Annotated in this window: 57 protein-coding genes, 1 pseudogene and 1 riboswitch (2 of these 59 running past the window's edge); of the genes and pseudogenes, 35 read left to right on the forward strand and 23 right to left on the reverse strand. The window is 64.7% G+C overall.

Annotated elements, in window-relative coordinates; genetic code table 11:
* The 6 genes in view from AC51GR_RS22160 to AC51GR_RS22185 are tightly spaced (at most 29 nt apart) and all read left to right on the forward strand, a layout consistent with a single transcriptional unit that may run on beyond the window.
* On the forward strand, positions 1-510 hold the 3' portion of the coding sequence (locus AC51GR_RS22160; protein WP_496326816.1) for a DMT family transporter. It extends 438 nt beyond the left edge of the window; 510 of the gene's 948 nt are visible here — the last part of the coding sequence; its start codon lies off the left edge, out of view; it ends in the stop codon at positions 508-510.
* Positions 511-520: 10 nt separating this feature from the next.
* Complete coding sequence (locus tag AC51GR_RS22165; RefSeq protein WP_496326817.1) at positions 521-1090, forward strand: TetR/AcrR family transcriptional regulator; 570 nt, start codon at positions 521-523, stop codon at positions 1088-1090.
* Positions 1091-1119: 29 nt separating this feature from the next.
* Entirely contained in the window at positions 1120-3207 is a 2088-nt protein-coding gene (pta, locus tag AC51GR_RS22170) for a phosphate acetyltransferase (RefSeq protein WP_496326818.1), read from the forward strand.
* On the forward strand, positions 3200-4396 hold the full coding sequence (locus AC51GR_RS22175) for an acetate kinase (RefSeq protein WP_496326819.1): 1197 nt from the start codon (positions 3200-3202) through the stop codon (positions 4394-4396). The genes pta and AC51GR_RS22175 overlap by 8 nt, the downstream gene beginning before the upstream one ends.
* The gene (locus AC51GR_RS22180; RefSeq protein WP_496326820.1) at positions 4393-4785 is read left to right on the forward strand and encodes an FAS1-like dehydratase domain-containing protein; all 393 of its coding nucleotides are present in this window, start codon (positions 4393-4395) and stop codon (positions 4783-4785) included. Before AC51GR_RS22175 ends, AC51GR_RS22180 begins: the two co-directional genes overlap by 4 nt.
* Positions 4782-5189, forward strand: coding sequence for a MaoC/PaaZ C-terminal domain-containing protein (locus tag AC51GR_RS22185; RefSeq protein WP_496326821.1), 408 nt, complete (start codon positions 4782-4784; stop codon positions 5187-5189). Before AC51GR_RS22180 ends, AC51GR_RS22185 begins: the two co-directional genes overlap by 4 nt.
* 103 nt (positions 5190-5292) lie before the next feature.
* On the opposite strand, the gene AC51GR_RS22190 is transcribed toward AC51GR_RS22185, so the two are convergent.
* The 3 genes from AC51GR_RS22190 to AC51GR_RS22200 are packed head-to-tail and all read right to left on the reverse strand — an operon-like array spanning position 5293 to position 9980.
* A complete protein-coding gene (locus AC51GR_RS22190; protein WP_496326822.1) occupies positions 5293-7626 on the reverse strand; it encodes a serine/threonine-protein kinase in 2334 nt (777 codons plus the stop codon).
* A gap of 12 nt (positions 7627-7638) precedes the next feature.
* On the reverse strand, positions 7639-8625 hold the full coding sequence (locus tag AC51GR_RS22195; RefSeq protein ID WP_496326823.1) for a glutamate ABC transporter substrate-binding protein: 987 nt from the start codon (positions 8623-8625) through the stop codon (positions 7639-7641).
* On the reverse strand, positions 8622-9980 hold the full coding sequence (locus AC51GR_RS22200; protein WP_496326952.1) for a GlnX family signal transduction membrane protein: 1359 nt from the start codon (positions 9978-9980) through the stop codon (positions 8622-8624). The genes AC51GR_RS22195 and AC51GR_RS22200 overlap by 4 nt, the downstream gene beginning before the upstream one ends.
* A 220-nt stretch (positions 9981-10200) precedes the next feature.
* Between AC51GR_RS22200 and AC51GR_RS22205 the strand changes: the two genes are divergently transcribed.
* Positions 10201-10701 (forward strand): NUDIX hydrolase, encoded by a 501-nt coding sequence (locus AC51GR_RS22205; protein ID WP_496326824.1) that lies wholly within the window; start codon positions 10201-10203, stop codon positions 10699-10701.
* Here AC51GR_RS22205 and AC51GR_RS22210 read toward each other — a convergent pair.
* Positions 10694-11161, reverse strand: coding sequence for a hypothetical protein (locus AC51GR_RS22210; RefSeq protein ID WP_496326825.1), 468 nt, complete (start codon positions 11159-11161; stop codon positions 10694-10696). The genes AC51GR_RS22205 and AC51GR_RS22210 overlap by 8 nt on opposite strands.
* Before the next feature lie 134 nt (positions 11162-11295).
* On the reverse strand, positions 11296-12015 hold the full coding sequence (gene thiE, locus AC51GR_RS22215; RefSeq protein WP_496326826.1) for a thiamine phosphate synthase: 720 nt from the start codon (positions 12013-12015) through the stop codon (positions 11296-11298).
* A 32-nt stretch (positions 12016-12047) separates the two neighbouring features.
* A riboswitch (TPP riboswitch) is annotated at positions 12048-12170 on the forward strand.
* Here thiE and thiO point away from each other — a divergent pair.
* The 5 genes from thiO (at position 12161) to AC51GR_RS22240 (ending at position 15999) form a co-directional block, all read left to right on the forward strand.
* Complete coding sequence (gene thiO, locus AC51GR_RS22220) at positions 12161-13201, forward strand: glycine oxidase ThiO (protein WP_496326827.1); 1041 nt, start codon at positions 12161-12163, stop codon at positions 13199-13201. (Overlaps the previous riboswitch by 10 nt.)
* Positions 13198-13401 (forward strand): sulfur carrier protein ThiS, encoded by a 204-nt coding sequence (gene thiS, locus AC51GR_RS22225; protein ID WP_496326828.1) that lies wholly within the window; start codon positions 13198-13200, stop codon positions 13399-13401. The genes thiO and thiS overlap by 4 nt, the downstream gene beginning before the upstream one ends.
* Positions 13394-14155, forward strand: a complete 762-nt coding sequence (locus tag AC51GR_RS22230) for a thiazole synthase (RefSeq protein WP_496326829.1) — start codon at positions 13394-13396, stop codon at positions 14153-14155. The genes thiS and AC51GR_RS22230 overlap by 8 nt, the downstream gene beginning before the upstream one ends.
* A 78-nt stretch (positions 14156-14233) precedes the next feature.
* Complete coding sequence (locus AC51GR_RS22235) at positions 14234-15250, forward strand: ABC transporter ATP-binding protein (RefSeq protein ID WP_496326830.1); 1017 nt, start codon at positions 14234-14236, stop codon at positions 15248-15250.
* The gene (locus AC51GR_RS22240; RefSeq protein ID WP_496326831.1) at positions 15250-15999 is read left to right on the forward strand and encodes an ABC transporter permease; all 750 of its coding nucleotides are present in this window, start codon (positions 15250-15252) and stop codon (positions 15997-15999) included. Before AC51GR_RS22235 ends, AC51GR_RS22240 begins: the two co-directional genes overlap by 1 nt.
* 3 nt (positions 16000-16002) lie before the next feature.
* Here the strand turns inward: AC51GR_RS22240 and thiD are convergent, their stop codons facing one another.
* Both thiD and thiC read right to left on the reverse strand, forming a co-directional pair.
* Positions 16003-16854, reverse strand: a complete 852-nt coding sequence (thiD, locus tag AC51GR_RS22245; protein ID WP_496326832.1) for a bifunctional hydroxymethylpyrimidine kinase/phosphomethylpyrimidine kinase — start codon at positions 16852-16854, stop codon at positions 16003-16005.
* Positions 16851-18512, reverse strand: a complete 1662-nt coding sequence (thiC, locus tag AC51GR_RS22250; RefSeq protein ID WP_496326833.1) for a phosphomethylpyrimidine synthase ThiC — start codon at positions 18510-18512, stop codon at positions 16851-16853. The genes thiD and thiC overlap by 4 nt, the downstream gene beginning before the upstream one ends.
* A gap of 211 nt (positions 18513-18723) precedes the next feature.
* Between thiC and AC51GR_RS22255 the strand changes: the two genes are divergently transcribed.
* Both AC51GR_RS22255 and AC51GR_RS22260 read left to right on the forward strand, forming a co-directional pair.
* A complete protein-coding gene (locus AC51GR_RS22255) occupies positions 18724-19644 on the forward strand; it encodes a DMT family protein (protein ID WP_496326834.1) in 921 nt (306 codons plus the stop codon).
* A 117-nt stretch (positions 19645-19761) separates the two neighbouring features.
* Entirely contained in the window at positions 19762-20199 is a 438-nt protein-coding gene (locus AC51GR_RS22260) for a MarR family winged helix-turn-helix transcriptional regulator (RefSeq protein ID WP_496326835.1), read from the forward strand.
* Positions 20200-20202: 3 nt separating this feature from the next.
* Here the strand turns inward: AC51GR_RS22260 and AC51GR_RS22265 are convergent, their stop codons facing one another.
* A complete protein-coding gene (locus AC51GR_RS22265) occupies positions 20203-21009 on the reverse strand; it encodes an exodeoxyribonuclease III (protein WP_496326836.1) in 807 nt (268 codons plus the stop codon).
* 115 nt (positions 21010-21124) lie between these two features.
* On the opposite strand from AC51GR_RS22265, the gene AC51GR_RS22270 reads away from it, so the two are divergent.
* The 7 genes from AC51GR_RS22270 to AC51GR_RS22300 all read left to right on the forward strand — a co-directional run bounded on the left by AC51GR_RS22270 (position 21125) and on the right by AC51GR_RS22300 (position 28631).
* Positions 21125-21259: a hypothetical protein gene (locus tag AC51GR_RS22270; RefSeq protein WP_496326837.1), complete on the forward strand. Its 135-nt coding sequence runs from the start codon at positions 21125-21127 to the stop codon at positions 21257-21259.
* Entirely contained in the window at positions 21213-22427 is a 1215-nt protein-coding gene (locus AC51GR_RS22275) for a N(5)-(carboxyethyl)ornithine synthase (RefSeq protein WP_496326838.1), read from the forward strand. The genes AC51GR_RS22270 and AC51GR_RS22275 overlap by 47 nt, the downstream gene beginning before the upstream one ends.
* 68 nt (positions 22428-22495) lie before the next feature.
* The gene (gene eat / locus AC51GR_RS22280; RefSeq protein ID WP_496326839.1) at positions 22496-23905 is read left to right on the forward strand and encodes an ethanolamine permease; all 1410 of its coding nucleotides are present in this window, start codon (positions 22496-22498) and stop codon (positions 23903-23905) included.
* Between the two features lie 3 nt (positions 23906-23908).
* Positions 23909-25333 carry an ethanolamine ammonia-lyase subunit EutB gene (locus AC51GR_RS22285; RefSeq protein ID WP_496326840.1) on the forward strand — a complete coding sequence of 475 codons (1425 nt, stop codon included), beginning with the start codon at positions 23909-23911 and terminating at the stop codon, positions 25331-25333.
* Entirely contained in the window at positions 25330-26058 is a 729-nt protein-coding gene (gene eutC / locus AC51GR_RS22290) for an ethanolamine ammonia-lyase subunit EutC (RefSeq protein WP_496326841.1), read from the forward strand. Before AC51GR_RS22285 ends, eutC begins: the two co-directional genes overlap by 4 nt.
* 52 nt (positions 26059-26110) lie before the next feature.
* Positions 26111-27361, forward strand: a complete 1251-nt coding sequence (locus AC51GR_RS22295; RefSeq protein WP_496326842.1) for a wax ester/triacylglycerol synthase domain-containing protein — start codon at positions 26111-26113, stop codon at positions 27359-27361.
* A 295-nt stretch (positions 27362-27656) separates the two neighbouring features.
* Entirely contained in the window at positions 27657-28631 is a 975-nt protein-coding gene (locus AC51GR_RS22300; RefSeq protein ID WP_496326843.1) for an alpha/beta hydrolase, read from the forward strand.
* 103 nt (positions 28632-28734) lie between these two features.
* Here the strand turns inward: AC51GR_RS22300 and abmR are convergent, their stop codons facing one another.
* A complete protein-coding gene (gene abmR, locus AC51GR_RS22305; protein WP_496326844.1) occupies positions 28735-29316 on the reverse strand; it encodes an ATP-binding transcription factor AbmR in 582 nt (193 codons plus the stop codon).
* Between the two features lie 116 nt (positions 29317-29432).
* Here abmR and AC51GR_RS22310 point away from each other — a divergent pair, with 116 nt between their 5' ends.
* Positions 29433-29861, forward strand: coding sequence for a protein-tyrosine phosphatase family protein (locus tag AC51GR_RS22310; RefSeq protein WP_496326845.1), 429 nt, complete (start codon positions 29433-29435; stop codon positions 29859-29861).
* A gap of 57 nt (positions 29862-29918) precedes the next feature.
* Here AC51GR_RS22310 and AC51GR_RS22315 read toward each other — a convergent pair whose 3' ends face one another.
* On the reverse strand, positions 29919-30539 hold the full coding sequence (locus tag AC51GR_RS22315) for a TetR/AcrR family transcriptional regulator (protein WP_496326846.1): 621 nt from the start codon (positions 30537-30539) through the stop codon (positions 29919-29921).
* A gap of 187 nt (positions 30540-30726) precedes the next feature.
* Here AC51GR_RS22315 and AC51GR_RS22320 point away from each other — a divergent pair, with 187 nt between their 5' ends.
* From AC51GR_RS22320 to AC51GR_RS22335, 4 genes are read left to right on the forward strand one after another with little or no spacing between them, the layout of a single operon-like run.
* Entirely contained in the window at positions 30727-33075 is a 2349-nt protein-coding gene (locus tag AC51GR_RS22320) for a xanthine dehydrogenase family protein molybdopterin-binding subunit (protein WP_496326847.1), read from the forward strand.
* Positions 33072-33947 carry an FAD binding domain-containing protein gene (locus AC51GR_RS22325; RefSeq protein WP_496326848.1) on the forward strand — a complete coding sequence of 292 codons (876 nt, stop codon included), beginning with the start codon at positions 33072-33074 and terminating at the stop codon, positions 33945-33947. Before AC51GR_RS22320 ends, AC51GR_RS22325 begins: the two co-directional genes overlap by 4 nt.
* Entirely contained in the window at positions 33940-34431 is a 492-nt protein-coding gene (locus AC51GR_RS22330) for a (2Fe-2S)-binding protein (RefSeq protein ID WP_496326849.1), read from the forward strand. Before AC51GR_RS22325 ends, AC51GR_RS22330 begins: the two co-directional genes overlap by 8 nt.
* Positions 34428-35159, forward strand: a complete 732-nt coding sequence (locus AC51GR_RS22335; protein WP_496326850.1) for an SRPBCC family protein — start codon at positions 34428-34430, stop codon at positions 35157-35159. Before AC51GR_RS22330 ends, AC51GR_RS22335 begins: the two co-directional genes overlap by 4 nt.
* On the opposite strand, the gene AC51GR_RS22340 is transcribed toward AC51GR_RS22335, so the two are convergent.
* Positions 35156-36118 carry an N-acetylglutamate synthase, CG3035 family gene (locus AC51GR_RS22340; protein WP_496326851.1) on the reverse strand — a complete coding sequence of 321 codons (963 nt, stop codon included), beginning with the start codon at positions 36116-36118 and terminating at the stop codon, positions 35156-35158. The genes AC51GR_RS22335 and AC51GR_RS22340 overlap by 4 nt on opposite strands.
* Positions 36119-36736 (reverse strand): peptide deformylase, encoded by a 618-nt coding sequence (locus AC51GR_RS22345; RefSeq protein ID WP_496326852.1) that lies wholly within the window; start codon positions 36734-36736, stop codon positions 36119-36121.
* A gap of 155 nt (positions 36737-36891) precedes the next feature.
* Here AC51GR_RS22345 and napA point away from each other — a divergent pair, with 155 nt between their 5' ends.
* The 4 genes from napA (at position 36892) to AC51GR_RS22365 (ending at position 39814) form a co-directional block, all read left to right on the forward strand.
* Complete coding sequence (gene napA, locus AC51GR_RS22350) at positions 36892-37242, forward strand: nucleoid-associated protein NapA (protein WP_496326853.1); 351 nt, start codon at positions 36892-36894, stop codon at positions 37240-37242.
* Between the two features lie 80 nt (positions 37243-37322).
* The gene (locus AC51GR_RS22355; RefSeq protein WP_496326854.1) at positions 37323-37898 is read left to right on the forward strand and encodes a LytR C-terminal domain-containing protein; all 576 of its coding nucleotides are present in this window, start codon (positions 37323-37325) and stop codon (positions 37896-37898) included.
* A 94-nt stretch (positions 37899-37992) separates the two neighbouring features.
* A complete protein-coding gene (gene sodC / locus AC51GR_RS22360; RefSeq protein ID WP_496326855.1) occupies positions 37993-38676 on the forward strand; it encodes a superoxide dismutase[Cu-Zn] in 684 nt (227 codons plus the stop codon).
* A 1-nt stretch (position 38677) separates the two neighbouring features.
* Positions 38678-39814, forward strand: coding sequence for a glutamate--cysteine ligase (locus AC51GR_RS22365; protein WP_496326953.1), 1137 nt, complete (start codon positions 38678-38680; stop codon positions 39812-39814).
* On the opposite strand, the gene AC51GR_RS22370 is transcribed toward AC51GR_RS22365, so the two are convergent.
* From AC51GR_RS22370 to AC51GR_RS22400, 7 genes are read right to left on the reverse strand one after another with little or no spacing between them, the layout of a single operon-like run.
* Positions 39804-41198, reverse strand: a complete 1395-nt coding sequence (locus AC51GR_RS22370) for an ABC1 kinase family protein (RefSeq protein WP_496326856.1) — start codon at positions 41196-41198, stop codon at positions 39804-39806. The two genes, AC51GR_RS22365 and AC51GR_RS22370, sit on opposite strands and share 11 nt — an antisense overlap.
* A gap of 33 nt (positions 41199-41231) precedes the next feature.
* The gene (mnhG, locus tag AC51GR_RS22375; RefSeq protein WP_496326857.1) at positions 41232-41564 is read right to left on the reverse strand and encodes a monovalent cation/H(+) antiporter subunit G; all 333 of its coding nucleotides are present in this window, start codon (positions 41562-41564) and stop codon (positions 41232-41234) included.
* A 4-nt stretch (positions 41565-41568) separates the two neighbouring features.
* Positions 41569-41832, reverse strand: coding sequence for a monovalent cation/H+ antiporter complex subunit F (locus AC51GR_RS22380; RefSeq protein WP_496326858.1), 264 nt, complete (start codon positions 41830-41832; stop codon positions 41569-41571).
* Positions 41829-42563: a Na+/H+ antiporter subunit E gene (locus AC51GR_RS22385; RefSeq protein ID WP_496326859.1), complete on the reverse strand. Its 735-nt coding sequence runs from the start codon at positions 42561-42563 to the stop codon at positions 41829-41831. Before AC51GR_RS22385 ends, AC51GR_RS22380 begins: the two co-directional genes overlap by 4 nt.
* Positions 42560-44173 carry a Na+/H+ antiporter subunit D gene (locus AC51GR_RS22390; protein WP_496326860.1) on the reverse strand — a complete coding sequence of 538 codons (1614 nt, stop codon included), beginning with the start codon at positions 44171-44173 and terminating at the stop codon, positions 42560-42562. The genes AC51GR_RS22385 and AC51GR_RS22390 overlap by 4 nt, the downstream gene beginning before the upstream one ends.
* The gene (locus AC51GR_RS22395) at positions 44170-44760 is read right to left on the reverse strand and encodes a Na(+)/H(+) antiporter subunit C (protein ID WP_496326861.1); all 591 of its coding nucleotides are present in this window, start codon (positions 44758-44760) and stop codon (positions 44170-44172) included. The genes AC51GR_RS22390 and AC51GR_RS22395 overlap by 4 nt, the downstream gene beginning before the upstream one ends.
* Positions 44757-47645, reverse strand: a complete 2889-nt coding sequence (locus tag AC51GR_RS22400) for a Na+/H+ antiporter subunit A (protein ID WP_496326862.1) — start codon at positions 47643-47645, stop codon at positions 44757-44759. The genes AC51GR_RS22395 and AC51GR_RS22400 overlap by 4 nt, the downstream gene beginning before the upstream one ends.
* 257 nt (positions 47646-47902) lie before the next feature.
* On the opposite strand from AC51GR_RS22400, the gene AC51GR_RS22405 reads away from it, so the two are divergent.
* Positions 47903-48325, forward strand: a complete 423-nt coding sequence (locus AC51GR_RS22405; protein ID WP_496326863.1) for a hypothetical protein — start codon at positions 47903-47905, stop codon at positions 48323-48325.
* Here the strand turns inward: AC51GR_RS22405 and AC51GR_RS22410 are convergent.
* On the reverse strand, positions 48300-48980 hold the full coding sequence (locus AC51GR_RS22410; protein WP_496326864.1) for a TetR/AcrR family transcriptional regulator: 681 nt from the start codon (positions 48978-48980) through the stop codon (positions 48300-48302). The genes AC51GR_RS22405 and AC51GR_RS22410 overlap by 26 nt on opposite strands.
* Positions 48981-49060: 80 nt before the next feature.
* Here AC51GR_RS22410 and AC51GR_RS22415 point away from each other — a divergent pair, with 80 nt between their 5' ends.
* Complete coding sequence (locus tag AC51GR_RS22415) at positions 49061-49837, forward strand: carboxymuconolactone decarboxylase family protein (protein ID WP_496326865.1); 777 nt, start codon at positions 49061-49063, stop codon at positions 49835-49837.
* A 2-nt stretch (positions 49838-49839) separates the two neighbouring features.
* Positions 49840-50670 (forward strand): mycofactocin-coupled SDR family oxidoreductase, encoded by an 831-nt coding sequence (locus AC51GR_RS22420; protein ID WP_496326866.1) that lies wholly within the window; start codon positions 49840-49842, stop codon positions 50668-50670.
* 226 nt (positions 50671-50896) lie between these two features.
* Here the strand turns inward: AC51GR_RS22420 and AC51GR_RS22425 are convergent.
* Positions 50897-51838: pseudogene (locus AC51GR_RS22425) on the reverse strand (integrase core domain-containing protein); the annotation flags it as partial.
* Positions 51839-51973: 135 nt separating this feature from the next.
* Here AC51GR_RS22425 and AC51GR_RS22430 point away from each other — a divergent pair.
* The gene (locus tag AC51GR_RS22430; protein WP_496326867.1) at positions 51974-53725 is read left to right on the forward strand and encodes an HNH endonuclease signature motif containing protein; all 1752 of its coding nucleotides are present in this window, start codon (positions 51974-51976) and stop codon (positions 53723-53725) included.
* A 14-nt stretch (positions 53726-53739) separates the two neighbouring features.
* On the opposite strand, the gene AC51GR_RS22435 is transcribed toward AC51GR_RS22430, so the two are convergent.
* Complete coding sequence (locus AC51GR_RS22435; protein WP_496326868.1) at positions 53740-53946, reverse strand: ferredoxin; 207 nt, start codon at positions 53944-53946, stop codon at positions 53740-53742.
* Positions 53947-53950: 4 nt separating this feature from the next.
* Entirely contained in the window at positions 53951-55225 is a 1275-nt protein-coding gene (locus AC51GR_RS22440; protein ID WP_496326869.1) for a cytochrome P450, read from the reverse strand.
* A gap of 171 nt (positions 55226-55396) precedes the next feature.
* Between AC51GR_RS22440 and AC51GR_RS22445 the strand changes: the two genes are divergently transcribed.
* Positions 55397-55644, forward strand: the 5' portion of a protein-coding gene (locus AC51GR_RS22445) for a TetR/AcrR family transcriptional regulator (RefSeq protein ID WP_496326870.1). Its footprint extends 358 nt past the window's final position; the window shows 248 of its 606 coding nt (coding positions 1-248); the start codon lies at positions 55397-55399; its stop codon lies off the right edge, out of view.

Raw genomic sequence — 55644 nt, forward strand, 5'->3', positions numbered from 1 at the left:
TCCGGCGTGCTCCTGATCGCGCTCGGTGGGTCCGGAGGCAGCAACAACGACCGGCTCGGGATCATCCTGGGGCTGATCACCGCCGTGCTCTACGCGATCGGCGTGCTCATGCAGAAAGTGGCGCTGCGGACAGTCGATGCCGTCACCGCGACCTGGGTGGGATGCGTCGCCGGGCTCCTGGCCACCCTGCCCTTCGCCCCGCAGGCCGTTTCCGAACTGTCGGAGGCCTCGACCGGGGCAATCGCGGGAGTGATCTTCCTCGGCGTGGGACCCACCGCCATCGCATTCCTCACCTGGGCGTATGCCCTCTCACGGACCGATGCCGGAAAGATGGCGGCCACCACGCTGGCGGTGCCCGCGATCGCGATCGTCCTGTCCTGGATCTTCCTGGGTGAGGTCCCGACGCTGCTCGGACTGGTCGGTGGCGCGATGGCGTTGGCCGGAGTGGCGATCAGCCGTCGCCGCGGCCGAGTCCGTCCACAATCGCCAGAACCAGCGGTGACCTCCTAATCTCAGGGGTATGGATCGAGATCGGATGGTCGACGTCGCCATCGCCGTCGTGGAGCGTTTCGGCGCCCGGGCGCTGAGCCTGACGTCTGTGGCGCGGCACGCCGGTGTCGGCCGAGCGACCGCCTACCGGATGTTCGGGGGCCGCGACGAGCTGGTTCAGGCGATCGTCGAACGTGAGGTCGAAAGCCTCGGTGACCTGATCTCGGGATGGATCGCCTCGGAGACCGACCCGGCCGCCAAGGTCTCCACGATGATCGTCAACGTCCTGGCGTACATCCGGGAACACGAAGCGCTGCAGTACGTTCTGCGCAACGAGCCGGAAGAGATCATCGCCACGATCGTCGCCCGTGGGCCCGATCGCGATGCGGCCACCACCATCGTCGACATCATCGTGGCGAACAGTGTCGGAAATTTCACCGCCGAGCCGGAGCTGGAGGCCGCACTCATCCCCGACGCGCGACGCGCAACGGAGTTCATGGTTCGGGTCGTGTACTCCTACATGCTGATTCCGGGCAGTGCGATGTCAGACGAAGACGTCGCGGAGATGGTTGTTCGCTCGACGGTCCGAGTGGCCGAGTAGCGTTCGGCCGTCGGGTCTAGGGTGGGCCCATGGGCGCTTCAACGTCGAACAGCATCTACCTGGCATCGCCGGAAGGCGACACGGGCAAGTCGACCGTAGCGCTCGGGGTCTTGCACCTGCTGGCGGCCTCGGGTGGTCGGGTGGGGGTGTTCCGTCCGATTTCCAGGACAAACACCGGTCAACGCGACTACATCCTGGAACTTCTGATCGAGCACGATTCCAGCGACCTGAGCTACGAGGACTGCATCGGAGTGACCTATGAACAGGTCCATGCCGATCCCGATGGGGCCCTGAGCGAGATCGTGACCAGATTCCATGCGGTGGAGGAGCGGTGCGATTCGGTTCTGGTCGTCGGATCCGACTACACCGATATCGCCAGCCCGTCGGAATTGAGCTTCAACGCACGGATCGCGGCCAACCTCCAGACACCGATGCTGTTGGCGCTCAAGGCGGCCGGCCGCACCGAGGAGGAGGTGGTGTCGCTGGCGGAGTTGTGCCTGGCGGAGCTGGCCGTCAATCATGCCCAGGCCGTCGCGCTGATCGCGAACCGCTGCGCGCCCGATCGGTTGGCCGAGGTGAAGGCCGCTTTGGAGCGGGCCACCGGACTGCCCTCCTGGTCGCTGCCGGAGGATCCGCTGCTGGTCGCCCCCACCGTGGCGGAGCTGATGAACGAGCTCGACGGCGAAATGTACAGCGGCGATCCGGAACTACTGGGCCGGGAGGCCGTGAAGGTGATGGTCGGCGGGATGACCGTGGAGCACATCCTCGAGCGTCTCACCGACGGGATGGCCGTGATAACCCCGGCCGACCGCTCGGACGTGCTGCTCGCGTTGGTCGCAGCCAATGCCGCCGAGGGTTTCCCGAAGCTGTCCGGCATCATCCTGAACGGTGGCCTCAAGCCCCACCCCAAGATCGCCGCTCTGGTCGAGGGCCTCAACTCCGCGTTGCCCATCGTCTGCTGTGAACAGGGGACATACGAAACAGCGCGGGCCGCGGTACATGCCCGGGCCCGGATGAATGTCGATTCGGCGCGAAAGATCGACATCGCCCTCAATCTGATGGAAGCGCACGTCGATGCGGTCACGATGCTCGAGAAGCTCCAGCTGCCGATCCCCGAGGTCGTCACTCCGCAGATGTTCGAATACCAGCTGATCCAGCGCGCCCGGTCGATTCGCAAACGGATCGTCCTGCCCGAAGGTGGTGATGATCGGATCCTGCGGGCCGCCGGACGCCTGTTACGCAGGCAGGTGGCCGACCTGACCATCCTCGGTGACGAACGGGCGGTGCGTGACCGGGCGGCGGAGCTCGGGGTGGACCTGTCCGAGGCGGTGGTGGTCGATCCGGCGACATCCGATCTGCTCGACGAGTTCAGTGCGGTCTACACCGAGCTGCGCAAACACAAGGGGATGGACCTGCAACGGGCCCGCACCATCGTCCAGGATGTGTCATATTTCGGCACCCTGATGGTGCACCTCGGATACGCCGACGGCATGGTGTCCGGTGCGGCACACACCACCGCCCACACGATCCGGCCGGCGTTCGAGATCATCAAAACGGTGTCGGGTGTCTCGACGGTGTCGAGTGTGTTCTTCATGTGCCTCGCCGATCATGTTCTGGCATACGGTGATTGCGCGGTGGTTCCGGATCCGACCGCAGAACAGCTGGCTGACATCGCCATCTCGTCGGCGGCAACGGCAGCGCAGTTCGGAATCGATCCCCGGGTGGCGCTGTTGTCGTACTCCACGGGTGAGTCCGGCAGCGGCGCCGATGTGGAAAAGGTGCGCGAGGCTGCTCGACTGGCGCGGCAGCGAGCGCCAGAACTGTTGCTGGAGGGGCCGATCCAATACGATGCCGCGGTCGATCCGGCGGTCGCGAGTGCGAAGATGCCGCAATCAGATGTCGCGGGGCGGGCCACCGTGTTGGTATTCCCCGATCTCAATACGGGCAACAACACATACAAGGCCGTGCAGCGCAGCGCCGATGCCGTGGCTGTGGGTCCGGTACTGCAGGGGTTGAACAAGCCGATCAACGATTTGTCGCGAGGTGCACTGGTGTCGGACATCGTCAATACGGTCGCGATCACCGCGATCCAGGCGCAGGGGATCGCCGGTGAGTGAGATCGAGACCGTCCTGGTACTGAATGCGGGTTCCTCTTCGCTGAAATATCAGCTGGTGCAGCCTGGTTCGGGTCATGTGGTCGCACAGGGTGTGGTGGAGCGCATCGGCGAGTCGGAGGGCCGGGTGATGCTCGTCCGCGGCGATGTCGTCAACGAATACGTCGGTGAGATCGTCGACCACCAGGACGGGTTGTCGAAGGCGTTCGCCTTGTTCAAGGCCGCCGGGCACGACCTGGAATCAGAGGGCATCACCGCGGTGGGGCATCGGGTGGTTCATGGTGGTCCCGACCTCTTTCGGCCTACGGTCGTCGACGACGATCTGATCGATGCCATCAAGGGCCTGGAAGACATGGCCCCGCTACACAATCCGGTGAATCTGCTGGGGATCGAAGCGATCCGGAAGCTCTTGCCCGACGTGCCGTCGGTGGTGGTGTTCGACACGGCGTTCTTCCACGGACTCCCCGAGCACGTCGCCACATATGCGATCAATCGTGAGCTGGCGCTCGAGCACGACATTCGTCGCTACGGATTCCACGGCACATCGCACGAATACGTGTCGTCGCGCGCCGCAGAGTTCTTGGGCGTCGATGTGGAAAGCCTCAATCAGATTGTCCTGCATCTGGGTAACGGCGCATCGGCCTCTGCCATCGCGGGTGGCCGGCCGGTCGAGACGTCGATGGGATTGACCCCGCTCGAGGGTCTGGTGATGGGGACGCGAAGCGGTGACATCGACCCCGGGGTCGTGATGTACCTCAAGCGGGCGGCGGGTCTGGATGTCGGCGAGATCGACGCGGTGCTCAACCGTCGGTCGGGCCTCAAAGGGTTGTGCGGCGAGAACGACTTCCGTGCGATCACCCGGTCGATCGAGGAGGGTGACGCCGATGCGATACTGGCCTTCAACATCTACATCCACCGACTACGTAAATACATCGGCGCCTACATGGTGACGTTGGGTCGCACCGACACGATCGTGTTCACCGCGGGCGTGGGGGAGAACTCTGTCAAGGTTCGTGCGGATGCCATGGCCGGACTCGAAAACTTTGGCATCGTCCTCGATACCGAACGCAATGCTGCCAGAAGTCGTGAGCCGAGGATCATTTCAGCCGACAATTCCGCGGTGACCGTCCTGGTGGTCCCGACCAACGAAGAACTCGCGATCGCCCGGCAATCAGTGGAGGCACTCTCATGATCGTTGAAGGTACGCAGGTCTCGCCGGAGTCACCGTACGAGGTGACGCAGGCGGAGATCGACGAGGTGGTGGCGGTGATCGGTGGACCGCCCAGCCGCGGTGAAGCGCCGCCGAGTTTTGTCAACGTGGTCTTGGAGCCCGCGATCAAGTCGTTCCTGGATAACGGCGACGTGCCTCTCTCGGGCGTGGTCCACACTGCCGAAACAACGATCTACACAAGGCCTTTGAAGGCGGGAGATGTCGTGAACACCACTGTGACGGTGACCAGCGTGCGGGCGAGGGCGTCGGTCACACAATTCGAGATCATGTCGCTGGTGACCGATCTGGACGGGCAGGAGATCGTCCGGGTCAACTCGGCATTGATCTGCGAGACCGAGGCCGCCGAATGAGCGATCTCACGGTCGGGACCGAACTGTTCAACGTGTCCGAGACAATCGACCAGCAGAGAATCCGCGCCTACGCGAAGGCCGCGAAGGATGACAATCCGATTCACGTCGACGAAAAGGTCGCTGTTGCAGTAGGTCTGGCCGGACCGGTCGCGCACGGCATGTTGACGGTCGGGATCGGGGTCGGGCACGTGATGCGATGGCTCGACGGCCAACCGCGAAAATTCCTGCGATACGAGACCAGGTTCGTCAAACCTGTTGTCGTATTCGACGACGCCCCCGCGGAACTCTCGGTGACAGGCGTGGTCGGTGCGGTCTCGGACGAAGAGGTCCGCATCGACGTCCAGATGAGACTCAAAGAGAGCGGCCAGTTGGTGCTGCGGCCGTTCCGGGTGTTCGTGGCCTGACCCCCACCGCAAACGAGCCGGAAATCCGAGGACGAGCCACATCTTTGTGGCTCGTCCTCGGATTTCCGGCTCGTTTGCGAGGTCCGGACCCGCGGAGCCGGTTTCAGAACAATGTATGTGGCCGAACGAAGTTGGCGAGGTCGACCAGACGGAAACGTTGGGTGCGGTTGACAGTACTGCGGGCGAGTCTGCGGAGTGACTGTTCGCAACCGACACGGAGACCGTGGTCGTTGAACGGGTAGCCGAGGATGTCACCCCGCGCCGAGGCGTCGGTGGGGGATTGGTCGGGACGGCGGTGGATCCAGCCGAGTGCGATGCCCAGCACCAGGATCACCAGTCGTTGCTTCCGGGGCTCGGCGTCAGACATTATTTCCAGTCGTCTTGCGGCCTCGCGCAATTCGTCCTCGGAGACCGCAGCGGGGTCGCGGCCGTGGACGAGGGTGAGTACCGAGGTGCAGTTGGCGGCGTTGTAGTGGCGGCTGGTGGGGGGCACCTCGTCCAGTGCCTTGACCGCGCCCGATATATCACCCTTGGCGAAACGCATCCGCGCGAGACCGAACGCGGCGGTGATGATCGACCTGTCGGTCTGCCACAGTGTCCGATAATGTTGCAGCGCAACATCGTGGTTGCCCATGAGTTCCGCGGTGGCGGCCACTGCGAGCTTGGGGGCCGTCTCACCGGGCATCGCGGAGAGGACGTCGTTGAAGCGCTCGTGTGCGGTGGGGACATCACCGATCAACAGGGTTCCGAGTCCGATGAACCAATCGGTGCGCCAAGACTTTCCGTGGTGTTCGGTGGCGTCGTTCAGGAGGTTGAGGGCGGTTTGCGCTTCACCTAGTTCGAGGTAGGCGCGCGCCTCGATCAGGTCGATCTCCCGGGACGGGTGATCATCGGACGGGTCGGTGCCGATGACCGACGACAGACCACCCTCACGGGCGCTGCGGATCGAGTCGAGAGTCTGGGTCGGCTCGGACAGCACCGTCGAGTTGAGCAGACCGGCCGCCGGATCCGACTGGTCGACCAGTGGAACCGGAAGGGCTGCAACGATGTCGATCGTGTCAAGGCTTCGCCTGGTGCGCACCGGTTCGAGGATGCCGTCCACCGGGGCGAGCATCATCTCGGTACCGAAGGTCGTTCGCTGGGGACTGAACACCGTCGACAACCCGGGCCGGGGTATGCCGGTGCGGGCCGCCACGGTCTCCCGCAACACGTTGAGGAGCTGGCCCGCCATCTCGTCCGCGGAGGCGAAACGCTGGGCCGGATCGGGATTCGTGGCGCGCTGCAGCAGCCGGTAGAACGACGGATTCTCCTGGAACAACGGCACGTCTGCCGGGTCCGGGAGTCCGTCGAGGTAGCGCCCCTTCTCCATCGGCATGTCGACGGTCAGCACCGCCAGCGTGCGCCCGAGACTGTAGATGTCACTCGCGATCTGCGGTCCGGTCTGCACGATTTCGGGTGCCTGGAATCCGGGGGTCCCGTAGAGGTGGCCGTAACCGTTGATGCGCGAGACGGCGCCGAGGTCGATGAGTTTGACGTCTTCGCTGCCGATCATGATGTTCTCGGGCTTGATGTCGTTGTAGACCAGCCCGACCGAATGCAGATACGTGACAGCGGGCAGGACCTCGAGCAAGTAGGCGATCGCCTGTTCCGGCGGCAGTTGCTTTCGGTGCGAGCCGGATTCGTCCTCGTCGGACGTGAGGTCCTTGAGGGTGCTACCACCGATGTACTCCATCACGATGTAGCCGAAGGTGTTCTCGCCGACATCGGGATGCTCGACGAAGTTGTAGATCTTGACGATTCCGGGGTGTGAGACAGACGCCAGGAACTGACGCTCGGCCAGGGCAACGGCCTGCGCCTGAGCATCTTTCGAGTTCAGTAGCCCCTTGAGGACGACCGGTCGGTCGGAAACGTTGTGGTCGATCGCCAGATAGATCCAGCCCAGACCGCCATAGGCGATGGCGCCGACGATCTCGTACTGATCCGCGACCATCGTGCCCTTGCTCAAACCCGGGACGAACGAGTATCGGGCCCCGCAGTTGCCGCAGGTACCGGTGAGCGGACCACTGCCTTCACCCGACGACCTGCCGACCGGCCGGCCGCATCTCCAGCACAACCGTTTCGCCTCGGGGATGACGGCGTCGTCCATCACGGCATCGAACGGCTCGATGTCGTGGATCCGTGGCACATCCACCAGACCGCCACCCATCCGGCGGCGACTACGTGAACTCCGGCTGGTGGGTACCAGGAGATTTGGCTGGCTCGCGGTGCCGACCGGCGCACGCAGCGTCGGCTCGGTGAAGGCCATATCGGCCGCCACCGCTTGTGTCTGGACGTCCGCGTCGTCGCCGGAGGGTTCCGTACCCACCTCGAGATCCCTGAGGGTGGCAGCTTGGGTGCCGACCTCAGGGGTCTTGTCGGAGGAAGGATGATCAGTCAACGGATCTGCGTCCTAATCCCGGTACTCGGCTTGTGGCGGATAGTATTTCGGACCCAGGATCGAGAGCCATTTGTTGTAGATCTCGAACCACGTCCCGTTGTTGCGGATCTGCTCGAGGACCCCGTTGGTGAATCGCACCATGTCCTCGTCGTCCTTGTTGATGCCGATCCCGTAGGGCTCCTCGCCCAGACTCTGGCCCACGACGTGGATGTACGGATCCTGCGCTGCCATCCCGGCGAGGATCGCGTCATCGGTCGAAACAGCGTCCACCTGACCTTGCTGCAGCATCACCAGGCAATCCGCCCACGTCGACACGGTGTCGACGATGGCGTCGGGAACGCGCTGCTGGATGCGGGCGATGGATGTGGTCCCGCGGGCGGCGCACACCCGTTTGCCGGCGAGGTCGGCCACACCGTTGATGCCCGAGCTCCGCATTGTCAGTATGCGCTGAGACGCTTCGTAGTACACCGTGGAGAAGGCGATCTCTTCGAGCCGGTCGCAGGTGATGCTCATGGTCTTGACCACGATGTCCACCGAACCGTCCTTGAGCGCGCTGATCCGGTCGTCGGAGTTGAGGATCCGGAACTCGATCCGTTCGGGATCGCCGAAGATGCCGCGGGCGATCTCCTTGGCGATGTCGACGTCGAATCCCTCGATGCTCCCGCTGACCGGATCGCGGAACGAGATCAGGTTCGAGCCGATGTCGAGACCGACCTTGAGCCACCCGCGTTTGTAGATGGCCTCCATGCTGCTGCCCGCCGGCATCTGTCCGGGCGTCGGAACCGGTCCGGGGGACAGGCTTGCGGTGGAGTCGCAGGATTCGGTGGCCGGTGGCGCTTCGACCGGAACATCGGTGCTGACACCGGCCGGGGTGGGCCAGGCCGCGGTGGCCGAGGGCGGATCATTCGGCGGCGCGGCGGCGTGTACACAACCCGCGAGCAGACTTGCGGTCACGGCGATGACGGCCGCCGCCGGGCGGAGGGTGCGGCGCGTGGTCATCGATACTCCCGGATCCGTGGTGCGATGCCGATCGCCGACGCCAACGCCGCCCCGATACCCAGCAGCAGGATCCCGAGTCCGGCGTATCCGATCACAACGCGGGCGGTGTTGATGTCGTCGCGGAAGGTCTCCCGGGTGCGGGTGATGCCGTCGACGAGGGCGTCGTCGAGGGCGCTGTATGCGGCGGCCGAGCCGTCGGGATTGTCGCCGACCGCGATGGCGGTGGCGCCGTTGAAGTCGCCGGCATTGGTGCGTTCGAGCATCGCCGCGTGCGCGTCGCGCCACAGTGCCATCGCATCGAGCGCGTCGGTGACGGAGTCCTCCGCCACGTCCTTGCTCTCGTCGTCGAGGTAGTCGCCCAGCACCACATCGATCTCGTTGGTTGCCTCGGTCCAGCTCGCCTCGAAATCTTGCTGATCGCCGCGGCGGACGAGCGAGAGGGTTTCGTCCGATCGGGCCTGCTGGGTCAGGATCCGGGCAGAGGTGAGTTCCCCGAGGGGCGCCGCCCCGAGTTTTTCGGCATCGCTGGTCGCCTTGACCGAGAGCAACCCGCCGACCAGCAACCACACCAACCCGATCACCAGACACCCGATGGCCACGAGCAGTCCGACGTTGAAACGACGGCGGCTGCGGCGGGCGATGTAGAGGTGGGTGGCGATCACCGCGGCCAGCACCAGCGCGAGAGCGAAATAGACACCCCACGGTGGGCTGGTGAAGTTGGTCCGCGCATTGCCGATGGCCTCGAAACGTTCGGTGTAGAGGCGTTCCGCCGCGGGCAGGATCGTCTCCTGCATCATGTTCGACGCCTCACCCAGGTAGGCCGACCCGACCGGGTTGCCCAGACGATTGTTGATCCGCGCCGACTCGATGAGCCCCGTGTATACCGGCAACTGGGTCGACAGGGTGGTCAGGTCCTGCCGGACCTGCGCGTTGTCCATGGCAGTACCGCTGACGGACTCGATCATGGCGTTGGCGGCGGTGGCCACGGCGTTGTTGTAGCTGTCGCGAAGCGCGGCCGGTTCCAGTCCGCCGGAGATGAACGCGGTGTTGGCCGCTGCGTCGGCGATCGACAGCGAACTGTAGAGCACCTGCGATGCCTCGGCCAGCGGCTCGGTCACATCGATCATCTCTTCGAGCGTGCTGGTGCGCTGGTCGAGGGTTTCGGAGGCATACCAGCCGACGGTGACGCACGAAATGATCAGGACCGCCATGATGATCATCAGCTTGCCGGGGCTCGTCTTGGCGATCTCCCGCATGTTCGTGATCGGGTGTGGCGACCGTTCCCGGGTCAGATTCATCAGCTCGCGCCGGGTCAGCGGTGCCGGGCGGTCGGAGTAGGGCTTATCCGCACGCATGAACCGGGTACGCAAAGATGTTGCGTTGCCGCCGGTCACACGGTCCCTTCTTCCTGGAGTTCGCCGGGTCGTCTCAGGTCGTGTCCTGATCGGAGATTTTCTCGACTGACTGCGACATTACTTCGATTGATCACCGACTTGTGGCAGTGCGGCCCCGTGTCACCCGGTCAGTGCAAGTAGCGTGACTGTCAACGAACGCGGGCTGGCGAGGAGGTGTCGGGTGCGAGGCGACGGCGACGGATGGGTTTTCGACGCGGATGGATCGCGCTACTGGGGCCGTCACGGTGCTGCGGGGCTGTTGCTCTTCACACTTGGTGAAGCGAACCAGACGCTGATTCTGTTACAACACCGCGCCGTATGGAGCCATCAGGGCGGAACGTGGGCACTGCCGGGCGGAGCCCGCGATTCCCACGAGAGCGCAGTGGACACCGCGGTGCGTGAGGCCGATGAAGAGGCGGGGATCGCCGATGCGGCCCTGACCGTGCACACCGAATCGGTGACCCATCGAGCCCCCAGCGGTTGGACCTACACCACCGTGATCGCCGAGGTCGCGGCCCCGCTGGTCACCACGGCGAACGGCGAATCGGTGGAGTTGCGCTGGGTCAGCGCCGATCAGGTGGACGACCTGCCGCTGCACCCCGCGTTCGGGGCGAGCTGGCCAGACCTGAGGAACCGGCTCGGTTCGATCGTCGCCGCGGCCGACACCGGCACCGTCAGCTGAGTCGGTTCGCTGCCGCGATCAGTGCCGCCAGCGCTGAACCCTCGCCGGTTGTACCCGAACCCATCGACCAGGTCCGACGGCCGTTGCGTTCGCAGTGAAGGAGGGTGGTGACGCCACCCGCCTGGGCGTACTGGTGCAGGTCGGAGATCTCGACTCCGGCACCGAGCTGATACAGCATGTCGCTGAGCGCGCCGATCGGTCCGGATGCGGTCGCGGCCAGCGCCGAGATCCGGTCACCGTCGGCGATGGTCGCCTGACAGAACAGCAGGTCGCCGGCGCCGCGGTCGGCAGACCACTTCCCCAGGCGCAGGGGACCCGAGGTGGGGGCATAGGTGCTGGTGAAGGTGGACCAGTTCATACCCGCTGCTTCGGCATGCAAGGCGCTGGGCAGCGGGCGTCCGAACCGCGCCGTGAAGTGGTCGCGATGGTGTTGTGAATCGTTGGTGCTCAGAGTGTTCATGAGGGCGGTCTTCCGGGAAAGAGGATGACCAGCGGATAGCTCAACGGCCCGCAGCGGGGGGCCGGTCGAATCAGACCCCGCTACGGCGGTGAACTACGAGAAGCTGTTTCATCATGATCTGCCCACCATAGCGCTCAGTTTTCGGCCGATGCAAGCAGATTGTCCTTCAAACGACGGGCAGCGGCTTCCGGGTCGGGTGCGGCCGTGATCGCCCGGACGACCACGATGCGCTGCGCGCCGGCGGCGATCACCTCGGGCAGTCGTTGCTCGTCGATTCCACCGATGGCGAACCAGGGACGGGTCGGGGCGTGAGCGGCGGTGTCACGGACGAGATCGAGTCCGGGCGCACTGCGTCCCGGTTTGGTCGGCGTCGGCCAGCAGGGGCCGGTGCAGAAATAGTCGACGCCGGATTCTGTTGCGGCGCTGCGGGCCTCGCCGGACGAGTGGGTACTGCGGCCGATGATGACGTCGTCGCCGACGATTCGCCGGGCCGCCGAGACCGGGAGGTCGTCCTGGCCCAGGTGCAGGATGTCGGCACCGGCCAGCGCGGCGATGTCGGCGCGATCGTTGACCGAGAGCAGGGCGCCGTGACGGGCGGTGATCTCGGCCAGTTCAGCGAGCAGGTCCAGCTCCTGGGCTGCTTCGAGCGGCCCGAACTCGCGCTCGCCGGGCGAACCCTTGTCCCGGAGTTGGATGATGTCGACACCGCCGGTGAGCGCACGGTCGGCAAACCGGGCGAGGTCGCCATGCTCGCGTCGGGCGTCGGTGCAGAGGTAGAGCCGGGCGGCACTCAAACGATTGCGGGCCGCACTCGAACGATTGTGGTCAGGGGCCGAACGGTCGTGGGCAGTCACAGTTCCCGAATGTACCGGCGTACTCTGTTCAGCAGTACACACACGGGTGCTCGAGGGAACCGCTCGGGCTGAGACCGCAGGACACGAACCGTCCGCGAAACCGTTACACCTGATCCGGATAATGCCGGCGAAGGAAGGACGTGGGATGAAGACCCTCGGAATTGTCGGTGGCGGAGTCATCGGGCTCTCGTGCGCTCTTCGCGCCGCCGAAAGCGGCTGGCAAGTAACCGTTTATGACCCCGGGCGGGGTGATGCGGCATCGGCGGTCGCCGCCGGGATGCTCGGTATCGCCGGCGAGAGCCGGGTCGGAGAAGATGCCCATCTCGCCTTTGCCGAACGAGCCATGGCCCGATGGCCGGCTTTCCTGGACAGACTCGGAGATCCCCGCGTGGTTGCTGCGCGCTCCAGCGTGATGGCCGGGGTGGACAGTGCCGACGTCGGCGAGCTCGCGATGGCCGCCGATTGGCTCGGGCAGCGCGGTCATCCCGTGCAACCGTTGACCGGTAACGAGATTCGCGGACTCGAACCGGCGGTGTCGACGCGGGTACGCAGTGGTTTTCTGGCGCGCAGTGAGATGGCGGTCGACAACCGTCGGTTGTTGTCGGTACTCACCGCAGCCGCATCCGGCCTCGGCGTCCGGTTCGTCTCCGACGAGGTGAGCGACCTGAGCCGCCCACCGGAAGATCAGCTGTTGCTGACCGCGGGTGTGGGATCGACGAAGTTGTGGCCGGGTTTGCCGGTGTATCCCTCGAAGGGGGAGGTGCTCCGGCTCGGCTGGGCGCAGGGGGCGCTCTCGCCGCCCGAACATGTTGTCCGCGGGCTGATCAACGGCCGTGCCGTCTACGTTGTGCCCCGATCGGACGGGGTCGTGGTGGGCGCGACCCAGTACGACGGTGATGCGGATCTGCAACCGGTGGTCGGGGGTGTGGCCGACCTGCTGGCAGATGCCATCGAGCTGATGCCGTCGTTACGCGAATACCGGCTGCTCTCTGCCGATGCCGGTCTGCGTCCGTTGACGCCGGACGGGCTGCCGATCATCGGCAGACTCGACGAACGCACTTGTGCGGCAACCGGGCACGGCCGCAACGGCATCCTGATGAGCGCGATCACCGCCGATCTGGTGGCAGACCTGCTCGCAGGCAACAGTATTGACGAACCGGCCATCGATCCAGGGAGATTCTCATGACAACCGACGTGGTCGTCAACGGGGTTGCCACCGCGTTGCCGGAAGGGATGACCGTGGTCGAACTGCTCGACCACCTCGATCTGCCGCGCACCGGCGTGGCCATCGCGATCGACGGGGTGGTGCGTCCGAAGTCCACCTGGCACACCGCACTCGGATCGTGCAGCAGCGTCGAGATCCTGACGGCGGTGCAAGGTGGATGATCCGCTGATCATCGGTGATCGCACCCTGCATTCGCGCCTGATCACCGGTACCGGAGGCGCGGCGAATCTGGCTGTGCTCGAAGAGGCCCTGATCGCATCGGGGACCGAACTCACGACCGTGGCGATGCGGCGGGTCGACTCCGCGGGCCGGACCGGTGTGCTGGACCTGTTGCGTCGCTTGGGCATCGAAGTACTGCCCAACACCGCGGGCTGCCGCTCTGCCGCCGAAGCGGTGCTGACCGCCCAGCTGGCCCGCGAGGCCCTCGGGACGAACTGGGTGAAGGTCGAGGTCGTCGGCGACGACCGCACCCTGCTGCCCGACGGGCCGGAACTGGTCGCGGCGACCACCGCGCTGGTCGACGATGGGTTCGTGGTGTTGCCGTACAGCAACGACGATCCGATCCTGGCCCGGCGGCTCGAAGACGCGGGCGCCGCGGCCGTCATGCCGTTGGGGTCGCCGATCGGTACCGGTCTGGGGATCATCAACCGGCACAACATCGAGATGATCGTGGCGGCGGCGCAGGTGCCGGTGATCCTCGACGCGGGTATCGGTACCGCCAGTGATGCCACGCTGGCGATGGAGCTCGGATGTGCGGGAGTGCTGCTGGCCTCGGCGGTCACCCGCGCGGCGGATCCGCCGCGGATGGCTGCGGCGATGCGCTCGGCCGTGATCGCCGGGCGCCTGGCCCACGGTGCGGGGCGGATCCCGAAGAGGTTCTGGGCGCAGGCGTCGTCGCCGCAGGTCGATCGCTGACCGCACCTGATCCGATGACGGTTTTGTCAGACTGAAGGATGATGCGGATGCCGACGGCTCGATGGCAGACTGTGAGCCATGATCAGTGTTCAGGGATTGACGAAGGTCTACGGCCAGAATCAGGTGGTCAGTGACCTCACGTTCGATGTGAAGCCCGGTCTGGTGACCGGATTCCTCGGTCCGAACGGTGCAGGCAAGTCGACGACGATGCGGATGATTCTCGGTCTGGACCGCCCGACCGCGGGAACGGCAACCATCAACGGGAAGCTGTACCGCGACCTGAAGAATCCGTTGACGCAGGTGGGGGCGCTTCTCGACGCAAAGTGGGTGCACCCGAACCGGTCGGCGCGCAACCACCTGCGGTGGATGGCGGCATCCAACGGGATTCCGCTGCACCGCGTCGACCAGGTCCTCGCCGACGTCGGCCTGACGGAGGTGGCGGGCAAGAAGGCAGGCGGCTTCTCGCTGGGTATGTCGCAGCGCCTCGGCCTTGCCGCCGCACTGCTCGGGGATCCCGGAGTCCTGCTCTTCGACGAACCGGTGAACGGACTCGATCCGGAGGGCATCGTCTGGATTCGAAAGTTCATGCGGGCCTTGGCCGAACAGGGCCGCACCGTTCTGGTCTCCAGTCACTTGCTCACCGAGATGGCGATGACGGCGGAGCATCTGATCGTCATCGGACGAGGACAGCTGATTGCGGATTCCTCGGTGAAGGACTTCACCGGCGGCGCTCAGATCACCGTGCGGGTCCGCAGTCCGCGGCTCGGCGAACTGCAATCGGCGTTGGCCGCCGCCGGGCTACGGTCCATCCCGATGGACGACGGTTCCGGCCCGGCACTGAGTCTGGAGAACGTGACCACCGAGCAGGTGGGTGACATCGCCGCTGCCAACGGCATCGGACTGCACGAGCTGTCCGGGAAGACCGCGTCGCTGGAAGAGGTCTTCATGTCGATGACATCGGGTGCGGTCGATTTCCACGGCAACGAATCCATGGCGGGCGCTCCCCACCAACCGCCCCCGGGCTGGGCAACGGCGCCGCCGCCACAGCAGGGTGTGGATCAGAAGGGCTGGAACCAGCAGGGAGGTGGCAACTGATGTTGGCACATGCGATTGAGGCCGAACGGATCAAACTGCTCACCACCAAGTCTGCGTACTGGTGCACCGGGATAGTGGTGGTGCTCGGTGTCGGGCTCGCGTTGCTGCTCGGTTGGGCGACCAACACCGACAGCGGCGACGGCAGCAGTATGTCCGTGAGCGATTTTCTGGTGGGCACCACCGCGTTCGGGGTGACGGTGCTGATGATCATGGCGGTGCTCGCGGTGACCAGTGAGTTCCGATTCGGGACCATCCGGACGTCGTTCCAAGCAGTTCCGCAGCGGTCCAATGTGCTGCTGGCCAAGGCTGCTGTCTACGGCGGACTGTCGGCGTTGCTGACCTTTGTGCTCACCGTGATCTCACTGCCACTGGCGAAAGCCGTCTCCGGCAGTGACATCGAACTCTTCGGATCGACTGCGGTCCGGATGTATTGGGGTGTACCGGTGTACACGCTCCTGTCGGTGTTGATCGGCCTGGGGCTGGGTGCGCTGATCCGGCAGACGGCAGGTGCCATCGTGATCCTGCTGGTCTGGAGTCTTGTGCTCGAAGGTGTGTTGTCGGTGATCCCGAAAGTGGGCGACGCAGTGGGACCGTTCCTTCCGTTCCTCAACGGCAGCCACTTCATCGACGACAGTGACCTGGGGATCGACTGGCACTGGAACGCGTACGGCTCGTTGATCTACTACCTCGTGTTCGCCGTCGTGATCTTCGGCGCCGGGGTGTTGGTCACCGACCGCCGCGACGCCTGAGTCTCACCCCTCCAGGCGCCACAGCGGATTCACCGGTCCGTGGCCTGCCCCCAGCGGGTAGGCCGCGGACAGTGAACGGGTGACCCAGGCTTTGGCGAAGCGGATCGCGGCCGGCACCGAATAGCCGTGGGCCAGCGCGCATGTGATGGCTGCGGCCAGCGTGTCACCGGCACCGTGGTCGTGGGTGGTGTCAACGCGTTTGGCGGTCAGTTCGATGAACTCCGACCCGTCGAAGAGCAGATCCGGGCTGTTCGGATCAGACCGTAGGTGGCCACCCTTGACCAGCGCCCATTGGGCGCCGAGTGCGTGTAGTTCGCGGGCGGCCGCCTCCTGGCCGGCTCGGTCGGTGACGTCGATCCCGGTGATCAGCCGGACCTCGTCGAGGTTGGGCGTGATCACCGTGGCGATGGGAATGAGCTTGCCGCGCAACGAGTGCATCGCCTCGTCGGCCAATAGCTGATCACCGTGCATGGACGCACAGACCGGGTCGACAACGAGAGGGATGGACCGGCCACGGCCGATGTCGAGATCGCCCGCGACATCGACGATCGCGTTGATGATGTCGCCGGAGGCGAGCATGCCGGTCTTGGCCGCGCTGATCCCGATATCGGATACCACCGAACGGATCTGGCTCGCCACCACATCGGGGGGTATCGGGTGAAACCCGCTGACCCCAACACTGTTCTGAACCGTCACCGCGGCCACCGCCGCGGTGGCATGTAGGCCCAGCAACGCCATCGTGCGCAGGTCGGCGTTGATACCCGCGCCACCACCGGAATCCGTGCCGGCGATGGTCATCACCCGAACCGGGCTCTGTCCCGGTTCGGCGAGGGGGAGCAGTGGAGTCCGATTCATGATCCCGAAACTGAATCTGCCTCGACCAGTGGCAGATACACGGCGCTGCCCTTGTCGCGGAACTCCTGGGACTTCGCCGCCATGTCGGCTGCCAATTTGCGGTCTATGTCGTCCTGGGTCACCAAATTGTGTTTCTCGGCGTATTCACGGACATCGGCGGAGATGCGCATCGAGCAGAACTTCGGGCCGCACATCGAGCAGAAATGGGCGGTCTTGGCAGGCTCCGCCGGCATCGTCTCGTCGTGATACTCCACTGCGGTGTCGGGATCGAGTGAGAGATTGAACTGATCGTTCCAGCGGAACTCGAAGCGCGCCTTCGACAGTGCGTTGTCCCGTTCCTGCGCGCGGGGATGTTCCTTCGCGAGGTCGGCGGCGTGGGCGGCGATCTTGTAGGTGATCACCCCGACCTTCACGTCGTCCCGGTTGGGCAGGCCCAGATGTTCTTTGGGTGTCACATAGCAGAGCATCGCGGTACCGGCCTGGGCGATCATCGCAGCGCCGATGGCGGAGGTGATGTGGTCGTATGCCGGTGCGATATCGGTGGCCAGTGGGCCGAGGGTGTAGAAGGGCGCTTCTTCGCAGAGTTCCTCTTCGAGCCGGACGTTCTCGACGATCTTGTGCATGGGAACGTGGCCGGGTCCTTCGATCATCACTTGCACGCCAAAAGATTTGGCGATCTTGGTCAGCTCGCCGAGCGTGCGCAGCTCGGCGAACTGGGCGGCGTCGTTCGCGTCGGCGATCGAGCCCGGACGCAGTCCGTCACCGAGTGAGAACGTGATGTCGTAGTGTGCGAAGATCCGGCAGAGGTCGTCGAAATGTGTGTAGAGGAACGATTCCTCGTGGTGGGCCAGACACCAGGCCGCCATGATCGAACCACCCCGCGAGACGATGCCGGTGACGCGGTTGGCGGCCAGCGGCACGTATCGCAACAACACGCCCGCGTGCACCGTCATGTAGTCCACGCCCTGCTCGGCCTGCTCGATCACGGTGTCGCGGTAGATCTCCCAGGTCAGCTTCGTGGGATCGCCATTCACCTTCTCCAAGGCCTGGTAGATGGGTACGGTGCCCACCGGTACCGGCGAATTGCGCATGATCCATTCGCGGGTGGCGTGAATGTCCTTGCCGGTGGACAGATCCATGATGGTGTCGGCGCCCCACCGGGTTGCCCACACCATCTTCTCGACCTCCTCGGCGACGGACGAGGTGACGGCTGAGTTCCCGATGTTGGCGTTGACCTTCACGGTGAACGCCTTGCCGATGATCATCGGTTCCGATTCCGGATGTCGGTGATTGGCGGGTATGACGGCACGGCCGGCGGCCACCTCGTCGCGGACGAGTTCGGCGGGCAGTTGTTCCCGTGCGGCCACGTACCGCATCTCGTCGGTGATCAAACCTGCTCTTGCCCAAGCCAACTGAGTACTCACTCCGTTGATGGCGGCCGGTCGTTGCCAGGTGTCGCGGGTCTTGGGGAGTCCGGCTTCGAGGTCGAGTCGCGGGTCGTTCTCGGTATAGGGACCGGACGTGTCATACAAGTCGTGATGCTCGCCGTTGGACAGGTGCACCCGCCGGCCGGGCACGCGCAGATGGTCGATCTGTTGGTAGGTCTTCGAGCTGCCACGAATGGGTCCGGTCGTGACGGAATGGACGGCGTTCGCCATGGTGTTCTCCCTACGCCGGCATTATCCGGTCAGGTTCATCCGGTCGACGGCCGCCTGCCGTCATCTCAGCCCTCGGATCGATGAGAGCCCCCGTGCTTGTGTAGTTGTCCTCGGTGTAGCTTACGTCACCGTTCGGGGTTTTGGTGTCAGGGATCCCCCGGAGGCCCGGTTTCCGGGCATTGTCAGGTACTTGATCGGTCATACTCGGCAGATGGTCTATGGCGTCCTGGCAGCCGTGTTCGCCGCTCTGGCGTACGGCACCTCTTCTGTTCTGCAGGCCTACGGCGCACGCCAATCCAAACAGGACGCAGTGACCAGGGGTGTGGCCGGATTCGAGACCTCCACCGGCGCTCCGACCCTGCGTGCCACCGCCGCGGCGGTGCTGACCGGTGCCTTCCTCGTTGGTACGGTCCTCGATGTACTCGGTTTCGCGGGCAATGCCGTGGCCTCACGTCTGGCACCGCTGTTCTTGTCCCAGACCATCGTCAGTTCGTATCTGGTCGTCACCGCGGTGCTCGGGATCTTCATCCTCGGCATCAAACTGCTGCCCCGGGATTGGATTGCAATCGGCGCGGTGGTCGGTGCGCTCATCGCGATCGGATTGTCGGCGGACGAGGACGGCACCGGTCACGACGGGCGCTGGTTCCACTGGGGTGTTCTCGTTGCCGCAATCGCCCTTGCCGGTGTATCCCTCGGTCTCGTCCGCCGGCTGGGTTCACGGGCCTCGGTCGCCGCCGGCCTCGGTGCCGGTGCGATGTTCGGGGTGGTCGCGGTGGCGGTGCGAATCCTCGACGGGATCTCGGATTTCGACGTCATCGAGATCATCACCGACCCGGCGGCCTACGCGATCTTGTTGGCCGGGGTCGGGGGCTATTACCTCAATACCGTTGCCCTGCAGATCGGCTCGGTGAACGCCGCGACGGCGGCCGTGGTGGTCGGAGAGACAGTCCTGCCTGCAGTCGTCGGCATCATCTGGCTCGGCGACGACGCGGTGCCGGGACGGACCTGGCTCGCGGTCACCGGGTTTGTCGTCGCGGTGGTCGGTGCGATGGTGATCGCGTGGTCCGGTGCCGCCCAGGCCGCCAGTGCCGCCGAGGCGGGCAAAGACGTGGATACGACCCGGGCGGACTGACCGCACTCACTTTGCGGTGGGGTCGTTGCCGAGATGCCTTGTCGGGGGTGCCTTGTTCGGGGCACGCTGACCGATAGCCCGCCAAGTCCGAATTCTGCGCACGTAAACTACCTGTTCATGACAGCTTCCAATAACGCCGCCGCCTCGGTTTCGCGTGATCTCGCGAGGATCGCCAGGGCGCTGCGGGCGGGAGCGAACAAGAGTTCACTGCCATTGAGTTCACTGTCGGCGCTGTGGGTGCTGCTCGACACCGGGGTGCCGATCCGGCTCTCGGAACTGGCCGAACGTGAGAATCTCACCGTCCCGACGATGTCGCGGATCGTCACCGGTCTCGAACGGGACGGCCTGGTGGTGCGGACCGCGGATCCGGCCGACGGCCGGGCCAGCCTGCTGGCGCCGAGTGAGACCGGTATCGAACTGGGCAACGGCAATCGTTCTCGGCGGATCCAGGCGCTCGAGAAAGCCCTGGCCGGACTCGATGAGACCGAACGGGACGTCCTGGCGCGGTCGCTGCGCAAGATCGCCGAGGAGTTGGCCGAACGCCCCGAGAAGTGAGGGTCAGTCGCCGATCTCGATGATCACCGGAGCATGATCGCTGGCGCCTTTGCCTTTTCGTTCCTCGCGGTCGATCTCGGCGTGCGTGACCCGCGCCGCCAATGCCGGTGAACACAGACTGAAGTCGATGCGCATGCCCTGCCGCTTGGGGAACCGGAGCTGGGTGTAATCCCAGTAGGTGTACACACCGGGTCCGGGTGCATGCGGCCGCACCACGTCGGTGTATCCGGTCTTGATCATCGCCTCGAATGCGCTGCGCTCGGGTTCTGAGGTGTGCGTCTTGTCCACGAACAGTGCCGGATCCCACACGTCGTCGTCGGTGGGGGCGATGTTCCAGTCACCGGTCAGGGCGATCTGCGCCTGCGGGTCATCGGCCAGCCACTTGTCCGCACTGTCACGCAATGCGGCCAGCCATTCGAGTTTGTAGGTGTAATGCGGATCGGTGAGGGTGCGGCCGTTGGGCACGTACAGACTCCAGACCCGCACGCCGCCGCAGGTGGCGCCGAGTGCCCTGGCCTCCAGCACCGGGTCCACCTCGGGGTCCTTGCTGAATCCGGGCTGGTTGTCGAACTTGCGCGCGATGTCCTCGATGCCGACCCGCGACGCGATCGCCACGCCGTTCCACTGGCTGAAGCCAGAGGTGGCGACCTCATACCCGGCCGCTTCGAAACCCATCGCCGGGAACTGCTCGTCTTTGCACTTGGTCTCCTGCATGGCCAGGACATCGATGTTCGAACGCTCGAGCCAGTTGACCACCCGCTCGCTGCGGGCGCGGATGGAGTTGACGTTCCAGGTGGCGATACGAAGCATGCCGCAAGTTTTTCACACCGGTATGACAGCGCAGGTCGCGCCCGGTGGTTGTGGTTCCGTCAGCGTAGGGTGGGCGGATCGGGACCTATCAGGTTCTCAATCAAGGGATCGCCACATGGCAGACAAATCGCCGCGTCAAGGCATGTCACAGAAATCCGGCAAGTCCCTCAAGGAAAAGCGCGCCATCAAAAAAGGCATGGCCGATGCCGCGCCCGGCGAGACCATTTTCACCGGCAGCAAGAAACGCTGAGGTGCCCAGACTTTCGGTTGGGATACTTGCTCATTCGGGTAAAGAGAACGAACGTCGCCTACCTATCCATCCGCGGCATTTCGCGGATATCGACGCCGAATTGCGCCCGTTCATACACCTTGAGCACGGCTACGGGGAGCATTTCGGAGTCGCTGACGCAGATCTTCTGCCACTGGTCGGCGGGATCGCTTCTCGCGCGGAATTGATCGCCGACTGCGATGTCATCCTGCTACCCAAGGTCCAGGCCGCAGATCTGTTGGAAATGCGTGTGGGGCAGACGGTCTGGGGCTGGCCACATTGTGTGCAGGATGCCGAGCTCACCCAGGTCGCGATTGAGCGGCGGTTGACGCTCATTGCATTCGAGGCGATGAACCACTGGACCGAAGACGGCCGCTTCGCACTTCATGTATTCCACAAGAACAACGAATTGGCCGGTTACTGCTCGGTGCTGCACGCGCTGGAACTGGCAGGCAAGACCGGTGATTACGGCCGTCGGCTGACGGCCACCGTGATCGGCTTCGGGGCCACCGCACGCGGTGCGGTGACGGCGCTGAATGCGCACGGGGTCGGCGAAGTGTATGTCCTGACCAACCGTGATGTCGCGGCGGTCGGTTCACCGATCCATGGAACTCAGATCGTGCAACTCGAGTACGGCGAGTGCGGAGATCCGGCGCGTATGTCGGCGCAGACGCCGGACGGTCGGGTGTCGGTGGCGGAATTCCTCGGCGGCAACGACATCGTCGTCAACTGTGTCCTGCAGAACACGGACATGCCGCTGACGTTTCTCGACGAAGCCGACCTGGCGGGGTTCGAAGCGGGCAGCATCATCATCGATGTGTCGTGCGACGAAGGCATGGGCTTCAGTTGGGCCCGCCCGACCACGTTCACCGAGCCGTCGTTCACCGTAGGGAACAACGTCCTTTATTACGCCGTCGATCACAGTCCCTCGTATCTCTGGGACTCGGCGACCTGGGAGATCAGTTCGGCGTTGCTCCCACATCTGAGCGTGATCATGGACGGGCCGTCGGCCTGGGATCGGGCGCCGGTCATCTCGCGGGCGATCGAGATCCGCAAAGGGGTGATCCTGAACCCGTCGATCCTCTCGTTCCAGGATCGCGCGGACGCGTACCCGCATGCATTGGCCGTGGACCAACAGGCCGTCAGCTGACCAACGCACGAAACACAGTCGCAAGCTGACGCTAACCTCCGCGCTGCAAAGGCTCGATACCGTTCGGCATGACCCATGCAACCGAGATCTCGGAGTCCTCCGAATATCTTCAGAAGCGTCAACTGCGTAAGGGCACAGCCGGGTGGGTTCTCCTCGCCGGGCTCGGTGTCAGTTATGTGATCTCCGGTGATTACGCCGGATGGAATGCCGGTCTGCTCGAAGGCGGATTCGGTGGTCTTCTCATCGCGTCGGTGATCATCGCCGCGATGTATTTCGCCATGGTGCTGGGGATGGCAGAGATGTCCTCCGCGCTGCCGGCAGCCGGTGGTGGTTACACCTTCGCCCGGCGGGCGCTCGGCCCGTGGGGCGGGTTCGCCACCGGCACCGCGATCCTGATCGAGTACGCGATCGCGCCCGCGGCCATCGCCACTTTCATCGGTGGATATGTCGAGTCGCTGGACCTGTTCGGCATCTCCGATGGTTGGTGGGTCTACCTCGCCGTATACGTGGTCTTCATCGGTATCCATCTCGTCGGCGCAGGTGAGGCCCTCAAAGCGATGTTCGTCATCACCGCGATTGCTCTGGTCGGGCTGGTCATCTTCGGTATCGCCGCCATCGGCAGTTTCGACGCGGGACTGCTCACCGATATCGCCGCTGATCCGGATGCAGCCGGATCGTCGGACTTCCTGCCATTCGGCTACCTGGGCATCTGGTCCGCGATCCCGTTTGCGATCTGGTTCTTCCTGGCCATCGAAGGCGTACCGCTGGCCGCGGAAGAAGCCGAGAATCCCGAGAAGAACGTGCCGCGCGGCATCATCGCCGCCATGGGCGTCCTGCTCCTGACCGGTGCCCTGGTGCTGTTCATGGCCACCGGTGCGCTCGGCGCGCAGGGTGTCGGTGAGTCGGCGAACCCACTGGTCGATGCGATCGACGGCAGTGCCGCGACTGTCGTCAACTACATCGGGCTGGCCGGTCTGGTCGCGAGCTTCTTCTCGATCATGTACGCCTACTCCCGGCAACTGTTCGCCCTCTCACGGGCCGGCTATCTGCCGACCGCTCTGTCGGTCACCAACAGCCGGAAGGCGCCGACCTGGGCGCTGATCATCCCGGGCATCATCGGTTTCGCGCTCACCTTCACCGGCGAGGGCGCAATCCTGTTGAACATGGCCGTCTTCGGAGCTGCGCTCAGCTACGTGCTGATGATGGTCAGTCACATCGTGCTCCGGGTCCGCGAGCCCGATATGCCACGTCCGTACAAGACCCCGGGTGGGATCTACACCACCGGTTTCGCGCTGGTGATCGCCGTCGCCTCGGTGATCGCCACCTTCCTGGTCGACACCACAGCCGCGCTCTGGTGTCTGGGCGCGTTTGTTGTCTTCATGGCCTACTTTGGTCTCTACAGCCGCAAACACCTGGTGGCGAACTCGCCCGACGAAGAGTTCGCATTGCTGGCCGAGGCAGAAGACGAAATGGAATAAGGCGTGACGCTCTATCGACATACCCTTGGCGGCACCACCTACGCGTTCGACGGGCTGGTGGAGCTGCTCGCGAAGGCGACGCCGGCGCGCAGCGGGGACGAATTGGCCGGGTGCGCCGCCGAATCGGGGACCGAACGGGCGGCCGCGCAGTGGGCCCTGGCCGATGTGCCGTTGACGGCGTTCCTGAACGAGGACGTGGTCCCGTACGACGCCGATGAGATCACCCGGCTGATCATGGATACCCATGATGCGCAGGCTTTTTCGACGATCGGTTCGTTCACGGTGGGGGAGTTCCGGGACTGGTTGCTCGAGGTGGCCGCCGGGCCTGCCGAGGCCGCTGCCGCGACGTTCACGTCGGTGTCTCGAGGGGTGACGCCGGAGATGGCGGCAGCGGTCAGCAAGCTGATGCGCAATCAGGACCTGATCGCAGTGTCCCGTGCGGTCTCGGTGGTCTCGGCATTCCGGACCACGATCGGCTTGCCTGGAACGCTCGCCACCCGACTGCAACCGAACCATCCCACCGACGATCCGACGGGGGTCGCCGCGGCCACCCTCGACGGATTGTTGCTCGGCTGTGGGGATGCGGTGATCGGGATCAATCCGGCCACCGACTCGCCGCACGCCACCTCGGAACTGCTGCATCTGCTCGACGACATCCGGCAGCGGTATGAGATTCCGGTGCAATCATGTGTGCTCTCACACGTCACCACCACGATCGGCCTGATCGAAGCCGGGGCGCCGGTGGACCTGGTCTTCCAGTCGATTGCCGGAACCGAGGGCGCCAACAAGGGTTTCGGTGTCGACCTCGCCGTGCTCCGGGAGGGGAACGCGGCAGGTAAGTCGTTACAGCGCGGGACGGTCGGCGAGAACGTCATGTATTTGGAGACCGGACAAGGATCGGCGTTGTCGGCGGGTGCGCATATCGGGACCGGCGGCAAACCGGTTGATCAGCAGACGTTGGAGACGCGTGCGTATGCCGTTGCGCGCGAACTCGATCCGTTGTTGATCAACACCGTGGTCGGATTCATCGGCCCGGAATACCTGTATGACGGCAAGCAGATCCTCCGGGCCGGCCTCGAGGACCACTTCTGCGGCAAGCTGCTGGGCCTGCCGATGGGGGTGGACGTCTGTTACACCAACCATGCCGAAGCCGATCAGGACGACATGGACAACCTGCTGACACTGCTCGGCGTCGCGGGCGTCCCGTTTGTCATCACCGTGCCGGGGGCCGATGATGTGATGCTCGGGTACCAGAGTCTGTCCTTCCATGATGCGTTGTATGCCCGCCGCACACTGGGTTTGGCGCCGGCGCCCGAGTTCGCCGCCTGGCTCGAGCGGGTCGGCATGCTCGGCCCGGACGGTCGCGTGCTGGATCTGGCGCCGGAGGCCTCGCCGCTGCGTACCCTCGCCGGGCCGGTGGTCCGATGAGTGAGCTGTGGGAGGCGCTGCGGTTGCGGACGGCCGCACGAATCGGGCTGGGGCGCGCCGGGGATTCGTTACCCACCACCCGAGTACTCGAGTTCGCCTCCGCCCACGCCGCGGCCCGGGACGCGGTCCACCAACCCCTCGACGTCGATGCATTGGTCGCCGACGTCGCAGCGGTGGGTCTGGGGGACCCGCTGGTGGTGACGAGCCAGGCCGTCGACCGCAGCGAGTACCTGAGACGGCCCGACCTCGGGCGGACGCCGGTGGACCTGGGTTCGGTGGACGACATCGGCGCCGACATCGGTTTCGTGTTGGCCGACGGATTGTCGCCGATCGCGCTCGCGGAACACGGTGCAGGCTTGTTGTCTGCATTGAAAGATGTGCTGGCACAGCGCTATTCGCTCGCCCCGCCGGTGATCGCGACCCAGGCGCGCGTGGCGTTGGGTGATCACATCGGGGCGGCCCAGAAGGTGGGCACGCTGATCGTCATCATCGGTGAACGGCCGGGGTTGTCGGTCGCCGACAGTGTCGGTATCTACCTGACCCACCTACCGACGCCGGGCCGGGCCGACTCGATGCGCAACTGCATCAGCAATATCCACCCGCCGGGCGGCCTGGGCTATACCGAGGCCGCCCGGGTGTGCGCCGCATTGGTCGAAGGTGCCCGAACGCTCGGTCGCAGTGGCTTCGAACTCAAGGACAACAGCCGCGCGCTGACCGCTGAGTGAATCAGGCGTACCGTCCGGGATATTCGAAGGATCGTCAGCTTGGGGGTTTCCGATGCACGGGTCGATCCCGGATGTGCCCATCGCTGCGGCCGATGTTGCGACGCTGGGTATCAGCGCCGGTGGTCAGCCGTATGTTGTGACGCTGGCCGGAGTGCTCGGCGCCGGCGGCTTCATCGACCCCGACGGGCGGCCCGACATCGCTCGTCTCCGTCGTTCACTTGCGCCGCGGATCGAAGCCGAGGTTGGCCTGCACCAGCGTCCCGAGCATCATGACCACCGGTGGTGGTGGACCCACCAACCGGCAGATCTGACGGTGCACATCACCGTCGAGGAGCCGATGCCCGGTGAAGGTCTCGAAGATGTGTGCGGGCGCCTGGTGATGATGCCCCTGGATCCCGGCCGCCCGCCCTGGCACATCGCGCTCGTCCCGTCCGCCCGACCTGCCGGCTGCGGAATGGTGGTGCGGCTTCATCACGCGCTGGTCGACGGAGCTCGCGCGAGCGCATTGATGGAGCGCCTGTTCGGGGAAGGGGAGTCGCCGGGAACGGATGCACACCCGGTGAGAGCCGTTGAGTATGAAGATGTTCCGAGACCGCCGTTCGCCGCCCGGCTGGGCTTCCGGATGCGCTCGATGATGCAGTCGCGCATCAGGTCCCGGACGCTGCTCGGCCCGGTCGGCGGGAACCGGGCGGTGTCGTGCGCCAGTGTCGATCTCGCGGGGCTCGAAACGGCTGCCCGGCGCGGTGGTGCAACGGTGAACGACGCCTATCTCGTGGCGGTCGGCCAGGGTCTTCGGATGGTGCTCGACCTTGCGGGAGAACCGATTCCGGAGACCCTGGCGATCTCGGTGCCGGTGAGAATCGATGCGCACGATCCCGCGCACAATGCCGTCGGTGTGATGATCGTCGATGTCCCACTCGCCGAACCGGTTTCCGCGCTCGCGGTGGTCGCCGAACGCACCGCGGCGTCGAAGGCCTTGGCGCGGGCGTCGGGGACCGTCATTCGTTCGGCCCTGCTTGCGAAGGGCTTCAACGTCGTTGCGCGGCATCAGCACATGATCGCGGCCGTTGCGTCGAATGTCAGGGGTCCCGGTCGGCGGCTGGTTCTCGACGGTGCACCACTTGTCGAATTGTGGCCGCTCGGTCCCCTTGCCGGCAACGTCCGGATCGGCTTCACGGCAGCGTCCTACGACGGACGGTTGTGGATCGGTATCGAAACCGACTCCGACCACATACCGGGCGTGACGGCGATCGCGGCAGCGGTGGAAAGCGCGTTGGCGATGATTGTCGGCGCCGGTGAGTGACCGCCCGGTTGAAAGACGTTTTGGTGCCGCACCATTCGCTGTCCTGAAGTCCCGTCGAGTGGGCAATGGTTTTTCGAACATCGGCACGAATTCGGTTGCGGTGTATAGGGCATTCGCGGGCCCCACGCCGGAAAGTGGGTCTGTCCGCATCACCATTGCCGAAATGCCGGGATTGTCCTAATTCCTTTGAGTGTTTGGCCTTTTTGGTGAATTAGCAGTTCACTCGCGTTACATTTGTTGGGCTTTTGGCGACATAGGTATCAGGTGGCAAAACCAGCCTGAGGGAGAACCGTCGATGAAATTCTTTCAAGCCAGACGTTCGGGCGCTCGAATCAGACAACGTTCACTTGCTGCGGCGCTCAGCGCGACGATGTTGATCGTTCTCGGCCTGACCATCGGATCGGGCGCCGCACATGCGGCACCTGCGCGGCAGACGATGTGGATCAACGCCTGTGGCATGCCGGGTTCGATCAAGGTCAACTACTGGGCGCGACCGGGGAATTACAAGACGGTGGTTCTCCTCGACGGACTGCGGGCGACCAACGATGTCAGCGGGTGGGAACACAACACCCGGGTCCAGGACATGGCCGACTCGGGTGTCAACGTGGTTCAGCCCGTCGGCGGCCTGGCCAGCTGGTACGCCGATTGGGATGCCCCGAGCAACTTCAACAACCAGCAGTTCCGGTACGAGTGGAACTGCGTGATCACCCGGAGCCTGGTCCAGGCCATGGACGGTCGGGGGCTTCGCGGGCCCAGCGGCAGATACGCGATTGCCGGGATCTCGATGGGAGGTGGTCCCGCCCTCGTGATCGCCGCGAACAACCGGCAGAACTTCTCGCATGCGTTCTCCATGTCCGGCGTGCTGGCGTTGTCCATCCCGGGCACCCGTTCGGCGGTGCGGCTGATGCTCATCGATGCCGGTATCGAGGCCGGGGTCGGCCCGTTCAACGCCGACAGCATGTTCGGACCGCCGTGGAGCCCGCGATGGGCGGACAACGATCCACTCATCCAGGTGACGAAGATGCAAGGGCTCAGGGTTCGGGTGGCGGCGTCGACCGGCCTGTGGGGGCAGTACAACACCGATCCCATCAACTCGCTCAAGGGCTCACCGCTCGAGACGCTGGCCCTGGCCCAAACCCGGGCATTCGAGGTGCAGGCGGCGATCAATCGTCTCCCCATCACCACCGACTACCCGATCACCGGCACCCACGACTGGGGATACTGGTCGGAGATGTTGTGGCGGGCGAAGAACAGCGGCTGGTTCCTCTAGCGCGGGCTCGCCAACCCAAAATTCGCGCCACTTACCTGCGTTCGCACCAGTTGTAACCGGCGCGAACGCAGGCAAGTGGCGCGAATTTTCGATGGTGGCTGGGTCAGAGTTCTGGACCTTCGGCGCGAAGGTTGTCGACCTCGTCCATCGCGGACCGGAGCTTGCCCAGCCATTCGTCGGTGTGGGCCCCGACGAGTTTGACCGACCAGGCCAGTGCGTCGGCACGCGATCGGGCGACCCCGGCGTCGACGAGGGTGTCGAGGACCTGCCGTTCCGGCTGACGAAGTCGGGTCATCACGGGTACGGCGATATGGGTGAACAGGATCCGCTCATCGCCGACCTTGACGCCCCATGAGACCTTGCGTGCGTAGCGGGCCTGGGCCTCGTCCGCGATGGACATCCGCTCGGCGCGGGTGTCCTCCCGGAAGCGCGACGCGCGACCTTGTGCCGCGGCGGTCGCGGAGTTGCCGGTATCGCTGTCGTCGCCGGTGTCCGGGGCCGTGAGGGTGCCGATGACGGTGATCTCGTCCCGGTCGACGGTCACCTCGACGGGTCCGTCGAACCACTCGTCGGGCAGTCGCCCGGTGAACCAGGCACCGGCGTCACCGGCGTCCGGGAGTTGCGCCTGCTGCCAGCCGCCACGGCGTCCGCCGGGTCCTCTGGAGCCTGGATGTGTGCCTTTCATGATGCCTCCTTGGTAGGTGATTACATAATTACACCGTTACATCGATTCGTCATCAGAATCCGCTGTCAGCAGATATCCGGTTTCGGTGCAGGGTTCGCGATCTACCCTGACGCGCCATGGCTCTGAACTGGGAAGACTCGATGGAGGGCGTGCTCACGCTGCCGTCCGGCAGACGCGTGCGGGGGCGGGGATTACGCGACCCGATGCCCGCCGGTCCGCCGCCCGAGTTCGGGCTCTACCTGCTCGGCCACCCGCCGCCGGCCGTGGCCTGGCCCAGTCGGTGGCTGCGATGGCGGGATTTCTGGCTACCGGCCGACCGGGCGTCGGCCGCCGAGGCGTTTCGAGAGGTGTGGCAGCGCGCCGAGTCCGAACGGGTGGAGGTGGCCTGTCTCGGCGGACGCGGGCGGACCGGGACGGCGTTGGCCGTGCTGGCGGTGATCGACGGGGTGCCCGCCGAGCGGGCCGTCGACTATGTGCGGGCCCACTACCGCCGGGGATCGGTGGAAATGCCCTGGCAGCGAAGGTACGTCGCCCGCTTCGGGTAGCGCGTTCGCTGTCGCGGTAGTTGACCAGATCCTGCTCGGTCTCGAGTTGTTCCAGGCCTACTCGGGAGCGCGGCCGGTCGCCGGCGACCGCAATTCGAGCTGCTGCACGAGATCGTCGAGTACCCGTTGGGTCCGGTCGTGCCCGACGGTGATTCCCAGTTCGTTCTCCATGACCAGGGTGCGGGTCACGCAGGTGACCGCCACCGACACCGCGACCGGTGGGAGATCGCGCGGATCGATACCGCGGGCGCCCATCAGCATCGCGAACGCGGCTGTCTCGATCTCGCGGAAACGTAGTCCGTACGCCGCGATCTCGGAGCGGATCGCCTTGCGGTGATTCGACAGCGCCATGAATTCCATCTGGAGCGCCGTGCCCTTCGGGTCGCTGTGCAGTCGGAGGATGGCGCGCATGGGCTGCTCTTCGAGCAGTGCCTGCTTGAGGCGTTTCAGGTTGGCCTCGGCGCCGTCCCGGAAGACGGCCAGATACAGATCGTCCATGGTCGGGAAGTAGTAGTGCACCAGGGGTGGCCTGATCCCGGCGCGCGCGGCGACCCGTCGTGAGGTGGCCGCCGCGTAGCCTTCCTCGAGCATGATCTGAGCGGTCGCCCGCACCAGGGCGTCACGGGTTTCGGACTCTCCGGCGCCGTCCACCCGGCGGCGTCGTACCCCCTCGGTCACGCCAAAAGACCTGGTGTTTTGCCGGACTGCAAAGGTCGGCAAAACCTTGACCGACTTCTCCGAAAACTGCTATACATACCGCAATCCTACAAAGCTGAGCGAGTGCACAAAAGTATGTCGATCATGCGCAGTGTGGCGGGCCGGCACCGAAAGGGGTTCGTGTGGTCGAGGTCGAGGAGTGGCACCGGTGAGCACTACTGAAATTTCAACCACCCGGTACGTCGGCGCGCGGGTGCCGCGGGTCGAGGACGCCCGGCTCGTGGCCGGCGCCGGGTGCTACGTCGACGACATCACCCGGGCGGGCATGCTGCACATCGCGTTTGTGCGGAGCACGGTCGCCCGGGGCCGGATCCTGGGTATAGACACCTCCGAGGCGCTGGCCATCGATGGCGTCAAGGCCATTTACCTTGCCGCCGACATCAATCCCGGTGTCCACGAACTGCGCTACTCCCTCGATGGCATGGTCGGCGGATCGGCGCAGTGGCCCGCGCTGGCCGAAGACGAGGTGCGATTCGTCGGTGACCCGATCGCCCTGGTGATCGCCACGAGTCGTTACATCGCCGAAGACGCCATCGATATGGTGATCGTCGATTACGACGTGCTGCCACCGGTCGTCGACTATCGGACCGCACAGGATTCCGAGGAACTGGTCCATGAGGCATTCGCGCGGAATCTGGCGATCGAACTCCCCGGACGTCCGGCGGCGGAGATGGATCCGATCTTCGACGCGGCCGCCCATGTCGTCCGCCAAACCGTGTACCAGCAGGCCCATTCGCCGATGCCGATGGAAACGCGGGGCATTGTTGCCGAATGGTCTTCTCCCAGTGGTGAGATGACGATCTGGATCTCCAGCCAGTCGCCGCACGAAGCGCGCGGGTTCGCTGCGCGGGTGCTCGGTGTCCCCGAGCACCGGGTTCGGGTGGTGTGCAAGGACACCGGAGGTGGATTCGGTCAGAAGGTGGTCCCGCAGCGCGAAGAGATCTGCGTGATGATCGCCGCGAAGAAGATCGGTGTTCCGGTCAAGTGGATCGAGGATCGACAGGAGCACCTGATGTCGGCGGGTATGGCGCGCCAGGATCACGGTGATGCCCGGATGGCCTTCGACTCCGACGGGAAAATCATTGCCGCCGAACTCGATCACGTGCAGAACATCGGGGCCTACCCGATTCCGTCGCCCCTGACCGGTGCGGGTGCGGTGGGCATGTTGTTCCCCGGTCCGTACCGGGTTCCGCAGGCCACGTTCAGCCTGAAGTTGGTGTACACCAACACTGTTGGCCGAGTGGCGTACCGCGGACCGTGGCAGTACGAGTCGATGGCCCGAGAGGTGCTGCTCGACACCGCCGCCCGGCAGATGGGCATCGACCCGATCGAACTGCGACGTCGTAATCTGCTCCGCGCGGACGAGATGCCGGTGAGCAACCCGCTGGGAATGCCCTATTCGGACGCGACACCGCTCGAGACGTTCGAGAAGGCGATCGAGGCGCTCGACTATCCGGCATTTCGGCGCGAGCAGGAGGCCGCCCGGGCAGAGGGGCGTTATCTGGGTGTGGGTACCTGCACCTACATCGAACCGACCTCGGCCTCGACACCGTTCATGGCAACCGAGGGCGCCACGATCCGGGTCAATCCGTCAGGGACGGTGGATGTCTACGTCAACGGCGGGTCCGCGGGCAACAGCGTCGAGACAACCGTGGTGCAATTGACCGCGGACGCACTCGGTGTGGCGATCGAAGACGTTCACACCATCCAGGGTGACACCGCGCTCACCCCGTTCGGCGCCGGGACCCAGGGCAGCCGTACGGGTTCCATGACGGCCGGTGCGGTGGCCGTGACGGCCACCGGTCTGCGGGAGAAGATCCTGGCGATCGCCGCCCACAAGTTGGGTGCCGATGTCGCGGACATCGACTTCATCCGCGGCCGCGCATCGGTCCGCGGTGTTCCCGGGCCGGAGCTCACGCTCGCGGAGATCGCGGACATCGCCTATTACCAACCGGATTCACTGCCGCCGGACGTGACGCCGGGGCTCGAGTCCAGTGGCCGCTACAAGGCGCAGGCCCCGATGATCTGGGCCAATGCCACCCATGTGTGTACGTGCGAAGTCGACATCGAGACCGGAGAGGTGACCCTGCTGAGGTTCATCGTCGGGGAGGACATCGGCCCGATGATCAACCCGAACGTGGTGGAGGGCCAGATCCGGGGCGGAGCGGTGCAGGGTATCGGCGGTGCGCTCTACGAACACATGGCCTACGACGAATCCGGGAACCCGGTGACCACCACATTCATGGACTACCTGATGCCGACAACAACCGAGGTGCCCAGCAACATCGAGATAGTGCACGTCGAGACGATGGGTCCCGGGCCCGGCGGGTTCAAGGGCGTGGGCGAAGGTGGTGCGATCGGGTCGGCGCCGGCCGTGGTCAATGCCGTTGCCGATGCGCTCGCGCCGTTCGGTATCGAGGTCGGTGAACTACCGCTGAGCCCGGCAAGGATTGTCGCGATGGTGGATGCCGCGCGCGCGGGATCGGTGGCCCGATGAAGCCCGCAGCGTTCGACTATCACCGCCCGGCGACCGCATTCGAGGCCGTCAGCCTGCTCGCCGAACTCGGCGACGATGCCAAATTCATTGCCGGCGGCCAGAGTTTGATGCCGATGCTGGTCCTGCGTCTGGCCGCCTTCGAGCATTTGATCGACATCAGCCGGCTGTCCGGACTCGACGGTATCGAGGTGCGCGGTGCATCGGTCTGGATCGGTGCCGGCACTCGGCAGAGTGCCATCGGCCGGTCGGTTACGGTGGCGGAGTCGGTGCCGTTGCTGGCGCGGGCGACACCGTTGATCGGTCACTTCCAGATCCGGAATCGCGGGACCATCGGCGGCTCGATCGCCCACGCCGATGCCGCCGCCGAGTATCCGGCGGTGGCCATCACACTCGACGCGCAGATCGAGCTGCTCTCCCCGCGGGGTGCGCGGACGGTGCCGGCCGCGGACTTCTTCACCGGTATGTGGAGTACCGACATGGCCGAAGACGAATTGCTGACCGGTATCAGTTTCCCGATATGGGATGGCCGATGCGGTTTTGCCGTCGATGAGTTCGCCCGGCGCCAAGGCGATTTCGCGATCGCCGGAGCGACCGTGGCGCTGCGGCTCGACAACGATTCGCGAATTGACAAATGCGCGATCGGACTCTTCGGTCTGGGTCCCGCGGTCAGCCGCGCCACCGCCGCGGAGCAGGCGCTGGTCGGGCTTTCCGTCGATGAGATCGACACCAGGGAAATCGGGGAGCTCGCCGTGGCGGGACTCACCTCGGTTCCTGCAGACCTGCACGGCTCCACCGAGTACCGCACCCGGGTCGGGGCAACACGAGTCAACCGTGCGCTCGATCGCGCGCTCTTGGAGGCGAAGAATGACTGACGTAGAGATCAAGGTCTGGGTGAACGGCGCCCTCTATCACGCATCGATAGCACCCCGGCTCACGCTGGCCGACTTCTTGCGGGTCGACTGTGGTTTGACCGGAACACATCTCGGCTGTGAACACGGTGTGTGCGGCGCCTGTACGGTGCTCGTCGACGGGGAGGCGGTTCGTGCCTGTCTGCTCTTCGCGGTCCAGGTGGACGGTGCCGAGATCACGACCATCGAGGGCATGGCGTCTTCGGACGGTCAGCTCTCGACGGTGCAGTGCGCATTCCGGGACCATCACGGTCTCCAATGCGGTTTCTGTACACCGGGTTTCGTGGTCTCGGCGACGGCATTTCTTCGCCAGACACCGGATCCGAGCGATACCGAGATCAGGGAGGCCCTCTCCGGTAACATCTGCCGGTGCACCGGATATCAGGGAATCGTGGAAGCGGTTCGGGCGGCAGCTGATTCGATCAACGGAAGTGATGGGCCCGCATGAAGCTCGAGAACCAGTTCAGCATCGGCGTGCCGGTGGAGGAGGCCTGGAAGGTGCTTCTCGACATCGAACGTGTGGCCCCCTGTGTTCCCGGCGCGACGCTCACCTCGAACGAGGGTGATCAGTTCAAGGGCAAGGTCAAGGTCAAGCTGGGGCCGATCTCGTTGAGCTACGCCGGGGTCATCAAGTTCCGCTCGCGCGACGAGGCGGCCAAAATCGCCGTCCTCGAAGGCAGTGGCCGCGAGGCCCGCGGCAACGGCACCGCCAGTGCGGTCGTGACCTGCCGTCTCGTCGAAGCCGGTGAGCGCACCGACGTCTTTGTCGAGACCGACCTCGACATCACCGGAAAGCCCGCACAGTTCGGGCGGGGCGCGATGGCCGAGGTGGCCGGCAAGCTGATCGGACAATTCTCCGAGAACCTCGCGGCCGAAATCGAGGGCGAACCGGATGTGGTGCCTTCGGCAGAGGCGCCGGTTGCCGCGACCCCGGATACCCGAACACCGGATACCCGAACACCGGATACCCGGACCGCCGATACCCAGACTGCTGATTCCCGGACCCGGCCCGCGACGCCGGCGGCCGACAAGCCCTTGGCACCGCGCAAGTCCGCCGAGCCGATCGACCTGATCGAGGCCTCGGGCGTCGGCGGTGCGGTGACGCGGACCGCCGTGTCGGTGGCGATATCCCTGGTCGTGACCGCGTTGATCGTCCTCTACCGTCGACGGCGCTAGTTGTACTCGACGTAGCCGTAGGAGTGGTGCAGACCAAAGCCCAGGCGGCGGTACCACTGCCGGGCGTGCCGGTTTGTGGTCTCGACCTGGAGGTAGGTCGACGTCGCGCCCGCGGCGGCGCCCCAGGCTTCGATGGCGGCCATGACCGCCCGCCCGTGGCCGCGCCCGCGGTGTTCGGGTTGGCTGTGCAGGGCCGAGACACCCAGCCACACTTCGTCTTTGAGTCCGGTCGTCACCGCGCCTCGCCCGATGGCGACAACATCGCCGGTGGAATCGCGTACCTCGGCGAAGCCCAGATGTCCGTCCCGCGATGCGGAGACAACCGCACGTGCCGTTGGCAGGTCGGAGATCGGCCGCCCGCCGGCGTAGGTTGCCATCCACCCGTCGGTGGGTTGATCGGTGATCGTCACGGCGTGGTCGGCCCGAGTTGTGGCCGTCGTGCCGATCGGTGCGGTCAGGACGTCCACCGGACTTGTGTAATCGTCTTCGGGCACATGGGTTCCCGGGACGAGCCGGGACACCACGGAGAGCAGCACGGGAAGATCCCGCGCGGCATACCACTCGCGCAGTAGTTCCAGGGTTTGCGAATCGAGACGCGCACCCATCTCCAGCGGTACCGCGGAGTTCGCGCGACGGGTGAATCCGCCGCCGGAGCGCGCGAACCAGCCGCTGATCATCTCCGACTCGAGCCCGGGCCAGGCCCGGGCTGCGGCGACCTCCACCGACCGGATCTCCGAGTTCCGCACGGGCTTGTCGGAGAGCACCTTCACCGCGACGACCAGTTCGGCCGGGATGTGCAACAACTCACCACCGCGACGGACCCGTAGTCCCGGGGCCGCGGATTCCAGGATGCCGGTGACATCGCTCAGGGTCGCGGCTTCGTCGGCGCGCCAGTCGGCGGGCGCTCCGGGTCCTTTCCGGAAGCGCACCACCACGCGGTCACCCGCAGACGGGGTCACCTAGTCGTCGTCGTCTTCGTCGTCGTGACCGAACGGATCGGACTCCGAACCCGGCAGCCAGGACAGCCCGGGGACACCCCAGTCGGAACGCTTGATCGCCTTCTTGGCCGCGCGCGCATTCCGGCCGATCAAGACGTCGGTATAGAGGAAGCCGTCGAGATGCCCGACTTCGTGCTGCAACATCCGGGCGAAGAAGCCCTTGCCCTCGATTTCGACGGCTTCACCGTTGCGGTCGACGCCGGTCACCTTGGCCCAGTCGGCGCGCCCGGTCGGGAACTGCAGTCCGGGGACGGACAGACAGCCCTCGTCGTTGTCGTCCGGATCGGGCATGGTCTCGGGGATCTCAGATGTCTCGAGTACGGGGTTGATCACCTCGCCGCGTCGGCGCGGGCCTCCTCGGCCATCGCCGTCGGGGCAGTCGTAGACAAAGAAACGCCGGCCCACACCGACCTGATTCGCGGCGAGCCCGACACCGTTGGCGGCGTCCATGGTTTCGTACATGTCGTCGAGCAATGCCACCACGTCAGCGGGTGGTTTGCCATCAGCGTCGAGAGTGACGATCTCAGTGGGATTGTGCAGCACCGGATCACCGACGATGCAGATCGGAAGAATTGCCATGAGGGTCAGATTACTCGGCATGCCATCGCGCGAAATCCACTGGCGGCGTGGTTAGATGTACCACGAACCACACTGATGTAATTCGCGCCATAACTATCGTCAAGTGGGTTTGTGTGGCGACGGGGTGGAGTAGGACCGATTCTCAAGGGAGCGAGATGGACGGCGCAACCGCGCGAGACGAGAAGAATTCCGGGCTTGCGGACAACATCAGCCAGCACCATGCAGAGTTGGGGCCCGGCGAGGTTGGAGCCGATGGATTGACTCGGCGTGAGCATGAGGTTTTGGCTTTCGAGCGCCAATGGTGGAAGTACGCCGGTGCCAAAGAAGAGGCCATCAAAGAATTGTTCGGCTTGTCCGCAACCCGCTATTACCAGGTGCTCAACGCACTCGTCGACCGCCCTGAGGCGTTGGCGGCCGATCCGATGTTGGTCAAGCGCCTGCGTCGTCTGCGGGCCAGTCGTCAGAAGGCCCGTGCGGCCCGCCGCCTTGGTTTCGACCTCACCTGATGGTTCGGCTTTGCCGTTCCTGATGACTTGCCGGACCCGCCGTGTGCGGACCGGTGGGGAAGTTTCGTAAGGTTGTCCCAATGACCAAGCCCGACCGATCCGACCCGGCGGATTCTCCGACGCGCCGGGACAACCCGCACCTGCCGCTACGCGCCGGGGCAATGCTGCTGCTCTCCATTGCCGTCGTGTTCATCGGACTCGGTTGGCATTCTGCTGTCTCGGGCGATTCCGATCCCGAAGCCGGCCTCCAAGCTGCGCAGAGTCGCCAGTCCACCTCGGTTGCGCCGTCATCGGCCGCACCGCAGGCCCCGGTGACCATCACCTCATCTGCCCCGGCGACGAGTTCTGCCCCGGCGACGACGTCCGCCTCGGTCGAGCCCGGTCGTCCCGAGGTGTGTGTCTTCAATGCCGGCACCGTCAGCGGTCTGGGTCAGACCTTCACGAAGAAGGTCGACGACCTGGGTTGGGAGACCGCGGAGCCGACCAATCTGCAGTCGGCGAGCATCACCGAGAACACCATTTTCTACACGTCCAGGCAGCGCGCCGCCGCGGAGCAACTCGCCGAGGATCTCGGTGGCAATGTCTCGGTGGATCCACGGCCGTCGGCGTTCAGTCAGTGCCCGGGCGGGCTGCCGCTGATCGTCGTGACCCGGTGATGGTCTCGACCGGAACACAGATATGATTTTTCTGACCTACTACCGACGGTAGAACCGGCGGTTTCGTACGCCCAACCCCAAAGGGAGCTCAATCATGGCGCAGCGCTCGCTCAAGAACCTCAGCACTATGCGGCGGGCCGCCGCGCTGGTGGCACCGGCAGCGATGGCTGTGCTCGTTGTGGCCGGTTGCAGCCCGGGCGAGAACCCCACCAGCGAAAAGGGGACGACGCCGAGTGTCGTGACCGGCGACCCGGCGCCGGTCGACGTCGGCGCGATCGGCGATCCGAGTGAAGGCGGCGAGGCCACCGCCGAGTTGCGTACGCCCGATGGTCAGTCGGCAGGCACCGCCAGCTTCGACACCAACGAGGAGGGCTCGGTGGTCGTCACCGTCAAGGCCGAGAACCTCGCACCCGGATTCCATGGCATGCACGTCCACGCGGTGGGCAAGTGTGAGCCCGGCTCGACACCTCCGACCGGTGGCGCCAGCGGAGACTTCCTCTCCGCCGGCGGACACCTGCAGGTCGACGGCAACACCTCGCACCCGGCCAGCGGTGACCTCGTGTCGATCTTCATCAACGACGAGGGCACCGGTGAAACCGTCACGGTCACCGACACCTTCGACATCGAGCAGATCCTGCAGACCGCGATCGTGATCCACGAGAAGCCGGACAACTTCGGCAACATCCCCACCAAGTACGCACCGGCACCCGACGAGGAAACGCTGATGACCGGTGACGCCGGCAAGCGCATCGCCTGCGGCGTCATCGAAGAGGCCTGAGATAAACAACTCCCGATCGATCGACTTCAACGCTTCGCCGAGGCCAACACTCGGCGTGGAATGGGAGTTCGCCCTCGTCGACAAGAAGACGAGGGATCTGTCGAACTCCGCGGCGCAACTGTTCGAAGAGGTCAGCCGACTCGACAACCCGAGTTCCGGCGACCGGATCCACAAAGAGTTGCTCCGCAACACCGTTGAACTCGTCACCGGGATCTGCGACAACACCGGGGAGGCGATGGCCGACCTCTCCGAGTCGATGGCGGTGGTCCGACGGATCGCCGACGGTATCGGCGTCGACCTGTTCGGCGCCGGTACTCATCCCTTCGCGGAGTGGTCTACCCAGCAGCTGACCCCGTCACCGCGATACGCCGAGATGATCGAGCGCACCCAGTGGTGGGGCCGGCAGATGCTCATCTGGGGTGTTCATGTGCATGTCGGGATCAATCACCGGGACAAGGTCTTACCGATCGTGTCGTCGTTGCTGAACCAGTATCCGCACCTGCTCGCGTTGTCGGCGTCGTCGCCGATGTGGGTCGGCCAGGACACCGGATATGCGAGCAATCGCGCGATGATGTTCCAGCAGTTGCCCACCGCGGGCCTGCCGTTCCAGTTCCAGAAGTGGGCCGAGTTCGAGCACTTTGTCGGTGATCAGATGACCACCGGAATCATCGAGAATCTCAACGAGATCCGCTGGGACATCCGGCCGTCCCCGACGTTGGGGACGGTGGAGATCCGGGTGTGCGACGGTGTGTCCACCGTCGCCGAACTCTCCGGACTGGTCGCCCTCATCCACTGCCTGGTCGTGGATCTCGACCACCGGCTCGACGCCGGCGAGACACTTCCGGTGATGGCACCGTGGCTGGTGCAGGAAAACAAGTGGCGGGCCGCACGTTACGGGCTCGACGCCATCATCATCACCGACGCACAGTGCAACGAGCGGCTTGTCACGGACGATCTCGATGACATGCTGACCCGGCTGGCGCCGATTGCCGTCGAACTCGATTGCGTGGATGAATTGGCGTCGGTGGCAGACATACCGCGCCGGGGTGGTTCCTACCAGCGGCAGCGGAAGGTCTACGAGGAGACCGGCGACATGGTCGCGGTCGTGGATGCGGTGGTCGGCGAACTCAGTCGCTGAAGGTGCGCTTGCGCCACCACCGATCGACCTGTCCCAGTTCGGTTTCCGGGTCGGCGCCGGTGAGCCACTCCGATTCGATCCGGAACCAGTTGGCGCTCGCACCGAGCTGTCCGAGCATGGCGCAGGTGTAGAACTCGACCCGCCGAGCCATCAGGTGCTCTTCGGGGAATCGTTGTCTACGTGCGGGTTCGGCGTACTCCTGCGCGGGATGGACTGCCGCCACCATGGCGGCGTTGGCTATCTCGGGCGTGATGGTCATGGTCACGTCGTCCATGTGCCACCAGGTGGAGTCCTGGACGTAGGCCAGGACGTCGGCGTCGGTGGTGTTGTCCTCGTCGATGAGGATGTCGCCACGCCGCAGGATCTGGGCGACCTGTTCGGAGTCACCGGAGCGTGCGGCGATCAGTGCCGCTCGCTCGAGTTGTAGTGCGCGCTTGGACATCGTCTTGCTGGATCCGAAGTCGAGGAAGGCGACCCGGCCGTCGTCGGCGAGCATGATGTTGCCCGGATGCGGGTCGCCGCAGAACGTCGCGTCGGTGTGGATGCTCCCGCAGTAGAAGCGGTAGATCACTTCCCCGACCTGGTCTCGGGTGTCGACATCGAGTTTCGTCACCTCATCGAAGGTGATCCCGCTGACGAACTCTGTGGTCAGGACCTTTGAGCTGCACAGGTTTTCGATGACGTCCGGGATCTGGATGAACGGATGTCCCCGATATCGCACCGCCAGCCTGCGCTGGTTGTCGGCCTCTGCCTCATAGTCGAGTTCGGCGATGATGTTGCCGGTGATCTCACGAATGAACGACTGCGGATCGGCGGTGGGCAGAAGGCCCTTGTACAGGCGCAGCGCAACGGCGAGGTTCTTCAGGTCGGCACGCACCACCCGGTCGATCCCGGGATACTGCACCTTGATCGCGACGGCGCGTCCGTCGGTCAGCCGGGCCCGGTACACCTGCCCGATGGATGCGGCGGCGATCGGGACGGGATCGATCTCGGCGACGGCAGACATCCGGTCACCGAGTTCGTCGCGGACGACGCCGAGCATCGTCTCGTTCGACACCCGGGGAGCGTTGTCGCGGAGTATCGCGAGCTTCTGATTGAACGCCGGTCGAGCGGCGCTCGGCACCATGTTCAGGTCCAGCAGTGAGAGGAACTGCCCGACCTTCATCGCCGCGCCCTTCATCGACCCGAGCACAGTGATCAGCTCGTCGGCGGCGGCGAGTGCATCACGTTCGGCGCGCCGACGGCGTTCGTCGGGTGAACCGCCCAGGGTGGCCGCGCGCGAACGGACTCGTCGGATCGCGGTGTGTGCTGCCACTTTTCCGAGCTCCCCACCGCGACGCAGTGCAGAGGTGGACGGTGCGGGCGTCGACGGCTCGGTGTCCATCAGTTCGGCAGGTCCATCAGGTCGGCAGCGACATCAGTCTGTGCGATGCGATTCGATCTCGTCCTCGCGGATGAGGTCATCGCGCATACGTTGTTCCTGGTACGCGAGTTTGCCTACCCGGTGCGCGATGACGGGTGCGGTGATCAGGGCAAAGATGCTGGACAGCACCAGCATCCCGAAATCCACGGTGTTCCACAGGCGGATCATGGCGGCGGCCAGGACCAGCAGCAGTCCGAGTGTCTGAGGTTTGGTGGCGGCGTGCATGCGGGTCAGTGTGTCGGGGAAGCGCAGGATCCCGATGGAGGCGGTGAACGCCATCAGCGATCCGGACAGGACCAAGATGGAGACGATGATGTCGGAGATCATGTCCTCACACCTCGTTGTCCCGGACCCGGAAGCGGGCGACCGCAACGGATCCGACAAAGCTGAGCAGGGACAGCGCCACGATCCCGGAGACCACCGTCGAGTCCATGGAGTAGGCCGCCCACACCACCAGCGAACACATCGCCACCGCCACCGCGGTGTCGAGCGCAACGAGCCGGTCGAGGGTGTCGGGGCCGATCAGCATGCGCGTGGTGGTGAGCACCGACGCGGCGAGCAGAAGGGAGGCAGCGATTATCCAGACAACGTTCACTTCATGACTCCGCTCGGGTCGTCGTCGTCGATTCCGTGGTACGGGCTGGCATGCCATTCACTATCGCGCTCGAAGGCCTTGATGAACAACCGTTCGACGGTTTCGACCTGCCGGTGGAAGGCCTTCACCTTCTCCGGTGAGCTGGCGTCGATGATGTGGACATACAGCAGCCGCCGGCTGTGGTCGATCTCGACCACCATGGTTCCGGGCACGAGATTCAGATAGTCCACGGCAAGCGTCAGCACCAGGTCCGACTTGATGGCAAGCCGGACCCGCAAGACCGCGCTCAGCGGTGGTTTGGCCGGCCGGACCGCCAGCCAGCCGACCTCCAGACTCGACTTGAAGAGGTCGAACATCAGGCGGAAGACCAACTCGAGCAACGTCAGCGGGTGGACGCGGCCCTCAACCGGGACCCGCGGCAGCGGTAGCAGGACCAGGACCACGATCGCGACGCCGATACCGGCGACGACGTTGGCCAGGTCGTATGTCCCCCACAGCAGAACCCAGACGAAGGTGAGCCAGGCGATCGTCCACACCCGGACCGCGACCTCGCGGCGGTCCGAGCCGAACCAGCGCTTGATCTGTATGTGGTTCCGGGTCTGGATCGCGAGCTTCGAGACATGCCAGGCGAGGAATATGACGGTGAACCGCCAGGCGTTCACCAGCCGCGCACGCACCGGCCCGCGCGGGTTCGGCGGTTGAGGTCGTGACGATACGGTCTGATCGGTCATCGGCCACTTCCCAGCACGGCGTCGAGGTAGATGCTCGAGTCGGTGAGGTCGGCCGCGGCCTGATCGGTGAATTCGAAGATCGGCCCGGCCCACAGGGTCAGGATGATGCCCGCGACGACCATCGCGATGGTGGGCACCACCATGCCGATGGGCATCCGGCCGACGTCGACACGGTCGTCGAAGGCGACGTCGTCGGCGTCGGATCCGTCGAGCAGCGGGGACGGGCCGGCGTCGGCCATGTCACCTTCGGGGGCGTCGGCGCGCGGCCGCCAGAAGGCCTTTGTCCAGACCCGGGCAACCACGTACAGCGTGAGGAGGCTGGTCACCACCGAACCGCCGACCAGGCACCAGGCGAGAACGCTGCCGTCCTCGACACCGGCCTCGATGAGCGCGACCTTGCCGATGAACCCGGAGAACGGCGGGATACCACCGAGGTTCAGTGCCGGGATCAAGAACAGACCTGCCAACAGGGGACTGGCCGCCAGACCACCGAGACGGCGCAATGAGGCGGAGCCGGCCTGTCTTTCGATGAGCCCGACCACGAGGAACAGTGTTGTCTGCACCAGAATGTGGTGGGCCACGTAGTAAATGGCGCCGGACAGTCCGAATTCTGTGGACAGCGCGAGGCCGAAGATCATGTAACCGATGTGGCTGACCAGTGTGAACGACAACAGTCGTTTGATGTCGGACTGGGCTATCGCACCGAAGATGCCCACCAGCATCGTCAGCAATCCGGCCACCATCAGGACCGTGTCCATGGAGCCACCCGGGAACAGCAACGTATGGGCCCGGATGATCGCGTACACACCGACTTTGGTCAGCAGGCCGGCGAACACCGCGGTGACCGGCGCCGGGGCCGTCGGATAAGAGTCGGGCAACCAGGTCGACAGCGGGAAGACGGCCGCCTTGATACCGAAGGCGACCAGCAACACCGCGTACAGCGCGCCCTTGGTGCCGTCGGGTACGTCCTGTAGACGGATCGCCATCTCGGCCAGGTTCAGGGTTCCGGTGGCGGCATAGGCGAAGGCGATTCCCGCCAGGAACACCAGCGACGAGACCATCGAGACCATCACGTACGACACACCGGCTCGGACCCGGTCCGCGCTGGCGCCGAGGGTCAGCAAGACGTAGCTGGCCGCCAGTAGTACCTCGAACGAGACGTACAGGTTGAACAGGTCGCCGGCGAGGAAGGCGTTGCAGACTCCGGTGCACAGCAGCAGGTAGGTCGGCAGGAAGATCGAGACCGGCTGGTCGACCGTGCCGTCGCGGATACCCTGACCGACCGCGTAGAGCATGACGCAGAGCAGGACCGCGGTCGAGACCACGAGCATCAGCGCCGAGAGCTGGTCGGCGACAAGGGTGATGCCCAGTGGACCCAGGTCACCGCCCTTGGCGTCCCAGCCGCCGATGTGCAGGGCGTATGTACCGTCCCGGTTGGTCAGATACAGCAGCAGGCAGGCGGCGACAAAGGAAATGGAGATCGCCGTCACGGTCACCACACGCTGAAAACGGGGGTAGCGCCCCATGATCAGCGTGAGCACCGTGCCGATCATCGGAACCAGTACCGGCGCCACGATCAGGGTGGGGAACCAGGCATTGGACAGCGTCATGTGTCTGAGCCCCCTCTGGTGTCCGGCACGGTTTCTTCGAGGTCCGCCAATTCATCGGCGAGATCGTCGGGGTCGGGCAGGATGTCGGTTTCGTATATCTCGGCGCGACGGGCCCTGATCTCCTCTTCTGTCAACGGGTTGCCGGCGTCGTCGAACATGTCGCCACGTCTGGTGTCGAGGCCGGTGACCGGGTCGTCGCTGCGGTCGCGGTCGGGTGCGTCCGAGCTGCGCTGGTGCTGGACCTTCAGATCCTCGGGATCATCGTCGACCTCGTCGTCGGTGTTGATCATGAAGCTGCGGTAGGCCAGCGACAGGATGAACGCCGCCATACCCATCGTGATGACGATGGCGGTCAGGATCATGCCCTGCGCCAGCGGGTCGGCGTCGGCGGTGCGGTCTCCCGAGTTGCGCCCGATGATCGGGGGATTGCCCATCCCGCCGGAGATGGTGATGATCAGCAGGTTGATCGAGTTGCCGACCAGCAACAACCCGAGCAGCATCTTGATGAGGCTGCGTTCGAGCAGCAGATACACACCGCAGGCCGCCATCAGGCCGACCACGATGAGCAGTCCGAGGTTGACACTCATGCATCGACCTCCTGTTTCTCGCGACGGACGCGCGGAGCGTCTTCGTCGAGGCGGGCGCCGAGGCTGCGCAGGACATCGAGCACCAGTCCGACGACGATGAAGTAGACGCCGAGGTCGAAGAACAACGCCGTCACCAGCTTCACGTCCCCGAAGATCGGGAGTGTGAACTCGATCGTCGCCGAGGACAGTGCCGGTGCGCCGAGGAAGACCGAGGCCACCGCGGTGGCCACCGACAGTCCCAGTCCGATACCGAGGATTCGGCCCGCATCGATCGGGATGGCTTCACCGAGCTCGTAGCGACCGCCGGCGAGGTAACGGAGTACCAGGGCGAGTCCCATCGTGAGACCACCGGCGAAACCGCCGCCGGGTGCGTTGTGTCCGGCGTAGAAGAAGTAGAGCGACAACACGATCATCGTCGGGAAGATCAGGCGGGTGGTGGCCTCGAGCACCATCGACCGGTGCCGCGGGTCGCGGAAGTTGCTGCCGCGCAGCCATGTCGTCCGCTCACCGAACAGCTGGGCGCTGTCGTATGCGGCAGGTCGCGGCGCATTCGTGCGGGTGGCGTCGGCGACGCTGGGAGCGGAGCCGAACCGGCGGTGCCGGAACACCATCGAGGCCACACCGGTCGCGGCCACCAGCAGCACGGAGATCTCACCGAGTGTGTCCCAGGCGCGGATGTCGACCAACAAGACGTTGACCGTGTTGGAGCCGTTGCCGTACTTGTATGCGGCGTACGGCAACTCTGACGACATCGGAATCGTGTTGCGGGCTGCCGCGGCGAAGAGGCCCACCGCGACCAGGAGTGCACCGAATGCCAGGCCGAGGATGGCGCGCAGCGGCTTGAAGCCCGTTCGGTGGCGTTTCTCGGCTTCGGCGGGCAGTTTGCGCAAGACCAGGACGAAGATGACCAGCGTCAATGTCTCGACCAGGAACTGCGTCAGAGCCAGATCGGGTGCACCGTGGAGGGCGAACAACACGCCGCAGCTGTAACCGGTGACTCCGACGACCAACACGGCGGCGAGGCGGTTGCGCAAGACCGTGGCGGCGATCGCGGAGGCGACCATGATGCCTCCGATGACCAGCTGAACGGGCGATTCGAACCCCTTCAGTTCCAGCCGGTTGCGCGAACCGGCGAACAGCACGATGGTCGGCAGCAGCACCAGGGTGGCGACGATGATGCCCTGTGTCCGCGGCAGCGACCCGCGCTGGGTGTTGCGGGTCAGGTTGACCGAGAGCGTGTCGGCGCCGCGCAGGACAGCGTCGTAGATCCGGTCGGCGTTGCCCAGTGCCGGCTTCACGAACCCGAGCCGGCCCAGCTCACGGACCAGCACGAACAGTGCCGTGCCCGCGACCACCGCGATCGCGGTCAGTGCCAGCGGCAGGTTGAATCCGTGCCAGAGCGACAGATGGACGATCTTCTTGCCGTAGTCGGGGACGGTCTCGGCGTAGGGCTCGAAACCTTCGCCGATCAGACCGGCGAACGGACCCGATACGACGCCGGCCAAGGCCAGGATCCCGGCCGGGATGAGGAATGCGGCGGTCGGCTTGTGCAGTCGGGCGACGGCTGGACTCGGCGACGACTTGCGTTTACGACCGAAGGCACCCCACAGGAACCGCAGTGAGTACGCAACGGTGAGGATGGAGCCGATCACCAGCAAGATCACCTCGACCGGGCCCTGCCAGGAGTTCAACGAGCCGGTGTGCCAGATCTCGGCGAAGGCGGTCTCTTTGCCGACGAACCCGAGAGTGATCGGCAGACCGGCCATGCTGGCTGCGGCCAGTGTCGCGATCGCGGCGAGCCACGGCGACTTGGAACCCAGCCACGCGAGTTTGCGCAGGTCGCGGGTACCGGTCGAGTGGTCGATGATGCCGACGACCATGAACAGCGCGGCCTTGAACATGGCGTGCGCGACGAGCATCGTGAGCCCGGCCATCGCCACGTTCGCATCGCCGATACCCACCAGCACCATCAGGAAACCGAGCTGGGAGACGGTGCCGAAGGCGAGTACCAGCTTGAGGTCGTATTCGCGCAGGGAACGGAACCCGCCGAGCAGCATCGTCAGCGTGCCCAGACCCAGGACCAGGATCTGCCAGGACACGAGGTCGGCGAATCCGGGTGCCAGTCGGGCAACCAGGAAGATGCCTGCCTTCACCATCGCGGCTGCGTGGAGGTACGCGCTGACCGGGGTCGGTGCGGCCATCGCGCCGGGCAGCCAGAAATGGAACGGGAAGATGGCGGACTTGCTCAATGCGCCGATCAGGATCAGCACGATCGCGATGGTGACCGATGTCCCGCCGGGCGGGTCGGCGACGATCTCCGAGAGTGAATACGTGCCGGCGATCTCACCGAGCATGACGATGCCGACCAGCATGGCCAGGCCGCCGGCCGTAGTGACCAGCAAGGCCTGGGTGGCGGCCCGGCGACTGGTGGCGCGTACGGCGTAGAAACCGACGAGCAGGAACGACAGGACCGTGGTCAGTTCCCAGAAGATGTATAGGACCAGCATGTTGTCACTGCAGACCAGGCCGAACATGGCGCCCGCGAAGGCGACCATCTCGCCACCGAAGCCGGCCACCCGGCGTCGGGTCTCACTGAAGTACTCAGCGCAGTAGCAGAGCACCAATGCTCCGACCCCGAGAACCAGGACCGACATGATCGCGGCCAGGGTGTCGAACCGGAGGTCGATGTTCATCTGCAGCGCGGGCACCCAGGTGATCGATTCGGTGCGGATGCCCTGGGATTCGTCGGGCCAGTTCGCGAAGACCCAGATGAGCCCGCCGAAAGGCGCCAGGGCCAACAGATAGAAGCCCCGCCGGCCCAGCCAGGTGATGATCGCAGGCGCCAGCACAGCCGTGATGGCCAAGGCGGCCAGGACTGCAATCAAGGGGCACTCCGTCGATCAGTGTGGGCGGTGTGTCGTGGCACGAGGCCTGTCGGGAACAAACGGCGCAATACCTGCTGTCCGCGCTACCTGCTGTGTGCTGTTCGGCCTCGTTTCTGCGGTCCAGTCTACCGTTACTGCTGCTAGGTGCCGTATTCGGGCTTCGGTTCGTCTCTGAGGCGAACTAATTGACCAGGTCACCGCAAGGCTCTCCGCCGGTCGGTAAGACAGTTTTCGACCCCACGCCCTAGTCTGTCTCCATGATTCGGGTGCGGGTGGTTGTGATGCTGGTTCTGGCGGGTCTGACGTTGCTGATCGGGGCGTGCGGCAGCGACGACAAGGAGGCGGATTCGACGTCGGCCGCGTCGCTGGCGCTGCCCGGCGATTTCCCTTCGCAGGTGCCGGTGATCGAGGGTGCGGTGCTTGCCGTGGGAGGCACTGCCAAGGACGGCTGGAACCTGACCGTCGCCGGTCGGGCCGATGCCGGTGACCCGTTCGACAACGCCTCGACCCAACTTCTCGACGCCGGTTTCGCCGAACAGTTCCAGCGCCAGGAAGGCGCCGAGTCCGTGAAGGGTTTTGTCGCCGAAACCGACGGAGAGCGCTACACCGTGGTGATCGGCACCACCGAGGCATCTGTCAGCGGTCCGACCGCCATCACCTATCAGGTGTCGAAGTCGTAGCTCGGTTGCCCGGTTGGGGCCAGGCGGCCAGCGCCGCGAGCGTCTCCTCCGACGGCGGCGACACCAGTTGCGCCATCAGGCTGTCCAGCAGCTGACTCACGTGCACCGCGTACGGCGGCACGGGCAGCCCGAGCATGCGGGTTCGATGCCGGTCCGCGCAGACGTGCAGGCTGGTTGCCGAGGCCTGACGTATCCGTATCTCTCGCAGCCGCCTCGGTATGTCGCCGATCAGTGAGTTGACTCTTGCGGTGTACGCATCCTCGACTGTCCGGTTGGACGAGGGGAGTCTGTCCAGTGGGTGGACCTTGTGCCCGAGTTGTTCAAGGAACTGCAGGTAGTAGCAGTCCTCGTCCTCGGCGAGTTCGATCAGCGGTAGATGGTGTGCCTCGATCACCCCGCGCAGGTCGTCAGCGGGTGTTCGGGCCTGGAGCAGTGCTCGCCTGCGGTCCAGATCGTCGAGGCGGTTGACCAGGATGGCCTCGACCAGGCCTTCTTTGGATCCGAAGTGATATTGCACTGCCGATTTGTTCGCCATGCCCGCTTCGGTCCCGATCTGGCGCAGCGGTACCCCGTCGATTCCGTGGACCGCAAAAAGGCGCTCGGCGGTGAGCACCAGTTGCTGTTTGGCGGACCGACCGACCGGGGGCATCGACATCTGACCATGAAACCATGATGGACAAAATTAGGGCTAGGGACTTAAAGTTCAGGCACTAGACCTGAAAGTGAGTCCCCAAAATGGAAAATCTGGCTCCTTCCGCCCATCGCGACGTGATGATGTCGGACCCCCCGATCGGCTCGACCCCGTTTGTTGACGCGCAGCAGCGGTTTGTCTTCGGCGAGGTGTGGGCGCGGCCCGGACTGAGCCGCCGCAACCGCCGCTGGGTCACATTGACCTGTGTCGGCGCCGCCGACGCGCAGCAGCCGATCGAGGATCAGGTCATCGCCGCGCTGAGCAGCGGCGACATCACCATCGACGAGATGCTGGAGTTCGTCCTGCATTTCGCGGTCTACAACGGCTGGCCCAAGGCCTCGCACCTCGAGGGCGTCGTGCGACGGCAGTGGGCGATGATGGAGCAGGCGCGGGGCCGCTCGGGCGCGGTTGCCCCACAGGAGAACTCGCAACTGGGACCGTCCGACTGGGACGAGCGGATCGAGCGCGGCGTGCAGGAGTTCTGTGACGTCAACCTGATCGAGGCTCCCGGGCCCGACACGCCGTACATGCACGCCGGGATCCTGAACTTCGTGTTCGGGCACGTCTGGCAACGTCCCGGCCTCAGTCGGCGTGATCGGCGATTCATCACCGTTGCCTCTGTGGCCGTCTGTGATTCTGCGCTGCCGCTCACGTCGCATACCGGGTCGGCTCTCGAATCCGGCGACATCAGCAAGGCCGAGATGGACGAGGTCGTGCTCCAACTGTCGGCGTACTCGGGTTTCGCCAAAGGTGAAGCTCTCCATGCAGTTGCGGAACAAGCCTGGGCAAGGATCGCCCGGTCACAGGAAAAGGAAGCGTGAAAATGTCAGGACTTGAAGGTCGCGTTGCGTTCATCACCGGTGCAGGCCGTGGGCAGGGCCGCGCTCACGCCGTGCGGTTGGCGCGCGAAGGTGTCGACATCATCGCTGTGGACATCTGCGAGAACGTCGATTCGATGACGTATCCCAATGCAAGCGAGGCGGATTTGGCCGAAACCGTGCGGCTTGTGGAGCAGCAGGATCGCCGGATCGTCGCCCGCAAGGCGGATGTGCGGAATTATGAGGAGCTTTCGGAAGCATTTGGTGAGGGGCTGGCCGAGTTCGGGCGGTTGGACATCGTGATCGCCAACGCCGGGATCATCCGGATGGGTCCGGAATCGGAGGACTTCCTCACCGATTGGAAAGACGTCATCGACACGAACCTGTCCGGGGTGTTCCATACCGTCCGTGCCTCACTGCCGGCGCTACGCGAAGGTGGCCGTGGCGGTTCGATCGTCATCACCAGCTCCACTGCCGGATTGAAGGCGTCGGCATCACTCAATGCCAGCGGCATGGCCTACGCATCGGCCAAGCGCGGACTTGTCGGGCTCATGCAGGGGATGGCCAGTTATCTTGCACCCGAATGGATTCGGGTCAACACCATTCATCCGACAGGTGTGGCCAGTGGGATGACGATGAACGAGGCCATGGCGAAGCTGTTCGAGGAAGCGTCGGCAGGCGGTTCCAACTCCATCTCCGGGATGCAGAACGCGCTCCCGATTGAGATGCTCGAACCCGAAGATGTGGCAAACGCCGTTGCCTTCCTGGTCTCCGACGAGGCCAAGTTCATCACCGGAACCGAATGGGCTCTGGACGCGGGCTTCATGATTCGCTGACGTTCTTCGCGTCACGGCGGCTGTCGGATGTGATGTATCGGGTCATCGGTGACGGTTCTGCATCAGGACATCGGTGACAGTTTATGTATCAGGACTTCGGTGACGGTTTCCTTGGGTTGGGTCGTGGGCCACGGGGTCGTCCATTGCCGACGTATGTGGTGCCTGGGCGGGAGCGCGGAGAGGGCTGATCAAACAGGAGCGCAACAGGTTTGGGTTCGGGGCGCGGCGGATCAACTTTGGGCGTGGCGCACCACGCGGTCAGTGGTGTGACCCGCCCAGGCAGCCCCTGATGGGGGCGCGCGGTGTTGTAGATGTGGTCGAACGCATCGACCTGGGCTTGAAGCTCAGCTACCGTCTCGGCCAGCGGCTGCTTGTCCAGGTATCGGAACAACGTCTGGTGGAAACGTTCATTCTTTCCTTGAGTGGTCGGCTTGTAGGGCTTACCGGTGATTGCTTCGACCCCGAGTGCGTGGACATGGTCGACAAGTCGGCCGCTATAGCCCTGGCGGGAAGGGTTCAAAGCAGCGCCATTGTCGGTCAAGAGTCGTTGCGGAACCCCGTGTGGTGCCATTGCCTTGTCGAAGACTGCAATTGCGGCTTCGGAGGTCTCACCACCAGCCACGTGGGAGGCAACGGCGAAACGCGAATGGTCGTCAATGAGCTGGAGGATGACGCACTTACGCCCACCGGTCAGCACGTATACGGTGCCATCGAGTTGCCAGCATGCGTTCGGAGCGGGATAGACAAACCGTCGCCACGCTGAGCGGGGCTTCTTCTTCGGCTCGCGACGGGCCACGCCGGCCTCTCGGAAGATTCGTGCCAGCGACGCCGTGGACGGCACCTCCTCCAGCCCCATCGAGCGCATCTTGTCGTACACGCTAATCGGTCCATGATCGAGCCCGGAAGCCTCCAGAGCCGATCGCACCGCCAACGCCTGCGCTTTGACCGCGTCGCTCAACATCGATGGACTCGATTTCGGGCGCCGGGTCCGCGGCTCCAGCACTGCCGATGGACCCTCCACCTTCGCGCGTTTACGCAACTCGTAGAAGGACTTTCGAGATACTCCGTGCTCGGTGCAGAACGTTGAGACCGCCCCGCGCGGTGCATCGTCAGGCCACTGAGAGATCGCCAGCCGGACTACAGGATCGATGGGTTCATTGACAGCCACCCCCACAGTCTTGGTGCAGAACTGTCACCACCAAGATCACCCACAATGTCACCGATGTCTTCATGCAGAACTGTCACCGATGTCCTGGGAGATAACACATGAGGCGTGTCGTACCCCTGATCTAGACTCAAATGTATGTTCGAGGGGGAGTTCGAAGATGCAGGTGGGGACGATGAAATCGGTCCTGTCGAATCAGCGGGTGTCAACGAGTTGTTGCGTAACACCGAGCTCGCGATGGCCCAGCAGTCGCGGATGGAGTGGGAACGGTACGCCGCTGCGGCGATGCTGCACCGACATCTGGTCGAACCGACCGCCGGGACCAAGGCGGAGATGCAGGCGCTTGATCCGTTCGCGCAGTGTGCGGCGAGATTATCTGCCGCACAGGGGTTGACGCAGCGGACCGCGGAGTTGCAGATCAACCGTGGGGTGGCTTTGCGCGATCGGCTGCCTGCGGTCAATGAACTGTTGAAAGCCGGCCGCATCGCCGCGCACCATATTCCGGACATCATCGCCCGCACCGAGTTGATCGAGGGCTCGGCCCACATGGCTGATATCGATCGTGGGATCGCCGAAGCACTGGAACGGCGGGGGTCGTGGTCCAGAGGTCGGATGCGGGACATGGTCGATGCGATCATCTTCCGCCGGGACCCGGATCTGGTCCGGAAGAACCGGGAGGATGCGAAAAACAATCGCGGGGTGTGGGCCAACAACACCGAGCACGGCATGGCAGTACTGGATGCCCATTCCACCGCTGAGGAATTGACGTTGATCATGGCCAGGTTGGAAAAACTGGCGATGGCCACGTGTAAGGCTGATCCGCGGAAAAAGGCTGATCGGATGGCCGATGCGTTGTTCGCCACGGTGATGGGCCGGGAGTTCATGTGTGAATGCCCGAATGATCCGAAGCATCCCTGTACCGCTGAGATCGTCACCATGCCTGCTAGCCGGGTGGTTTCGGGTGTGGATGTGAAGATCGTGCTGCACGTGATCACTGATCAGGCCACCCTCGACGGTCGCGCCGAGAATCCAGGCTTCATCGACGGACACGGCGTGATTTCCGGCGATCATGTTCGTGATATCGCTGCTCGCCCGGAAACGGTGCAGCGGCCGATGGGCAACAAGACGGAACCTGCGCCCGTGCAGCCCGAGCCCGAGCCTCAGCCCGAACCAGTGCAATCGGAACCCGAGCCGCCCGAGCAGGAGACGCCAAAACCGAAGCGGCCGAACGTGTACATGCGCCGACCGCAGAACCCGCCAGTCGAAGACCTCCCCGATGACGGCGACGACAATGCGATCGTTGCGGCGCCGTTCCCGCAAGTGGTTCCACTGCCGGCCACCCAGCCTGGTGACCGGTACCGGCCGTCGGTTGTCTTGGACACCTACCTTCGGATCCGCGACATCTACTGCATGTGGCCTGGTTGCGAGCACAAGGCCTGGGGCGCCGACCTCGACCACACCTGCGAGTACAACCACAACGACCCCGACACCGGTGGCTGCACCCATCCCTCAGAGATGAAGACACTGTGCCGTTTTCATCACCTACTCAAGACATACTCCGACTGGCTTGACGACCAGTACCCCGACCCCGCGACCGGACGTACCCGCCTGGTCTTCACCACCCCCGAAGGACGCCACCATCACGGCCCGGGCTGGACCGGTGATGACCTGTTCCCCACGCTGCGACTGATCATCTTCGATGACCAACGCGGCTCACCAAACCGGCCACCGCCGGGACCACCGTCAAGAACGCAAACCCGCACCGCTGCCAAACACGCACGCCGCCAACAAGAACGACTACTCAACCGCCGACAACGCGAACTCGAAGAGCAACTCGCCCGAAGGCTCCGCGAAGAGAAAGGGAGGAGTGGCCCGCCGCCGACGTTTTAATGCTCAGGCTTTGATCAATGCTCCTCGACGCTGATCGCCTGGCGGGGACAGGCGGCGATGGCTGCGCGGATCGACTTCTCGGATCCCTCCGGCGGATGTTCGTCCCAGATGGCCATGTCGTCGTCACCGATGTCGAAGATGTCCGGCGCGATCTGGGTGCACAGTGCGTGACCCTCGCAGCGTTCCTTGTCGATGGTCAATTTCGGTTGTTGGGCGTTCATGTGATCACGCTGCCGGTGGGGTGAAGAGCAGATGGAGTTCTGAGAGGCCACGCAGCAGGAAGGTCTTTTCATAGCTGTACCGGCGATTTCCGGCCGGCCCGTGTTTGTCTTCGTTGATGGCGATGTTGCCGGTGTTCGCGAGATAGCGGTCGACGGTGGCAGTGGCTTCCGCACGTGCCAGGGGCGCTCCGGGGCAGGTATGCGCCCCGCGGCCGAAAGCGATGTGTTCCCTGTTGTTCTCACGGTCGAGATCGAATACGTCCGGATTCTCGAACTTCCGGTCGTCGCGATTGCAGGCGCCGGGATGGACCATCAGGGTCGTCCCGGGTGGCACGTCGACGCCGCCGAGGTTGACGGCCATCTTGGTGAACCGGAAGTCGCTCTTGGTGGGACTCTCCAGGCGCAGGACCTCTTCGATGAACGGGGCGATGACCTTCTTGTCGGCCCGCAACTTCGCCTGCAGCTCTTGATCTTCGGCGAGGATACGAAGGGCGGATCCGATCAGGCGGGCGGTGGTGTCCTGGCCGGCGCCGAAGAGGAAGGACGCCAATCGCACGACCACGTCGGGCTCCGGGACAGAGCCGTCGGGATAGGTCGCGGTCGCGAGTTGGGTGAGTACGTCTTCCTGTGGGTTCTGGCGACGATCGATCACGTACTCCATGAATCGCTCTTCGCAATACTGCAGCAGGTTGGTCTCGACAGTCTCCGATCCGCCGAGCGCGCCAACCACTTTCGCCTTGAAGTTACTCAATCGGAGGTTCACGCGGTCTTCGTCCGGCATGCCGAGCAGGTCGGCGATCACGAGAGTGGTGAAGGGTCGGGAATAGTCCGCGATGACCTCGCCGGCACCGGTCGTGACGTCCTCGAGCAGGCACTGATCGGCGATGGCGGACATCGCTTCGGCATTCTCCCTCAGTCGACGCGGGGTCATGATGCGACGGAGCAGTCCGCGTTCGCGTTCATGCGGCTCGCCGTCCATGGTGATCAGGTACTCGTAGAAGAACCAGTGCTCTCGGTTCTGCTCGACGTAGTCGCTGATGTCGTCGCCGTCGGGCTGGCCCTCCAGTGGAGGAAACGGTCCGGCGACCGAATTGCAGGCAGAGAACACCTCTGGATCCCGGTAGACCTCGATGGCTTCCTCGTACCCGGTGACGGCCATGACCCGGGGCATCGCGATGGGATGTACCGGGCACCGCGACCGGAGCTCGTCGAAGTAGGGATAAGGGTCGTCCGCCAGTGCGGGTTCGCTGAAGAAGTCTGCCTTGGTGATGTCAACCATCGTCAGGCCTTTCGGTGATGGGGCTGTGAGACTCGCCGAAGTCAAAAACTGATCGATCGATCAGAATGTTACAGTGGGCCATGGGTAGCCCGGGAGTGAATTTGAGGTCGAAATCGTGTTCGGATCCGAAATGCTGATGTCCGCGTGCTTTTTTGTCGCCGGACAGTACTGATGGCAACCCCACGCACCAAGCGTGATCCGGATGCGGCCAATGCCCGGACCCGTTTGATGGAAGCGACGATCGAGGTCATTCTCGAAGAGGGTTACGCCGCAGCCACATCCAGGAAAGTTGCCGCCAGGGCCGGGGTGAAGCAGGCGCTGGTGTACTACTACTTCCCGACGATGGACGACCTTTTCCTCGCGGTGGTCCGCGGAGGCGCCGAGGTCACGTTCGAGCGGCAACGCCGCGCGCTGGAGGA

The organism is Williamsia sp. z71, from assembly GCF_059553375.1.

Coding starts and splice junctions, on each gene's coding strand:
- AC51GR_RS22165 (WP_496326817.1), top strand. CDS start 521: ATGGATCGAGATCGGATGGTCGACGTCGCCATCGCCGTCGTGGAGCGT.
- pta (WP_496326818.1), top strand. CDS start 1,120: ATGGGCGCTTCAACGTCGAACAGCATCTACCTGGCATCGCCGGAAGGC.
- AC51GR_RS22180 (WP_496326820.1), top strand. CDS start 4,393: ATGATCGTTGAAGGTACGCAGGTCTCGCCGGAGTCACCGTACGAGGTG.
- AC51GR_RS22185 (WP_496326821.1), top strand. CDS start 4,782: ATGAGCGATCTCACGGTCGGGACCGAACTGTTCAACGTGTCCGAGACA.
- AC51GR_RS22195 (WP_496326823.1), bottom strand. CDS start 8,625: ATGACCACGCGCCGCACCCTCCGCCCGGCGGCGGCCGTCATCGCCGTG.
- AC51GR_RS22200 (WP_496326952.1), bottom strand. CDS start 9,980: ATGCGTGCGGATAAGCCCTACTCCGACCGCCCGGCACCGCTGACCCGG.
- AC51GR_RS22210 (WP_496326825.1), bottom strand. CDS start 11,161: ATGAACACTCTGAGCACCAACGATTCACAACACCATCGCGACCACTTC.
- thiO (WP_496326827.1), top strand. CDS start 12,161: ATGAAGACCCTCGGAATTGTCGGTGGCGGAGTCATCGGGCTCTCGTGC.
- thiS (WP_496326828.1), top strand. CDS start 13,198: ATGACAACCGACGTGGTCGTCAACGGGGTTGCCACCGCGTTGCCGGAA.
- AC51GR_RS22235 (WP_496326830.1), top strand. CDS start 14,234: ATGATCAGTGTTCAGGGATTGACGAAGGTCTACGGCCAGAATCAGGTG.
- AC51GR_RS22240 (WP_496326831.1), top strand. CDS start 15,250: ATGTTGGCACATGCGATTGAGGCCGAACGGATCAAACTGCTCACCACC.
- thiD (WP_496326832.1), bottom strand. CDS start 16,854: ATGAATCGGACTCCACTGCTCCCCCTCGCCGAACCGGGACAGAGCCCG.
- thiC (WP_496326833.1), bottom strand. CDS start 18,512: ATGGCGAACGCCGTCCATTCCGTCACGACCGGACCCATTCGTGGCAGC.
- AC51GR_RS22255 (WP_496326834.1), top strand. CDS start 18,724: ATGGTCTATGGCGTCCTGGCAGCCGTGTTCGCCGCTCTGGCGTACGGC.
- AC51GR_RS22260 (WP_496326835.1), top strand. CDS start 19,762: ATGACAGCTTCCAATAACGCCGCCGCCTCGGTTTCGCGTGATCTCGCG.
- AC51GR_RS22265 (WP_496326836.1), bottom strand. CDS start 21,009: ATGCTTCGTATCGCCACCTGGAACGTCAACTCCATCCGCGCCCGCAGC.
- AC51GR_RS22270 (WP_496326837.1), top strand. CDS start 21,125: ATGGCAGACAAATCGCCGCGTCAAGGCATGTCACAGAAATCCGGCAAG.
- AC51GR_RS22275 (WP_496326838.1), top strand. CDS start 21,213: ATGCCGCGCCCGGCGAGACCATTTTCACCGGCAGCAAGAAACGCTGAG.
- eat (WP_496326839.1), top strand. CDS start 22,496: ATGACCCATGCAACCGAGATCTCGGAGTCCTCCGAATATCTTCAGAAG.
- eutC (WP_496326841.1), top strand. CDS start 25,330: ATGAGTGAGCTGTGGGAGGCGCTGCGGTTGCGGACGGCCGCACGAATC.
- AC51GR_RS22295 (WP_496326842.1), top strand. CDS start 26,111: ATGCACGGGTCGATCCCGGATGTGCCCATCGCTGCGGCCGATGTTGCG.
- AC51GR_RS22300 (WP_496326843.1), top strand. CDS start 27,657: ATGAAATTCTTTCAAGCCAGACGTTCGGGCGCTCGAATCAGACAACGT.
- abmR (WP_496326844.1), bottom strand. CDS start 29,316: ATGAAAGGCACACATCCAGGCTCCAGAGGACCCGGCGGACGCCGTGGC.
- AC51GR_RS22310 (WP_496326845.1), top strand. CDS start 29,433: ATGGCTCTGAACTGGGAAGACTCGATGGAGGGCGTGCTCACGCTGCCG.
- AC51GR_RS22325 (WP_496326848.1), top strand. CDS start 33,072: ATGAAGCCCGCAGCGTTCGACTATCACCGCCCGGCGACCGCATTCGAG.
- AC51GR_RS22330 (WP_496326849.1), top strand. CDS start 33,940: ATGACTGACGTAGAGATCAAGGTCTGGGTGAACGGCGCCCTCTATCAC.
- AC51GR_RS22335 (WP_496326850.1), top strand. CDS start 34,428: ATGAAGCTCGAGAACCAGTTCAGCATCGGCGTGCCGGTGGAGGAGGCC.
- AC51GR_RS22345 (WP_496326852.1), bottom strand. CDS start 36,736: ATGGCAATTCTTCCGATCTGCATCGTCGGTGATCCGGTGCTGCACAAT.
- napA (WP_496326853.1), top strand. CDS start 36,892: ATGGACGGCGCAACCGCGCGAGACGAGAAGAATTCCGGGCTTGCGGAC.
- AC51GR_RS22355 (WP_496326854.1), top strand. CDS start 37,323: ATGACCAAGCCCGACCGATCCGACCCGGCGGATTCTCCGACGCGCCGG.
- sodC (WP_496326855.1), top strand. CDS start 37,993: ATGGCGCAGCGCTCGCTCAAGAACCTCAGCACTATGCGGCGGGCCGCC.
- AC51GR_RS22370 (WP_496326856.1), bottom strand. CDS start 41,198: ATGGACACCGAGCCGTCGACGCCCGCACCGTCCACCTCTGCACTGCGT.
- mnhG (WP_496326857.1), bottom strand. CDS start 41,564: ATGATCTCCGACATCATCGTCTCCATCTTGGTCCTGTCCGGATCGCTG.
- AC51GR_RS22385 (WP_496326859.1), bottom strand. CDS start 42,563: ATGACCGATCAGACCGTATCGTCACGACCTCAACCGCCGAACCCGCGC.
- AC51GR_RS22390 (WP_496326860.1), bottom strand. CDS start 44,173: ATGACGCTGTCCAATGCCTGGTTCCCCACCCTGATCGTGGCGCCGGTA.
- AC51GR_RS22395 (WP_496326861.1), bottom strand. CDS start 44,760: ATGAGTGTCAACCTCGGACTGCTCATCGTGGTCGGCCTGATGGCGGCC.
- AC51GR_RS22405 (WP_496326863.1), top strand. CDS start 47,903: ATGATTCGGGTGCGGGTGGTTGTGATGCTGGTTCTGGCGGGTCTGACG.
- AC51GR_RS22410 (WP_496326864.1), bottom strand. CDS start 48,980: ATGTCGATGCCCCCGGTCGGTCGGTCCGCCAAACAGCAACTGGTGCTC.
- AC51GR_RS22415 (WP_496326865.1), top strand. CDS start 49,061: ATGGAAAATCTGGCTCCTTCCGCCCATCGCGACGTGATGATGTCGGAC.
- AC51GR_RS22420 (WP_496326866.1), top strand. CDS start 49,840: ATGTCAGGACTTGAAGGTCGCGTTGCGTTCATCACCGGTGCAGGCCGT.
- AC51GR_RS22430 (WP_496326867.1), top strand. CDS start 51,974: ATGTTCGAGGGGGAGTTCGAAGATGCAGGTGGGGACGATGAAATCGGT.
- AC51GR_RS22435 (WP_496326868.1), bottom strand. CDS start 53,946: ATGAACGCCCAACAACCGAAATTGACCATCGACAAGGAACGCTGCGAG.
- AC51GR_RS22440 (WP_496326869.1), bottom strand. CDS start 55,225: ATGGTTGACATCACCAAGGCAGACTTCTTCAGCGAACCCGCACTGGCG.